Origin of the sequence: Shewanella sp. 10N.286.52.A9 (genome assembly GCF_041468985.1) — a bacterium.
Lineage (GTDB): Bacteria > Pseudomonadota > Gammaproteobacteria > Enterobacterales > Shewanellaceae > Shewanella > Shewanella japonica.
The window spans coordinates 57672-115342 of the sequence record NZ_JBFRJQ010000004.1 but is presented as its reverse complement, the minus strand read 5'-3'; the positions used below and the strand labels follow the sequence as shown (position 1 = coordinate 115342).

General features: G+C 40.0%; 43 protein-coding genes and 2 tRNA genes (1 of these 45 only partly in view). 23 read left to right on the top strand and 22 right to left on the bottom strand.

Translation table 11 applies throughout. The annotated features are described in order from the left end of the window. Window positions 1-109 precede the first annotated feature (109 nt). The 4 genes from crr to AB4128_RS02990 form a co-directional block, all read right to left on the bottom strand. Window positions 110-619, bottom strand: coding sequence for a PTS glucose transporter subunit IIA (crr, locus tag AB4128_RS03005; RefSeq protein ID WP_065107979.1), 510 nt, complete (start codon window positions 617-619; stop codon window positions 110-112). Between the two features lie 99 nt (window positions 620-718). Then, the gene (gene ptsP / locus AB4128_RS03000; protein ID WP_211028808.1) at window positions 719-2413 is read right to left on the bottom strand and encodes a phosphoenolpyruvate--protein phosphotransferase; all 1695 of its coding nucleotides are present in this window, start codon (window positions 2411-2413) and stop codon (window positions 719-721) included. Window positions 2414-2424: 11 nt separating this feature from the next. Next, complete coding sequence (locus tag AB4128_RS02995; protein ID WP_055026005.1) at window positions 2425-2682, bottom strand: HPr family phosphocarrier protein; 258 nt, start codon at window positions 2680-2682, stop codon at window positions 2425-2427. A gap of 223 nt (window positions 2683-2905) precedes the next feature. Beyond that, entirely contained in the window at window positions 2906-4540 is a 1635-nt protein-coding gene (locus AB4128_RS02990) for a methyl-accepting chemotaxis protein (protein WP_372036755.1), read from the bottom strand. Window positions 4541-4835: 295 nt separating this feature from the next. Between AB4128_RS02990 and AB4128_RS02985 the strand changes: the two genes are divergently transcribed. The 4 genes from AB4128_RS02985 (at window position 4836) to AB4128_RS02970 (ending at window position 8866) form a co-directional block, all read left to right on the top strand. Continuing rightward, window positions 4836-5534: a DUF3334 family protein gene (locus tag AB4128_RS02985; protein ID WP_372036753.1), complete on the top strand. Its 699-nt coding sequence runs from the start codon at window positions 4836-4838 to the stop codon at window positions 5532-5534. Between the two features lie 87 nt (window positions 5535-5621). Beyond that, window positions 5622-6656 carry a LacI family DNA-binding transcriptional regulator gene (locus tag AB4128_RS02980; RefSeq protein WP_055026008.1) on the top strand — a complete coding sequence of 345 codons (1035 nt, stop codon included), beginning with the start codon at window positions 5622-5624 and terminating at the stop codon, window positions 6654-6656. Window positions 6657-6904: 248 nt separating this feature from the next. Beyond that, window positions 6905-7783: a transporter gene (locus tag AB4128_RS02975; protein ID WP_372036751.1), complete on the top strand. Its 879-nt coding sequence runs from the start codon at window positions 6905-6907 to the stop codon at window positions 7781-7783. 144 nt (window positions 7784-7927) lie between these two features. Beyond that, on the top strand, window positions 7928-8866 hold the full coding sequence (locus AB4128_RS02970; RefSeq protein WP_372036749.1) for a DUF808 domain-containing protein: 939 nt from the start codon (window positions 7928-7930) through the stop codon (window positions 8864-8866). 193 nt (window positions 8867-9059) lie between these two features. Here AB4128_RS02970 and AB4128_RS02965 read toward each other — a convergent pair whose 3' ends face one another. The 3 genes from AB4128_RS02965 to AB4128_RS02955 all read right to left on the bottom strand — a co-directional run bounded on the left by AB4128_RS02965 (window position 9060) and on the right by AB4128_RS02955 (window position 15833). Next, on the bottom strand, window positions 9060-11552 hold the full coding sequence (locus AB4128_RS02965; protein WP_372036747.1) for a glycoside hydrolase family 15 protein: 2493 nt from the start codon (window positions 11550-11552) through the stop codon (window positions 9060-9062). 81 nt (window positions 11553-11633) lie between these two features. Next, entirely contained in the window at window positions 11634-13211 is a 1578-nt protein-coding gene (locus AB4128_RS02960) for an MFS transporter (RefSeq protein WP_372036746.1), read from the bottom strand. Window positions 13212-13736: 525 nt separating this feature from the next. Next, complete coding sequence (locus AB4128_RS02955; RefSeq protein ID WP_372036744.1) at window positions 13737-15833, bottom strand: glycoside hydrolase family 97 protein; 2097 nt, start codon at window positions 15831-15833, stop codon at window positions 13737-13739. A gap of 475 nt (window positions 15834-16308) precedes the next feature. On the opposite strand from AB4128_RS02955, the gene AB4128_RS02950 reads away from it, so the two are divergent. Together AB4128_RS02950 and AB4128_RS02945 are read left to right on the top strand one after the other, a co-directional pair. Continuing rightward, on the top strand, window positions 16309-18561 hold the full coding sequence (locus AB4128_RS02950) for a molybdopterin-dependent oxidoreductase (RefSeq protein ID WP_192022767.1): 2253 nt from the start codon (window positions 16309-16311) through the stop codon (window positions 18559-18561). Window positions 18562-18585: 24 nt separating this feature from the next. After that, window positions 18586-19128: a 4Fe-4S dicluster domain-containing protein gene (locus tag AB4128_RS02945; RefSeq protein ID WP_055026013.1), complete on the top strand. Its 543-nt coding sequence runs from the start codon at window positions 18586-18588 to the stop codon at window positions 19126-19128. A 209-nt stretch (window positions 19129-19337) separates the two neighbouring features. Here AB4128_RS02945 and AB4128_RS02940 read toward each other — a convergent pair whose 3' ends face one another. Next, a complete protein-coding gene (locus tag AB4128_RS02940; RefSeq protein ID WP_055026014.1) occupies window positions 19338-19781 on the bottom strand; it encodes a hypothetical protein in 444 nt (147 codons plus the stop codon). Between the two features lie 180 nt (window positions 19782-19961). Between AB4128_RS02940 and AB4128_RS02935 the strand changes: the two genes are divergently transcribed. Further along, complete coding sequence (locus tag AB4128_RS02935) at window positions 19962-20621, top strand: molecular chaperone (protein ID WP_372036742.1); 660 nt, start codon at window positions 19962-19964, stop codon at window positions 20619-20621. 73 nt (window positions 20622-20694) lie between these two features. Here AB4128_RS02935 and AB4128_RS02930 read toward each other — a convergent pair whose 3' ends face one another. The 4 genes from AB4128_RS02930 to AB4128_RS02915 form a co-directional block, all read right to left on the bottom strand. After that, window positions 20695-22671 (bottom strand): alpha-amylase family glycosyl hydrolase, encoded by a 1977-nt coding sequence (locus tag AB4128_RS02930; RefSeq protein ID WP_372036740.1) that lies wholly within the window; start codon window positions 22669-22671, stop codon window positions 20695-20697. Window positions 22672-22734: 63 nt separating this feature from the next. Then, the gene (locus tag AB4128_RS02925; RefSeq protein WP_372036738.1) at window positions 22735-24630 is read right to left on the bottom strand and encodes a glycoside hydrolase family 13 protein; all 1896 of its coding nucleotides are present in this window, start codon (window positions 24628-24630) and stop codon (window positions 22735-22737) included. Between the two features lie 54 nt (window positions 24631-24684). Continuing rightward, a complete protein-coding gene (locus AB4128_RS02920; protein ID WP_372036736.1) occupies window positions 24685-26181 on the bottom strand; it encodes a tryptophan halogenase family protein in 1497 nt (498 codons plus the stop codon). A gap of 115 nt (window positions 26182-26296) precedes the next feature. Continuing rightward, a complete protein-coding gene (locus tag AB4128_RS02915) occupies window positions 26297-29017 on the bottom strand; it encodes a TonB-dependent receptor (protein WP_372036734.1) in 2721 nt (906 codons plus the stop codon). 504 nt (window positions 29018-29521) lie between these two features. Here AB4128_RS02915 and AB4128_RS02910 point away from each other — a divergent pair. The 4 genes from AB4128_RS02910 to AB4128_RS02895 all read left to right on the top strand — a co-directional run bounded on the left by AB4128_RS02910 (window position 29522) and on the right by AB4128_RS02895 (window position 36421). Continuing rightward, the gene (locus AB4128_RS02910) at window positions 29522-31150 is read left to right on the top strand and encodes an alpha-glucosidase family protein (RefSeq protein WP_372036733.1); all 1629 of its coding nucleotides are present in this window, start codon (window positions 29522-29524) and stop codon (window positions 31148-31150) included. Window positions 31151-31228: 78 nt separating this feature from the next. Next, window positions 31229-32497 carry a sugar MFS transporter gene (locus tag AB4128_RS02905; protein ID WP_080915822.1) on the top strand — a complete coding sequence of 423 codons (1269 nt, stop codon included), beginning with the start codon at window positions 31229-31231 and terminating at the stop codon, window positions 32495-32497. Window positions 32498-32688: 191 nt separating this feature from the next. Beyond that, on the top strand, window positions 32689-33906 hold the full coding sequence (locus AB4128_RS02900) for an RsmB/NOP family class I SAM-dependent RNA methyltransferase (protein ID WP_372036731.1): 1218 nt from the start codon (window positions 32689-32691) through the stop codon (window positions 33904-33906). A gap of 259 nt (window positions 33907-34165) precedes the next feature. Further along, window positions 34166-36421: an EAL domain-containing protein gene (locus AB4128_RS02895; RefSeq protein ID WP_372036729.1), complete on the top strand. Its 2256-nt coding sequence runs from the start codon at window positions 34166-34168 to the stop codon at window positions 36419-36421. Window positions 36422-36545: 124 nt separating this feature from the next. Here AB4128_RS02895 and AB4128_RS02890 read toward each other — a convergent pair whose 3' ends face one another. Together AB4128_RS02890 and ald are read right to left on the bottom strand one after the other, a co-directional pair. Further along, complete coding sequence (locus tag AB4128_RS02890) at window positions 36546-36965, bottom strand: secondary thiamine-phosphate synthase enzyme YjbQ (protein WP_065107996.1); 420 nt, start codon at window positions 36963-36965, stop codon at window positions 36546-36548. Window positions 36966-37515: 550 nt separating this feature from the next. Next, window positions 37516-38631: an alanine dehydrogenase gene (ald, locus tag AB4128_RS02885; RefSeq protein ID WP_055026024.1), complete on the bottom strand. Its 1116-nt coding sequence runs from the start codon at window positions 38629-38631 to the stop codon at window positions 37516-37518. A gap of 177 nt (window positions 38632-38808) precedes the next feature. On the opposite strand from ald, the gene lrp reads away from it, so the two are divergent. From lrp to AB4128_RS02845, 8 genes are all read left to right on the top strand, one after another. Further along, window positions 38809-39315 (top strand): leucine-responsive transcriptional regulator Lrp, encoded by a 507-nt coding sequence (lrp, locus tag AB4128_RS02880; protein ID WP_055026025.1) that lies wholly within the window; start codon window positions 38809-38811, stop codon window positions 39313-39315. 255 nt (window positions 39316-39570) lie between these two features. Beyond that, entirely contained in the window at window positions 39571-42402 is a 2832-nt protein-coding gene (locus tag AB4128_RS02875; protein WP_372036727.1) for a DNA translocase FtsK 4TM domain-containing protein, read from the top strand. 85 nt (window positions 42403-42487) lie between these two features. Next, window positions 42488-43123: an outer membrane lipoprotein chaperone LolA gene (gene lolA / locus AB4128_RS02870; RefSeq protein ID WP_065107998.1), complete on the top strand. Its 636-nt coding sequence runs from the start codon at window positions 42488-42490 to the stop codon at window positions 43121-43123. 60 nt (window positions 43124-43183) lie between these two features. After that, on the top strand, window positions 43184-44461 hold the full coding sequence (locus tag AB4128_RS02865; protein WP_372036968.1) for a replication-associated recombination protein A: 1278 nt from the start codon (window positions 43184-43186) through the stop codon (window positions 44459-44461). Continuing rightward, on the top strand, window positions 44454-44840 hold the full coding sequence (crcB, locus tag AB4128_RS02860) for a fluoride efflux transporter CrcB (RefSeq protein WP_372036725.1): 387 nt from the start codon (window positions 44454-44456) through the stop codon (window positions 44838-44840). The genes AB4128_RS02865 and crcB overlap by 8 nt, the downstream gene beginning before the upstream one ends. A gap of 18 nt (window positions 44841-44858) precedes the next feature. After that, on the top strand, window positions 44859-46145 hold the full coding sequence (gene serS / locus AB4128_RS02855; RefSeq protein ID WP_055026029.1) for a serine--tRNA ligase: 1287 nt from the start codon (window positions 44859-44861) through the stop codon (window positions 46143-46145). Between the two features lie 433 nt (window positions 46146-46578). Continuing rightward, entirely contained in the window at window positions 46579-46920 is a 342-nt protein-coding gene (locus tag AB4128_RS02850) for a hypothetical protein (RefSeq protein ID WP_055026030.1), read from the top strand. A 305-nt stretch (window positions 46921-47225) separates the two neighbouring features. Beyond that, complete coding sequence (locus AB4128_RS02845) at window positions 47226-47930, top strand: hypothetical protein (protein WP_372036722.1); 705 nt, start codon at window positions 47226-47228, stop codon at window positions 47928-47930. A 102-nt stretch (window positions 47931-48032) separates the two neighbouring features. On the opposite strand, the gene AB4128_RS02840 is transcribed toward AB4128_RS02845, so the two are convergent. The 6 genes from AB4128_RS02840 to punR all read right to left on the bottom strand — a co-directional run bounded on the left by AB4128_RS02840 (window position 48033) and on the right by punR (window position 51347). Next, a complete protein-coding gene (locus tag AB4128_RS02840) occupies window positions 48033-48371 on the bottom strand; it encodes a TusE/DsrC/DsvC family sulfur relay protein (protein WP_065108003.1) in 339 nt (112 codons plus the stop codon). Beyond that, a complete protein-coding gene (gene tusB, locus AB4128_RS02835; RefSeq protein WP_055026033.1) occupies window positions 48365-48655 on the bottom strand; it encodes a sulfurtransferase complex subunit TusB in 291 nt (96 codons plus the stop codon). The genes AB4128_RS02840 and tusB overlap by 7 nt, the downstream gene beginning before the upstream one ends. Beyond that, entirely contained in the window at window positions 48655-49011 is a 357-nt protein-coding gene (tusC, locus tag AB4128_RS02830; protein ID WP_372036720.1) for a sulfurtransferase complex subunit TusC, read from the bottom strand. The genes tusB and tusC overlap by 1 nt, the downstream gene beginning before the upstream one ends. A gap of 20 nt (window positions 49012-49031) precedes the next feature. Then, on the bottom strand, window positions 49032-49421 hold the full coding sequence (tusD, locus tag AB4128_RS02825; protein WP_372036718.1) for a sulfurtransferase complex subunit TusD: 390 nt from the start codon (window positions 49419-49421) through the stop codon (window positions 49032-49034). Between the two features lie 99 nt (window positions 49422-49520). Next, window positions 49521-50183 carry a Bax inhibitor-1 family protein gene (locus AB4128_RS02820; protein WP_372036717.1) on the bottom strand — a complete coding sequence of 221 codons (663 nt, stop codon included), beginning with the start codon at window positions 50181-50183 and terminating at the stop codon, window positions 49521-49523. A 261-nt stretch (window positions 50184-50444) separates the two neighbouring features. Beyond that, window positions 50445-51347: a DNA-binding transcriptional activator PunR gene (gene punR, locus AB4128_RS02815; protein WP_055026037.1), complete on the bottom strand. Its 903-nt coding sequence runs from the start codon at window positions 51345-51347 to the stop codon at window positions 50445-50447. 128 nt (window positions 51348-51475) lie between these two features. Here punR and punC point away from each other — a divergent pair, with 128 nt between their 5' ends. Together punC and AB4128_RS02805 are read left to right on the top strand one after the other, a co-directional pair. Next, window positions 51476-52738 carry a purine nucleoside transporter PunC gene (gene punC, locus AB4128_RS02810; protein WP_372036715.1) on the top strand — a complete coding sequence of 421 codons (1263 nt, stop codon included), beginning with the start codon at window positions 51476-51478 and terminating at the stop codon, window positions 52736-52738. 81 nt (window positions 52739-52819) lie between these two features. Next, window positions 52820-52910: transfer RNA gene (locus AB4128_RS02805), tRNA-Ser, on the top strand. Here AB4128_RS02805 and AB4128_RS02800 read toward each other — a convergent pair. Further along, window positions 52889-53122, bottom strand: coding sequence for a hypothetical protein (locus AB4128_RS02800; protein ID WP_372036713.1), 234 nt, complete (start codon window positions 53120-53122; stop codon window positions 52889-52891). The genes AB4128_RS02805 and AB4128_RS02800 overlap by 22 nt on opposite strands. Before the next feature lie 396 nt (window positions 53123-53518). Here AB4128_RS02800 and AB4128_RS02795 point away from each other — a divergent pair. After that, window positions 53519-53609, top strand: a tRNA-Ser gene (locus tag AB4128_RS02795). A gap of 471 nt (window positions 53610-54080) precedes the next feature. Here the strand turns inward: AB4128_RS02795 and AB4128_RS02790 are convergent. After that, entirely contained in the window at window positions 54081-56114 is a 2034-nt protein-coding gene (locus AB4128_RS02790) for a prolyl oligopeptidase family serine peptidase (RefSeq protein ID WP_372036966.1), read from the bottom strand. A 250-nt stretch (window positions 56115-56364) separates the two neighbouring features. Between AB4128_RS02790 and AB4128_RS02785 the strand changes: the two genes are divergently transcribed. Then, window positions 56365-57671 carry the 5' portion of an amidohydrolase family protein gene (locus AB4128_RS02785; protein WP_372036711.1) on the top strand. The gene runs 40 nt beyond the window's last position, so the window shows 1307 of its 1347 coding nt (coding positions 1-1307); its start codon is at window positions 56365-56367; the stop codon falls past the right edge of the window.

Below are 57671 nucleotides of genomic sequence, written 5' to 3'. Positions count from 1 at the left end.
CAGTTATTGCTTTTCATCTATAGCTGAATATTGCACTGCGCTCTGTTCAATGATGGGTTAAAGCAAGCCTGTTTTTAGCTATTACCCATATCTACAATGTAAATCGAATTTAAAGCTCAACGGTAAAAATGACACTTTTACCGGCTGTTACAGGACCTTGAGCTTTCACTAAGTATTGAATATCTTCCATGTTGGCAAGCACAACTGGGGTAAGTAGACTCTCTACTTGATCGGTTAAGTAGTCTAAATCGAATTGTAAAATTGGATCGCCAACTTTAACTTGTTGTCCTTCTTCAGCGAGTCGCTTAAAGCCATTGCCTCTAAGCTCTACTGTGCCGACACCAAAATGAACAAATAATTCGAGCCCCTGAGGGGACTCAATACTGAAAGCATGATTAGTTTCAAAAATTTTGCCAATGGTGCCATCAATAGGGGCTAGAATTAGCTCGCCTGTTGGGTTAATTGCTAATCCATCACCGACAATCTTTTCAGCGAATACTACGTCGGGTACTTTTTCAATGTCTACTAGGTCGCCAGAAACAGGCGCAAAAATTTCAATGCCGCCAGTTAAGGTCGGCTGCCCAGATATAAGTCGGCGAATACGGCTTAAAAATCCCATGAGATATAGCCTCTTTTTGTAATGTTATTATGGTTTTATTCTAGTGCTGTCTGATTTTTTTATAAACAATAATTATTGTTTTCAAGTAAATTAGTCAAATTAGCTGAATAATTGATTAAGTTGTTCAATATGGCTAAACCCTAATGCTTGTTGGGCTTGCTGATAAAACTGTTGGTATTGACCATTGCAAATGGTCGCTTTTACATCCAATAAACTGGCAGTATTAACACTGAGCTCATCAATTCCTAGACCGACGAGTAAACTAATTAATTTCGTGTCGCTGGCTAATTCGCCGCAAAGGCACACTTTTGTTTGGTGTATTTTACAGGTGTCTACAGCCATTTTTATGAACTTTATCATTGCTGGAGAAACTGGCGGATAATCATTAACTAGCACAGGATTACCGCGATCAGCTGCTAGAGTATATTGGGTTAAGTCATTACTACCGATACTAACAAAATCAAGTCGTGGCAGTAGATGCGGTAAATTTAACACTGCTGCTGGTGTTTCAACCATGATGCCGATATTAAGATCACCAAAGCCTTTTTCTTCTTCAATTAACTGTTGTTTGCACCAATCAATTAATTCTAGCGCGAACTCCAACTCTTCAATTTGATTAACCATTGGGAATAGTAATCGGATACGTCCATGATTCGCTGCGCGAAGTACTGCTTTAATTTGAGTCGTAAAAAGGTGTTGGTGTTGTAAGCTATACCGAATACCACGCACGCCTAATGCCGGGTTATCTTCATATTGTTGAGTAAGGCAAGGGATTTCTTTGTCCGCTCCGATATCAAAGGTACGTATGGTAAGGACCTTGCCATTTAAGCTATGTAATGCATCGCAGTATTGTTTGAACTGCTGTTTTTCATCCGGAACTGAGTCGACTTGCATAAGTAAAAACTCAGTCCTAAATAACCCAACGCCAGCAGCGCCGCTGCGCTCTATCTGAGTGAAATCACTCATGCTACTTACGTTGGCAAGCAAACAGACAGGATGGCCGTCACGGGTGACGCTGGGTTTATCAACATAATGTAAAAGTGCTTCTCGGCGTTCTTTTTCTGCGGTGGCTTTTTGCTCTAGTTGCTGCTGTGTTTCAGCAACGGGATTAACATGCAATTCACCACTAAAGGCGTCTAAAATTAGCGGGGCACCATCTTGAATGTCATAGTCATCGAATTGACAACTTAATAACGCAGGTATCCCAGCAGCTTTGGCCAAAATAGCGGTGTGGCTAGTGAGCCCGCCAGTTTTAAGCACAATGCCTTTTATTTTGTTAAGCGGAATGGTTGCAAATTCTGCAGGAGTTATATCCTCAGCCAACAAAATACTATTATCAGTGAGTTTTGATACATCCCATTGAAGCGTACCATTGACGGCAGACATTAATCGCTTACCTAAACAAATAACATCATTACTACGGTTAGCGAGATAAGGGTCGTCTAGCTTGGCTAGCTCTTCAGCATGTTGCGCAAAAATCCGTTCAATGGAGACAACGGCAGAGAAACGAAATCGAGTAATATATTGGGTGAGTTCATCAGCTAAATCTTCATCTTCTAATAGCATGATATCAGCATCAATTAGATGAAAATGGTCGCTTTCAGTATCAAGGTTAACTTGACAATGCTTGAGGTGTTTTGCCAAAAAGTCTATGGCTTTAATGGCTTTGTCACATTCACTTTTAATTGATGCAACAGGCAGTAATCGGTAATCAACATGTTGATGATGCAAATTGATATGAACTGCTTGTCCAAAAGCAATTCCTGGTGACACTACGATTCCTGTTAAAGCCATAAACTATCCTGTTAACTGAGTGTAATTAGCAATTCAGACACGGTTTCTACCGCTTTTTCTGCCTGTTCTCCTTCAGCAAATACCTTAACCGATTGGCCTTGATATAAGCCAAGAGTTTGCAATTTAAATAGACTTTTGGCGCTTGCTTGTTTTCCATTACATTCGACAATGACGTCACAGTCAAAGTTTTTTGCTGCTTTGACTAATAATGCAGCAGGTCGTGTGTGAATTCCGTGAGGGGCAATAATGGTAACAGTCTTTTCGTACATCAACAGGTAACTCTTAATAATGGGCTTGCGAAGCATGATACCGCAAAGCTTTTTAGGCTGACAGAGACTTTACGTGTTAAGGCTTATTTGAAGATGAATTTTACGAGGTCATTTAGGAGAGCGACTAAGAGATATACCAGCATTAACGCCACAAGATGGCGCTTGCTGGTATAGAAAGGTGACTTATTTATTACTAATACATTAGGCTTTAGCTGTCATTACATTAGCTGGTTTTAAATTGACCTAGTGTCTCAGTAACAGTTTGGCTAATCGTTTGTAATGATTGCGCTGCTTCAGAGTTTGTTTCATTGGTTTTTACAGCTATTTCGGTCAATTCAGAAATTCGGGTAATGTTACGGTTTATTTCTTCAGTGACTTGAGATTGCTCTTCTGTGGCACTGGCAAGCTGAGTATTCATGTCACTGATATTAGCAATAACGGCGAGTATCTCTGTCATGGCATCTTGTGACTGTAACGCCTTAGATTGCAATTGAATCGATTGTTCCTGGGTTTCAGTATTACTTTTGATAACAGACTCAACGCCGTTATGAATATCAGTAATGATTTTATTAATTTCATTGGTAGATGCTTGGGTACGTGTTGCTAACGCTCTTACTTCGTCAGCAACGACAGCAAAACCTCGGCCATATTCACCTGCTCGTGCGGCTTCAATTGCTGCATTTAGTGCTAATAAGTTGGTTTGATCTGCAATACCACCAATGGTATCTAGTATTGTACTAATTTCTACAGAAGACTTGCCTAGGTCATGGGTGGCGCTTTCTGCGTTTTTCAACTCATTTACTAACTGATCTGTTTCATGCACAGTCTGCTGCATAAATGCGTGTGATTGCTCGGCTTGCTGTTTAACATTGTTAGCACCATCAGCGGCTTGATAGGTGTTTTGCGCCATATCATGGGTAGTCGCTAACATTTCATTAACCGCAGTAGCAACACTTTGAGTTTCACTATGGATCAACTCAGAGCTTTGATTCGACTCTTCTACAGCCACTAATAAATGTTGTGCATCATTATCTAGATCACGGCCAAGTGGTTTTAAATCCGACACCATGTCTGAAATTTTGATCACAAAGTCATTGAACGCATCGGCCATTTTAGCCACTTCATCTTTACCACTGTTATCAAGTCGCTGTGACAAATCGCCTTCACCTTTAGCAATATTCTCCATTGCTGCAATTGCTGCATTAATCGGGGAGGTAATCGATACATTCAGCAATAAGAAGAAAGTAAAGATAGGAATAGAAATCAACATCATAATAATCAGATAATTGATAACAACACTTCCCATGCTATCCATGACGTCGGTCGCACTGGCATGGGCAATAATTGTCCAGCCCCATTCTGGGTAGAACTGGGCGCCTGCGAGAATAGTTTCAACGCCAGATGTTGATGCAATATTATCTTTATATTCAACGTGACTTGTCGTTGTCGATTTAGCTTGTCTGGTAAGTTGCGCAAACGGTTTACTGCCATCAGCGGCAATATATTGCTCAAAAGAGCGGCCTTCTAGGTTTGGACTTTCAGGAAAGCTAATAATGACATTTTGATCATTGATAACAATATAAGCGTCATTAGAGCCATAACGCAGTTGAGAGATAATATTAAGAATGTCTTGTTGTTGCTGTTGGTCAGCAGATTGGGGCAAATCAGCTGATAGCGCGCTAAGCATTGAGGTAGCGGTGCTAACTTGCGCAGCAATTTGAACTTGCTTCTGTGCAATTAAATTATTGTATTGTTCGTTAATTGAAAAGCTGGCAAAGCAAACGGTTCCTATTGCTGCCAGGGCGAGCATTATGATCAGGCGCTTTAAGATAGTTAACTGTCTGAGGAAAGCGATCATGTTCGTCCTTAAAGAGAGTAAGTTCAATGTATTGCGCAAATATAGACAGAAACAGTTCCAGAAAGAACTGTTTAATAGTTGATATGTGATCTATTGAAAGGTTTTTACAAAAAGATACATATGTTGAGTAGAGTTGGCCCACAAATAAACGGCAAAGAATATACGCAATATCAGCTTGTTAGTGTAACGCTTGTTAGCTTGATTGTTTATTTTTGATAATGAGATGTTTAGTCTTTGATTTATTACTCGTTAAGCCTCAGAATGAGGGAAAAGTAAAAACTAGGTATACATTGTTATGGATTCAGTTCAAGTTGTTACAACAGATGATATTTTACTCAAATTATGTCACTCGGTTTCCCACGTTCTTTCAAGCACTAGCGACAGTCAAGTTACCCATGCCGGTATGGTGCAAAACATTACACGTACATGTTTAAAGCCTGATTTAGGGTGTTTTTCAATTTTTGATGGCGGGTTTTCTGGTTTAGTGGTGATTAACTTTTCCAAAGAAGCTGCAATAGAAATATACCGTCGATACATGATAAATATGGGGATGCCAGAGTCAGAGCTTGCTTTCTCACACACCTCTGATGACGTTGGTAATGTCATGGGAGAGTTAATGAATCAAATATTAGGTAATTTCATTAAAACTGTGTCTAAAGAATTACAAACATCTATCAGTCAAAGTCAACCGAAAATGTTGACCATTAATAAAGAGTTAACCATATCGATTGATACTAATTTAGATGAAGCAGTATCAAGAAGAGTGTCGTTCAAAACGGCAGATAATCATATCTTTTACTTAGAATTTGCGATGGATAAAACTGAATTCATTAAATTAAAAGAGTTTGAATTAGATGAAGAATTTGACCCAGACTCATTAATTGAAGCCCACAGAAATACACAAGGTGAAGCTGATAAATCAACTGCGAAAAAAGACCCTGCAGTCGTGGTTGCTGATGATGCTGACGACTTACTGAGTGAGTTAGGATTATAAAAGAAATTAAACGGTGAAAAGAAGCGTTATTTTAGGTATAAACAATACGTGAGTATCTAAAATAACTATAAAAAGGCCTGATGCAAAATGACATCTAAAGCTACCTCAATTGATATCGCATACCGTGCTGGCGTATCTCAATCTACTGTTTCTAGAGCGTTGAGAAATAGTCCACTTGTAAACTTGGAAACGCGGCAACGCATTCAAGCTATTGCCAAAGAGTTAAATTACAAAGTCGATAAAAACGCCAGTAATCTTCGTACCCAAAATAGCCATACTTTAGCGCTGTTAATTTGTGAAGATCCTACAAACGATGAGTCGTTAATTAATCCTTTCTTTTTATCTATGCTTGGTTCAATTACCCGTGCAACTGCACAGCAAGGGTATGACTTACTCGTTTCATTTCAACAGCTTTCGAGTGATTGGCATGCAGATTACGAAGACAGTAATAAAGCTGATGGGATTATTTTATTAGGTTACGGAGACTACGTAGACTATGAACATAAGCTGCAAAAGTTATTAGAACAAAATACCCACTTTATTATTTGGGGGGCAGAACATAATAACAAAGAAGTGCTGTCCATCGGTTGTGATAATCACCAAGGCGGTGTTATCGCCACAGAGCACATCCTCTCATTAAACTTAAAGAATATTGCCTTTTTAGGGGATGCATCAGAGCATAGCCCTGAGTTTCGAGACCGTTATTTAGGTCATGCCGAAGCGCTAAAAAAAGCGGGTATTAAACTCAATAAAAAATGTCAATTTGATGCTATTAGCACTGAAAGCTCAGGTTTTGATGCTGCAATGAAATTATTAGATAGCGGGCATCAATTCGATTCAATCTTTGCTGCCAGTGATTTAATCGCCATTGGTGCAATAAGAGCACTTAAACAGCGTGGTGTTAATGTACCAGAAGACATTGCCGTTGTTGGTTATGATGACATTCCGGTTGCAAGTTTTGCAAACCCTGCGCTCACTACGGTCAAACAAAATACTAAACTGGCAGGTGAAATTTTAGTTGAAAGTCTTTTGAAATTAATTCGTGGTAAGGACGTTGGACCACAGTTAATTCCGACTAATTTAGTGGTTAGGCAGTCGTGCGGTGGCGTTGATAAGTCGTAACAAATAATGACTTTGGTTTATGTTAGCCACCTTATGATAGCCACGTTATGTTATTCAAAGTGCGGTAATCAGTGCCGCATTTTGTTTTGTGACATTTGCCACGTTAATGACTATCACTTAAGTCTTTGTTTCTTGTGTAAGTCTGTTTTATATCTGTCATTATGGAAAATGCTTTGTAATTTATGAAGGAATTAACCCGATTTAATCGATGTGCATTCACTTTGCTCACAAAGTTTAGCAAAATAAGTTTGTTAGGCATTACAGCGCTGTTTTGGCATACCCAAGTGTATAGCCAAGATCTTGAACCTCGCAGTTATACCAATATTCCTATCGACATGCATTTTCTAGCCCTGGGCTATCTGCACTCAGAAGGGGTCTTATCGCCATCACCTTCAGTTCCACTCAAAGATGCACATTTAACGTTAGATGCTGCTGTGCTTGGTTATGCGCACTCATTTGCGCTAGCGGGTAGTTCATCAAAATTTGATATGTCCTTATCTCGCATTTGTATGGCAGGCTCAGCGAATTATCAAAACGACATTGTTGAAGCTGACAGATGTGGTTATGGCGATCCTAAAATGCGTCTGACTTGGAACTTTTATGGTGCACAAGCATTACAACGGAAAGATTTTGCTAAATCTAAAGATGGATTAGTTGTTGGCTCAAGTTTGCAACTTAGCTTGCCTTTAGGAACCTATGATGAAGATAAACTGATCAACGCTGGTGCCAATCAATGGGTATTTAGACCAGGAATAGGGATGTCGTACCGAGTGGGTAATTGGTATTACGATGCCATGACGTCAATTCGAATTTATAGTGATAATGATGAGTTTTACAATCAAGTGTCACTTGAGAAACAAGCACAATACACGTTTCAAGCTCATGTCATATACAGTATTGGACCAGGGCAATGGGTGTCATTGAGCGGAAATTACTTTGTTGGCGGAGAAACCAGCAAAAATGGAATTGACGCTGATGATGCTGAGGACAATTCTCGTTTTGGTTTGACGTATTCACTTGCCTTTAATCAACATCATAGTATGAAGCTTTATGCCAGTACGGGCGTGATCACACGCATAGGGAATGATTTCGATACACTGGGATTAGTCTGGCAATACGCTTTTTAATCGCTTTGTCGAAAGTAAAACGTCGACTTGAGCTATCGTTAAGCAATATTAAACTTAGGTTTTAATCTTAAAAATACGATTAACATCATTAATCGCAACCCGATTAGTCAAAACGAAAACATTGACGACAAACAAGGACGAGATATGGCTGGCGCAAGTTTATTAATGTTATTGGATGACATTGCTGCAATTTTGGATGATGTTGCTGCTATGAGTAAAGTAGCTGCCAGAAAAACTGCAGGTGTGTTGGGAGACGATTTAGCGCTAAATGCTCAGCAAGTGTCAGGTGTTGCCTCTGAACGTGAATTACCTGTTGTGTGGGCAGTTGCTAAGGGCTCTTTTCTCAATAAATTAATTCTTGTTCCAGCTGCTTTATTAATCAGTGCTTTTATTCCTTGGGCAATAACACCGCTACTCATGTTTGGTGGGTTATTTTTATGCTTTGAAGGATTTGAAAAAGTCCATCATTGGTATGTTCATCGTAAAGATAGGCAAACTGACTTGTCAGAGCAGGCTGTTATTGAAAAATCAGTAGAAGATATTGCGGCTTTTGAAAAGACAAAAGTGAAGGGGGCAATTAGAACTGATTTTGTATTATCAGCAGAGATTATTGCGATTAGCTTGGGTGTTGTGGCTCAAAGCAGTTTGTTAAGTCAGTTTTTAACCTTAAGTGTCATTGCGATTATTATGACTGTTGGCGTTTATGGATTAGTAGCAGGCATTGTTAAGATTGATGATTTAGGGTTGTACTTAACAAAACGACAAGGCAAAGGGGCCTTAGTTGCTTTTTGGCAAAAGCTTGGTTTTGGTCTATTAACCTCTGCACCGTACTTAATGAAAGGACTAACAATTGTTGGCACGATAGCAATGTTCATGGTAGGTGGAGGTATTCTGACACATGGTATTCATCAAGTTAGCGGTTTAATTACACAAACAGCGCTATGGATTGCTGAAGTCGAATATGTGGGCTATGTACTGGCATTTATAACTCCAAGAATTCTCAATGCGATTTTTGGTTTGATTGCCGGTGCCATTGCCGTATCGATATTTTCGTTATTTACTAAACTAAAGCAAGGACAATAAACGACAAAACGCTTAGGCATTCGCTAGGTTTGTTTTAGCAAACTCCAAAATAAAAATGCCACTCATTGAGTGGCATTTTTCTATTTGTAGGTGTTGAACAGAAGATTGTTAATTTTCTGAATTCAATAACTCACTCTTGAAGCGATAGTTAAAAATATGCTTTAAAAGCAAGCCAACTATCTAAATCTACAAGTTATTCAGCCAGTTTATCCGCAACAACAGGATAGAAATCCCATACTGCTTTATCAGTCATCGAGCGTACTAACTTAACGTATTCAGCATGTGTCCACGCAAGTGGTGTTGCTGAGTTAGTGCCTTGACCCATCGCGTAGTTATAACGAGTTGGATTACCAACACCATCCCAAGCTTGTTCTGGCAACATTAAGCCTTCATTAGCAAATGTTTCCATACCTTGAACGTAGGTATTAATTAATTGCTGGTGGACTTCTGGCGTTAAACTACCGGTCGATTTGGCAAGTGCCAACTCATAATGACCACGTTCACCGGTAAAGAATGGCCATACTCTGCCTCGTTGATCGGCGGTATTACCTTGCTCAGCATAGCTGAAACCAGTTGTGATATCTTCGCCATAACCATCATTACCATATCGACGGTAACCCGGAATTTTGCTGCCATCTTTGGCAGTAAATTCATATTTAACACGTAGATTATGCTCAAGAGTTGTGTCGTCAATCAGCAAGACGCTGTTCTGAATGATACCATCTGTAGCATCCTTAACACCGTAACGAACTAATTCAAGAAAACCGCCGTCTAGAATCTGGCGCTGATCTAACCCTGGCTTACCATTATTATCCAGTAATTTATCAGCATTATTTGGGTTTCCGTTTGGACTGATACGCACATAGTAAGGTTTACCTTCTTTGGCAAGTTCGCCATTGTTAGTTACCATAGTGGTTTCAAGGCTTGCTTCTAGTTCTTTGGCTAACGTTAGATATTCACCTGCTTTTTCATCGTTAACTAGTTGGGCAATATCACTGGCTGCCACTAATCCTGCAATGACTGCTGCAGTTGTCGAAGGTGAGAATCCCGCTTGTTCTTCCCAGCGCTCTTGTTGGGTACTTGGCGGGGTTATTTCAGTATCGTTCCAGTCTAATTTAACTTTACCGCCAGTGACTAAAAAGTCTGCAGCGGGTTTTAACATGTCTTGGTACCACTGAGTGATTTCTGCATCAGTTAATACACCAGCTTGCCATAACTTCCACCCCAACATAATTGGCATAGCCGTTTGGTCTAACTGCACGCCCACCCATTCAATTTGACCGTCAACATGCGTTTTTTGTAAGAACCAACCAGGCGTGCCAACATATTCAGGCGTTTGCTGACTAACTTGCACTTTTTTCAAGTATTCAAAAGCCACTTTTGGCGTTTCAAGATCGCCCATAGCAAGAAAGGCCATTGCACATTGATAAAAGTCACGTGGCCAAACTGCTTTATAGCCTGTACTACCGACTTTAGCTGAGACTGAGTCACCCCATGGGTTTGATAGCGAAGCAATTAATGCTCCGGCATGGGTTTTATCTTCTTGCGCTTTTAGCACTAACGCACTGGTATAAAGTAATTTGCCATCATCAGTAGTATTGCTGCTCATGGCATTAAGTGCGGGTAAACCAGTTAAGTAGTCTTTCCAGCCAAGGTGTTTATCATCACCTAAATAAGCACTTAATACTTTGTCGTAACCTGCAGAAAGCGTGGCTTCAACATTAGCTAAGCTTTGGGCTTTGTCTGCACCAAAACCAATAGCCACATTCATTTCTAAGGTGTTTTCACCAGTGGCTTTGTTGAGCGTCTTGTACTGAGCAGTTAACGCAACGTTACCGACAGTTTCTGATGCTTTACTGGTAGATTGATAGATGTTGTCCAGTACGCCATTATCTGCCAAATCTACTAAGCCGTCTGACTGACCAACAAAACCTGCTGAAGCTTTTGTAAAGGCTACATCGGATTTAATCGTCATCACAGATGAGTCTTTAGCATTGGTGTAAGCAACAAGTGCTTGTTCTTCAATACTCGCAATATCGTTAGCACCGCTATTATCTACATGCGGGTTGGCGTATAAATGCGGGGTTATTCCATCAGCAAAAGCGGTAAAAATAACCTTCATCATCATACTGTCACGGTTTGGATCAGTGAAAAAATGTTTTTCTATCTGATATTGACCATTTTTTGCTTTATTAATGACTTTGTATGCTAATGAAAGTGGGCGACCTTGTTCATCGTGATGTAGGTATTCGATGGTGCTGATCGTGTCATCTTTTTCTGTATCGACAAACCCTTCACCAGTGATGATAAATTGCATTTCTTTTAGTTGTGCATTGTGGATCATGCCATACATGGTTTCGGTTAAGATCCCTTGTGCGAGTGAAAACCACACTTTACTGACAGGGTTCTCAGCTGTTCCTTGATACTGACCGTCAATGTACGGCTCATAAGATGTACCGATACCTGTCTTACCAGAAAAAGCCCATGTAGGGGCAGCACCCGGCGCGCCTGGTGCTATTTGCACTTGAGTCACTGCTGAACTGGTGTCTGTTGATGTTGGAACATCTTTGTTGGCTGTTGTTTTTGAACAAGCCGATAAAGCGAAAATAGAGGCACCAATCATTGCAATATTGATCGCACTTGCCAGTGTAGATTTTTTATAACTGTTAATGCTTTTACCCATCATGTGTAACTTTCCCCAATCAAGATCCGCTTATTGTCACGAAACGTTTTATAATTTGAATAATCAGAAATATGACTCAATAACTTATTGTTTTGGTTGGTCTACAAACAACACTGCGATACCCGCAATAATCATAAACACACCGCCAGTAATTAATGCAAAGATTGGCTCTCCATCAAATAATGTATTAAGAATTACGCCTAAAACACTGGCCGCAAGCAATTGAGGGATAACAATGAAAAAGTTAAATATTCCCATAAACACCCCCATTTTCTTAGGTGGTAAGATCCCAGATAGCATTGCGTACGGTACTGATAAGATTGACGCCCACGCGATGCCGACTCCAATCATAGGTATCCAAAGTAGGGCTGGATCGCTAATGAAATAAAAGCTGATAAGCCCCAAACCACCCAATGTTAAATTGATGGTATGTGTGAATCTTATTCCGACTGCTTTTGCTAGAAACGGTATTGCAATCGCAGCAACGGCAGCAAAACCATTGTATGAAGCGAATAGCATACCGACCCAATCAGCGCCATCATTGTAGGCTTTGGTCAGTACATCACTGGTACCATAATGGTAAGAGGTGACTGCTGAAGTGGTATAAATCCACATCGCGAATAAGGCAAACCATGAAAAGAATTGTACTATGGCCAGTTGGTGCATGGCTTTTGGCATATGGAATAAATTATCAACTACGTTAAATACCATGCCTAGACTTTCGCGCTCAGCGATGTCATTTGGATTAACTTTTGCGAGGGCTTTGGCGCAGTAAAATTGCAAAGGGCCAAATACAAAAATACCGATGGTCAATATATAAAGCTGCTTATCTAACGAAAGGCCAAAAACTAAACCTGTTAAACCACCACCAATCGCCATCCAAAGCATAGAAGCAAATTGATATTGCTTAGCTGTTCTAGTGCGGTTATCGCTATTGTTTTCAGCTATTAATTCTTCATCATTTTCTTGATGAAAAGAGGCCAGTTCTTCAGGTGAATATTCTTTAGAGGTTACGATGGTCCATCCAACCGCGAGGAATAAAACGGCGCCACCAAAATAAAATGCGTAACGTACCGAGTCGGCAATTTCGCCTTCAGGAGCAGTATTCGCCACATCAAAATAGTTGGTTAATAAATACGGCAAGGCTGACGCTACAACGGCGCCGATTCCAATAAAGAAGCTTTGCATAGCATAGCCTTGAGTACGCTGAGACTTCGGTAGGTTATCTCCAACAAATGCACGAAATGGCTCCATGGCAATGTTAATTGAGGCATCCATGATCCAAAGCATGCCCGCTGCTACCCATAAAACTGGAGAATGCGGCATGATAAATAAAGCGAGTGTGGTACAAACTGCGCCAATTAAAAAATATGGGCGACGGCGACCCAGTCCATTCCATGTATTATCACTTAAGTAGCCAATAATGGGCTGAACGATAAGTCCTGTTAACGGAGCAGCAATCCATAAGATTGGAATTTCATCAATCTCAGCACCTAGGGTTTGAAATATACGGCTGACATTGGCGTTTTGAAGTGCAAAGCCAAATTGGATCCCCAAAAATCCAAAACACATATTGAAAATTTGCCAGAAGTTTAATTCTGGTTGCTGACGAAGCGATTGTTTATTCGGTGTACCCTGATGCGATGTATTATCGGCAGACATGTATCTTCCTTTATCTTCCATTATAAATGGGCTGTTCAGCATCATGGCTGAATTCTTATTGTTACTTGTTATTTTGCTAGGTATTCATTTCGGCTTGATTAGACGATAGTTAAAAAAATGGCGAATACACATCTCCCTAAGACGGGTATTCGCCAAAGACCTCGTATTCTGACTTCGATTGATAAAGAAGTTAGAAAGGTTCTTAAACCTGACACAATCCGATGAAGGTGATGCGCCAGTAACGACCTAGCCCATTTCATCCCCACAAGCAGAGGAAGAAATTTAGCAGGTTTTATATTAGCCTTGTGGTGGATTTTGGCACAACTAATTACATACGTATTCATCATTTATGCACAACGAAAACCGATCGTATTTGTAACAAGATTGTGGGGTGTATTCTTAAATGTCATGGCGTCTTTGGTGATGTTTTTATTGTGAGCTAAGGCAATGTAAATGAAGAAAAACCTGATGGCAACAATCACTTTGCACATCAGGTTTTTTAGGGGGGAGACTTAAAGTTGAGTGTTAATCGACTGGGATAAAACGAATCGCTACACCGCCGCTAGTGGCAAGGGCTAATGTTAAGGTATCTTTCGCTGTTACTTGCTTGTTTTCAATAATATAGTCGTATGGATTGGTCTTCCAATCAGCTTCGGCTCCATCACGATATATTTGTGCTTGATAGGATTTATCATCTGATAAGAAGTCTAACTTGATTGTTAACTCCCGCTCAGATTCGTCAGTTAGCGCGCCTAAATACCAATCCTCTGAAGCGCGATCTTTTCGTGCAAAGGCAACAAAATCGCCAATCTCGCCAGCGACTGCAATACTCTCGCTCCAATCCGTTGGTACATCTTGAATGAATTGAAATGCATCTAATCGTTCAACGTAATTTCTTGGTAAATCAGCCGCCATTTGAATTGGACTGTATAGTACAACATACAAAGCCAGTTGTTTTGCGAGGGTTGTCTGGACGCGGTTAACGGCATCAAGTCCCTCAGGGGCAAGATTAAAAATACCCGGAGTGAAGTCCATCGGTCCTGATAGCATGCGTGTATATGGCAATATTGCGGTATGCTCTGGACTGTTAGGGGGCGTTCCCCATGCATTAAATTCTTGTCCGCGAGCGCCTTCACGAGAAATCCAGTTAGGGTAGGTTCGTCTTAAACCAGTGTCTTTTATTGGCTCGTGAGTATTGATGCTAATTTGACGTTTAGCTGCTTCTGTAATGCTATGAAGATACTCATTAACCATAAACTGACCATCATGCCATTCATGGCGAACAATACCTTGCGAGTCGACTCGCTTAATGTCGCCACCATCAGCAACATAACCTGTTTTGATTTGTGTTACACCGTGTTGCTTATATAAATCATAAGCGTCACTCATTTGATTGCGGTAGTTGGTCACAGAACCTGAAGTTTCATGATGGCCAATTAAACGCACATTGTTGTTTGCTCCATGTGCACTGACAGCATCAATATCAAAATCATCATAAGACTGAGTAAAACTGAATACATCACCGTTATGGAACCAGCTTCCATCCCAACCAAGATTCCAGCCTTCAACGAGAACACCATCAAAACCGTACTTAGCTGCAAAATCCATATAACGTTTCGTTTCTGAGGTGGTTGCACCGTGTTTTTCGCCAGAACCCCAAGTGTTTTCATTAATGTGCATCCCCCACCAAATACCGACGTATTTACCAGGTTCAACCCATGAAACATCACCGAGTTTGTTCGGTTCATTCAGGTTAAGGATTAAATCTGAATTGAGAAGTCCTGTTGCTGCATCAGCAATTTGAATAGTGCGCCAAGGGGTAGTGAAACCAGGTTGAGTTTTGACTAAGGTGCCATCAGACCAAGGGGTAAGATCTGCTTTAAGCGTGCCATCTCGGCGCTGATCTAACACCATCGCTGCGTAATCTGTTAGAGCCGCTTCATGAATACTTAAGTGAAGCCCTGAAGTTAATTTGTAAGTGAAAGGTGTGTGGGCACGGTCGACTTTGTTAACCGATGTTGTTTGATATAAATACTCATAACGGTTCCAGCCTCGGCCAGGGATCCACCACCCAGTTGCATGATGCGCATCAGGAACTGAAAATTCTGTCAGCTCATTGGTGATATTAAGGTGAGTTACTTTATCAAATGACGCTTGCTTGGGGACGAGATATCTAAATCCGATACCGTCATCAAATACTTTGAACTCCAGTGCAAATTGATGCCGACCATTAGAAAAAGTCGCTGTCAGCTTATTATGGTTGTCGTCTATCCATTCACGCTCGCCCCAAGGTTGTTGCCATCGAGAAGAGTGCGTTGACTTACTGGACTCTGTAATATCAAAACCGCTACCAAATTCACCAAATGTTTCAAAAACCAATCCAAGTCTTGAATTAAGTACGGCATCTTTACCGTTAAAAGTTACTTTATATTCCGGTCTGTCACCGTCATCGCTCAAGCTAACTGAAATACGCTTATCTGGAGAATTTACGGTTACTGTTTTTGCAAGAGCCGATTGGTGGGCGCCAAGTAAAACAAGACTAATTAATAGCGGTAGACGAGCTAAATTTCTTTTGGGTAGCAGCGAGACATCAGGTTGAGACTTCCTTGAAACCGGCGACATTAACAACTCCATTATAGATTTAATTATTTTTGTTACTTCATACTAGAGCTGTTCATATTTTTGCCGCAATTGACTGCATACGTATTCAAGCCAGAAATTCGCAATGCTGATTTCAAAAATTAGAATTTGTTGTTTTTAAATACACTTTGCTGAGTGATAAATTTTGAGTAAGTCTTAGTTTGCACTTTTTAGGAAAATAACTGGATGTAACAGTGAATGTTTGATACTGACAATGTAAATATTGAACGCGCTGATACATTTGTTTTTATTTTTACTGTTTTAAATTTTTAATGAGATATTTACTAACAATAACTTTTGATATGTGAAAACTTGATATCCAAAATATGAAACTGTGATAGCGTTAAATGATTTTCTAAATGTTTGAACAGATTATATTTTTTAATCTTTTTTTGTTAACAAAACACGACTATTTGCTATGGTTTTTTTGAATAACAATAAGGATTAAATGATGGCAATGAACAGACGTAGTTTTTTAAAAGGCAGTAGTGCTTTTGCATTTTCTGCGAGTATCATGGGGTGTTCTAGTAGCGATGATGACAATACAACAGAACCACCTGTAACAGAGCCGCCAACACCTGAACCCGACGGTGTTTTTCATACAACATGTCCAAGAAACTGTGGTGATAGATGTAGCCTGCTAGTTTCAACTAAAGATGGGGTTGCGGTTTCTGTTAGTGGCGATCCTTCGCATCCTGTTACTGCAGGTACGCCATGTGTAAAAGGCCATGCGTATCTTGAATCTATTTACAGTCCTGACCGCATACAGCAACCAATGAAACGCGTTGGTCCACGTGGTCCTGGCGCAACGTTCGAACCAATTAGTTGGGAACAAGCTAATAGCGAAATTGCTGCAAAATTAAATGAAGTTATTGATACCTATTCTGGTAATGCCATTGTGCCTTATTTCTATTCAGGCTATAGCGGCATAGGTGCCAGTTCAGGTGCTAACCGTTTCTTTAACCGAATTGCGAGCCGTAATTTACAACGAAACATCTGTGCTAGTGCAGGTTATTCTGGCATGAGCTCAATTTTAGGCGAGTTCTCCGGTCCGAGCCCAGAAGATTACGTCAATACCAAGTGTTTTGTGTCGTGGGGAACAAACGAACAAGCGACCAATATTCATCACTTAAAATTTATCAATGAAGCGCGTGATAAAGGGGCAAAAGTACTGGTAGTTAACCCAGCAAGAACGCCGCTAGCATCACAGGCAGATATCTGGTTACAACCGACACCAGGGACTGATGCAACCTTGGTTATTGGTATTGCTAAGATATTGATTGAAGAAAGCTTGCATGATACTGGGTTTATTGAATCGTATACCCAAGACTATGATGCGTTATTGGCAAGATTAGAAGAATTTACCCATGAGCAAATTGAAGCTGAAACAGGGGTAAGCAAGTCACAGTATCAGTCTTTTGCAAGAGCTTATGCTGGCGCTGAATGTGCAATGATCCGTATTGGTTATGGCTTACAACGTACACTAAATGGTGGACGTATGGTAAAAGCTATTCCAACGCTAGCTGCTTTAACAGGTAATATTGGTAAAGTCGGTGCAGGCGTTGTATATCTGAACACTCAAGCTGGTGGGTTGTTTGACTGGGCATATAGTGGCGGTAGTCATTTAACACCAGAAGATGCTGTAAGAGATACTGTCAATATTAGTGAAATTGGTAAATCACTTCTGCCAGAAGATTATCAGCATGAAGACGGTCAAGTCGGCCCATTAGCGTTTGATGAGCCATGCGATCCGATTAAAGCGATGATTGTATATTCAAGTAACCCGATTGCTATTGCGCCTGATGCTGATTTAATTGAAATTGGATTAATGCGGGATGACTTATTTTTAGTTGGGATTGATCTATTCCAAACCGATACTATGGATTACGTTGATTATTTACTGCCAACTTCAAGTTACATTGAGCAAGCTAATATGATTGATAGTTACCACTGTTATTATGCTAAACACAGCACGCAAGCGATTAGCCCGTTATATCAGTCAAAACCAGATACTATTATCTTCCAAGATTTAGCTAAAGCCATGGGTTACAGCGACCCTGAGTTTAGTGAAAGTATTGAGGATATTTTACGTGGTACTTGGAAGGGCAACATTAGCTACGATGAACTCTGTGTTCAAAACTGGGATAGCCCAGTGGTTGATTACCCATTCCGTAAAAATTATGACTTCCCAACGCCTAGCGGAAAAATTGAATTTAAAGACACCAGTGGTACTTATTTCGATCCTGAAAAATTCAATCCTGTTATCGATACTGGTACGCCAGAGTCAGATGACTTTGCCACCAAAGGCATGACAGATGATGAAAAATCACGTGAATTCCGTTTACTTTCACCAGCGCATCCCAAGCTGAGTAACTCGCAATGGGCAAACGTTAAGTATATTGAAGGCACTTTTCCGCAGCATATGGTTTATATTCACCCAGATGATGCTATGCGCAAAGGGATCAGTGATGGCGACCAAGTTAAGTTAACGGCGAGTCGTTATGGTCAGCGTGATGTGGTGATTCAATACACTGCAAGAGTTGAAGCTATGACACCTGCAGGAACAATTTTCGCTTGGAAAAATGCATGGAAAAAACTCAATGAAAACGGCAGTGGCACTGCTATTAATCAGCTTACCAATAGTGAATTAACCGATATGAACTTTGGTTCAACTTTCCACTCAACTCGTGTTGATATCGCTTTGGCGTAATCCATTACATTAAGGAAAAAACAAATGTCTGAACAAAAATGTTTTGTATTTCGCCAAGAAAACTGTGTCGGCTGTGAAGCATGTACCGTCGCTTGCCAAGCAGGTAACGACGTCAATGAATTCGTTACTTTGCGCGATATTAGCCAAGGCGAAAAAATAAATAGTGAAGGTAGAGAAGTTTCGGTATTTTTATCTCAGTCTTGTCACCATTGTGAGTCACCGGTTTGTGTCGAGAAATGTCCACAAGGTGCGATGATTCAACGAGATGATGGCATTGTATACATAGATGAATCTACTTGTATTGGTTGTGGTGTTTGCCATTATGCGTGTCCTTATGATGCGCCTAAGATCGACCCAAGTCGAGGTGTGCTAACCAAATGTGATATGTGCAAGGATAGGCTTGATCTCGGTGAAAAACCTTTCTGTGTAACGGGATGTCCTGTACAGGTTCTTGATGTGATGGATCTCAGTGAGGCGTTAGCGTTACCTGGTGCGAGTATGTCAGGTGATGGTCATCAAGATTTAGGTACGGCGCCAAGTACAGTCTTTATTAAATTAAGAGGTTAGTGACTGGCAAATCGTTAATAATATGAGCATTTAAAATATTAATGTCCTTTTTAAAGCTCAAAATGAAATGCTGTTATGTAAAAGCCTGTTAATTTAACAGGCTTTTTTAATACTAAAGTATAGTTTTTTAGACGAACAATAATAAATAAAGATTTGTTATCTAGGTGACAGAGTTTTTATGTTTATTTATAAACTAGCTTTAAAAATCATTACACAGTAAATCGAGTATTACGTCTTTGATTTAAATTTCTGATATGCTTATCCCAGTTATTTGCAACTTGAATAACTGAACTTGCTTGATCTAATAATGCTTGTTCATGGGATAAATCAATATCTAATGCAAAACCTCTTGCTAAAGCAATGATAGAGTAGTCGGTTTTTGTAATGGTTTCTTGATTAATACTTTTATTAATTACTACGCTGAAGCCGTTAAAAAAAGCGCTTAATAATTCAGACTCCGTTAAGGTTTCAGGAAAGGTTTCCACACGTCTGAAGTCATTAATTACCATACTTGCAAGCTTTCTGCTGATAGCATCTATCGATTTTGCTGGGTTAGATGATGCTAACCACACAGCTTCATTCTTTAAGGTGTTTTCGATAGCACTGGCCAATTCGGCTGCTCGCCATCTTTCTTTAAAGCTCATGACTAACATAGTTTACCTATTATTAATAAACCGCATTGAAACATCATACGAATTTTTTAAGCATTGAATAATGATCTAAATCACTGTGCTTACAAATCATCGCTATTACTTTTTATAACTGGAAATGCATCACAGATATTAATAATAACCTGAAATAATATGGTGTAAATTAAATAATAAGGAATAAACATGAGTAATTCAGATAACGTTAAATCTATAGCGTTAATGTTTAATATTTTAGCTGAAATTTTTTATCGAAATCCTGATGAAGAATTTAAAAATACCTTATCTGAACTCGATACATCAATATTCATAACAAATAAAACGAATTTGCAAGATCTAGCTTTATTAAAAATAGATGAAATTAAACAGTTAGCATCACAACTGCCATTATTAGCACTTAAACAAGATTTTAATGCCTTATTTGTGAGGCCGAAGGGCAAGTTAGCGTATCCTTGGGGGTCAGTCTATTTAAATAAACAAAATCGTTTATTTGACCATACAACGCTTGCCTTTATGGACTTTTGTAAACTCCAAGATCTTAATTTTAATCTTGAACATAATGAACCGACAGATCACTTTAGCCTGATGTTAGTTGCTTTGGTGCATTGTTTAGAGCTTGATAGTGTCTCAGGCTCAGCAACTAGCCAAGGTGAAGAGGGGACAAGTCGAACAGAGGTGCTACTGAGCCAACATCTTTTACCTTGGAGTGAACGGTTTTTAACCTTGGTTATAGATAATGATAATAGTGGCTTATACAGTGCAGCAGCGCAGTTAAGCAAGCTATTGTTGGCTGAGTTAACTGCTGAGCTGAGTATTACCGTTGTTGAAGTTGAATTATATAAATAAGTTGTTGTATTAAAAGTAAATATAAAGCCAGATAACATGGCTATCTGGCTTAAACGATTAATGATGAAAGACATTATAGTTCAATCATTAACACACTAGATTGTAATGGTTTTAGCGTTATCGATATTGTGCCAACATCTTGATTAACCGTCATCTCAGTCTGTTCTTCAGTCGTAAGCAAATCTGTCATCTTATAAACACCATCAGTTAAGCTTACCGCTTTAAGCAAGGCTTTAGGTAAACTTAACGTTAAGTCAGTTGCTTCTTGTTGACTAAAATTGCTGATGACAACGATAAATTGGTTTTCATCATAACGGCTAAATGCAAACAGCTTGTCTGAGTAACCATTTTTTGTTGCTACAGATGCATCACGGTTATGTGTATCTAGTTCAAAATATTCGCCACTCAGTGCAGATGCGGTATGGCTTAAATTTAACAATGTTTGATAGTAAGCACGAAGAGATTTCTCTGCTTCAGTTGATTGCCCGCCATCAAATTTACCATTGTTCATCCAGCGTTGATGCGCTGGTACGCCCACATAATCAAAGATACTCGTACGTGTGGCTTGACCGAAACCTGCGTTTTCAGCGCCTTTTTCACCGACATCTTGACCGAAATACAAAAGAGTAGGTGAACGACTAATTGTGGTCGATACGACCATAGCTGGTAAGGCTGCTTCAGGACTACCAGCAAAATCAGTGGTATTGATCCTTTGTTCGTCATGGTTCTCTAAAAAGTGCAGCATATGCTCTTCAATATCAGCGACTTTGGCCTGATCAACGGCTATTTGAGATGTAGCTGTTTTACCATGAATAATGTCTTTTAATGTGTCGTATAAATCGACCTTATCATAAAGGTAGTCCATCTTTCCTAGGTGAATATAGTCACGATACAGACTTGGGTTATAGACTTCGGCTAATAAAAAAGCGTCTGGATTGATGTGTTTAATATTACTGTTCAAATAGCTCCAGAACTCTACAGGAACCATCTCAGCCATATCATAGCGAAAACCATCAACCCCTTTTGCTAACCAAAACTCGGTGATGTCTTTAAACTTAATCCATGAATCAGGTATGGCTGTTGGCAGTTGTGATTGCCAAAACAAATAATGCTCAGCAGGGGGCTTTTTATTGAATCCTTCAGGAAGTGTAGGGAAGTCATAGCTACCGTCAGGTTTGACACCATAGTTAACTTTTACAGTTTCATACCAATCATTCGCATCTGGCTTTGCTAATCGCGATCCATTTCCTGTCCATTTAGCAGGGCTTTCTTCAAATAATTTATCTGAAAGTGGATGTCGTTCGCCGCCTAAAGGCTGCTTTCCTTGATGACTGTCAGGCACTTGAAATGCTTGATCTACAATATAGTAAAAGTTGTTATTTTTAGCGTATTCCACATTAGTGTCATCGTTTTGGCCAAAATTACGATGACTAGGTAAGCTAGATGATTGATCAATCGACTCATAGCGCCTTGCAACGTGATTCGGCACGATATCGATAACCACTTTCATGCCATTGTTGTGGGTGCGCAATATAAGTGATTCAAACTCATTTAAGCGATTAGCAGGATCATCAGCTAAATCAGGGTTAACGTTATAATAATCTTTTACTGCATAGGGAGAACCTGCACGGCCTTTTACAACGTCAGGATCATCATTACTGATCCCATAATCAGTGTAGTCATTGATCAATGCATGATGGGGTACACCTGTGTACCAAACGTGCGTGGTTCCAAGTGATTTTATGTCCTGTAAGGCAACATCAGTAAAATCACTAAACTTACCGACACCATTTTCATCTATGGTTCCCCAGGGCTTATTGGTTGTATTGGTATTACCATATAAACGCGTGAAGACTTGATATATGACCGGCTTTCCAGTCAAAGCACTTGTGTTGTGTTGTGCTGTATCGTGAAGCTTATCTTCTGATTCTGCAATGTGATTATCAATCGATGTGCTGGAGTGACTACACCCTGCAGCAAAAAATACGAGTGCGCTGGCGAGTACAGAAGTCCGCAGTTGTGGTTTATTAATTCTTGATAGGGTATGCATAATTATCTCTTATTATTGCAGCGGTTAAGTTGAATAATTTAATCGCTGCAGTCATTTTTGTTATTAGTTAGATAAGCTTAAGATAATGACACCTTTTTCTTGTAAAGTGAGTGGCTTATCTAATGAATACGAATGTTGACTGAACAGTTCAACGCCTGAGGTATGCTGACTGAGCACTTCACTAAATCGATTTAAATCAAGCTCAACAGCGTTTTCATTCTTGTTGTATATGATCAGAATATCTTCATTTTTATCAGATTTTTGATAACGTCTTGCTTGCACGTAAACACCGTCTTTAGGCACGTAATGAGACAGGGTACCTTGTTGGATAGCAAGTGAGTTTTTACGAAAGTTTAATAAGGTCTTATTAAACGTTAGCGCATCTAATTGATCTGGCGTTAAGTTTGTTTGCTCAAATACATTGGCTTTATCAGTTGGCCAGCCGCCAGGGAAATCACTGCGCACTAACCCATCATTTCGGTCTTTGGTTGGGCTAGTCATTAACACTTCTGTTCCATAAAACATTTGTGGAATACGGTTACTTGTCATCACATAAGTCATCGCCATTTTATACGTCGCTAAATCTTCACCCATCAAACTGTATAGGCGGTTGGTATCATGGTTGCCCTCAAATAAGACTAAATCCGTCGGTTTGGCATAAATCACATCATTGGCAAGCATTTCATATAAAGTGATTAAGCCGCTTCCCCAGTCCTCTTTATCGGTAAAGCTTTTAATCATTTCTTCATATAGCGGAAAGTCCATCATGCTAGGAGTATGTGACACATAACCATCAGCATTTTTTTTTCCCGCTTGCCAGTAACTGACTGTAATCGGGTTTGCAGTCCATTCTTCACCGACAATATTGAAGTTTGGATATTCATCCATAATCGCTTTTGACCAGCGAGTTAAAAATGTCTTGTCGGCATATGAATAGGTGTCTTCACGGATCCCACTTAACCCTGCATATTCCACCCACCAAATGCTATTTTGAATCAGGTAATTTGCCATAAACTGATCATGTTGATTCATGTCAGGCATGGTGTCAGTAAACCATCCGTTTTCGAACTCGGCTCTGTCACTTTTCAGTGCGTAAGGGTCTTGTACTGTTGTTCTTCGATGGCTGGTATATAAGATATCAGATGGATTTTGTTGCCATTGTTGCTGGCCGTTTATCCAAGTTGAAGTTGGAAAATCTGCCATCCAGCGATGTTCTGAACCCATATGATTGACAATAACATCTTTAATAATTCCAATTCCGAACTGCTTCGCTTCTTCGACTAATGACTTGTATTCTTCGTTACTGCCAAAGCGGGGATCTATGTTGTAAAAGTCAGTGGTGGAATAACCATGATATGAATACTTTTGCTGATTATTTTCTAAAAGCGGGTTAATCCATAACTGGGTAACACCTAACTCGCTCAAGTAAGGAAGTGATTTACGGATCCCCATAATATCGCCGCCATGTCGACCATCTTTGTCTGCACGATTAACTTTTTCGAGCATATCTGGGTGGTTATCATTATCAGGGTTACCATTTACGAAACGATCGGGTGTTATCAGATAAATGACATCTTTATTGCTAAAGCCTTGTCTGTCACGTGATCCTGGCTCACGTGCAAGGATAGGGTAATCAAAATGCTGCACTAGTTTATCGTTATCATAAATGGCGAACGTTAACGTTTGTGGCTTGGCATTAGCTAGGTCAAGATCGACAAATAAGTGGTTATCGCTGCTAGATTGATGAACGTCAATTAATTTAACCCCATTAGCTTGGGCGAGTCTGATTTGTTTATTGGCGATATTGTCACCATAAACTAGTAATTGCAGTTGGCTGTTATGCATGCCAGCCCACCATGACTCTGGCTCAACTGAAAATGATGATACTTCTGAAGCAACTGGCGCTGAAAACAGCAAACTTATTAGTAGTGGGTAAGCTAATTTAAACTGATCCGTCATATTATAAACCTTGCTTTATATTTTATTTGGGGATGAGATTACTGGTTATAGCGTTTAAAGCCGCTGAATATAGTCATTATGTGTTGGCATATTAGTAACTGCACCGGAAATGATCTGTTTTACATTACTTAAAAACTCAGTGAGATCACTTTGGTTAATATTGTTAGCGAGTGGGTTATAATCTTTTGGTGTCACCCCTTGGCCAAGTAAGACCTGGATCCAAGCCGCTTCTGTAAACAGTTCATCTTGATATCGAGTGACTGTTCCCGTTGTTCTGAAACAGTCAATTTTTTGCTGTAATGATGCAGGTATTGGCATATCACGACATTGTTGCCATAAGTCAGTTTTATTGGATGAACTGCTTCGTTGATTCACGTGATAATGTAAAATGATAAAGTCACGAATCTGTTCAAACTCCAACTTTGATTGACGGTTATATTCGTCAACGCTGGATTGTTGAATACCTTGATGTGGGAAGAACTTTGTTAATCGAATTATTGCAGACTGAACTAAATGTAAACTGGTTGATTCAAGGGGCTCAAGGAACCCACTGGAAAGACCAATAGCAATACAGTTTTTATGCCACTGCTTTTCACGTCTTCCAGTTGTAAAGCTTATCTTTTTGGGCTCAGCAAGTGGTTTTCCATCTAAATTGCTGAGCAATAACGATTTAGCTTCATCATCTGTTATATGCTGACTGCTATAAACCACCCCATTTCCGGTACGATGTTGTAATGGTATGCGCCATTGCCAGCCTGCTTTATGAGCTATTGAACGAGTGTAGGGGACTAATGGCTCACTGCGCTCACATGGCACTGCGTAAGCACTATCGCACGGCAACCAATGTTGCCAATTCTCGTAACCGACATTTAATTGTTGTGCTATTAATAGTGCTGCAAACCCGGAACAATCAATGAACAAATCGCCGTTAATGACCTGGCCATCTTTAAGAGTAACCGATCGAATGTCGCCTTCTTGCTTGAGCTGTACTGAGCTAATGAATCCTTCAAGACGTTTAACTGATAAGTTTTCACTATATTGCCTTAGCATTTGGGCATAAAGAGATGCATCAAAATGATACGCATGCGTTATTCCAGCAAGAGGAGAGCCCTTAATTGTGTCTATAGGAGCAAATTTATTCTCAGCAGCAGCTTGATAGTTGAGTGAGTAATCCCAAAATGAATGAGCATTTTGAGGCGAGGACTTTAACCAATAATGATGAAATTGAGTGTAGCCAATATCCTTGCCAATATTGCCAAAAGCATGCATGTAGCTGTCTTTATCCTTACCCCAATTCTCAAATTGGATTCCTAGTTTAAAACTCGCTTGGGTTTGTTTGATAAAGTCAGCCTCGTTGATTCCAAGGACACTATTGAATATTTGAAGAGGAGGGATGGTCGCTTCACCGACACCAATGGTGCCAATGGACTCTGACTCAATCAATGTGATGTTAAGTTGAGCCTTAAATAGCTTGATTAACATGGCTGCGGTCATCCAACCAGAAGTACCGCCTCCAACAATTACAATGTCTTTTATTTTATTTTTATTCATAGTAATCGCCTTTTATTTGCCGGGTTGTAATAAACAGATTATGAAATAAAAAAAAGCCCCTGTAACAGGTTACAGAGGCTCTTTCAATGTTACTAACGAGACAAAAGCGTCTTAATTAGAACTTATAGTTAGCGCCTAACATGTAGTTACGACCGTAATTTTGATAATCACGAACATGACGTGCATCTTCACCTGTATAAGATGTGAATGGCTCATTGGTTAAGTTATTCACTTGGAAAAGTACAGATAAACCATAAAGGGCATCAATACCACTTTCAGAGAAGTCATAACCCACTTGAGCGTCAACAACAGTTTCAGCTTTGATGTTCACGTTTTGACGCGTCAAACTAATTGCGGTGACTTCACCTAAGAAGTCACTACGGTAGCGAGAGCTAACACGTGCTTCAAATCCAGAGTTTTCGTAGTACACAGTCGCATTAAATGTTTTCTCAGAAAGACCTGGTAAAGTAGTAGGATCGCTGTCTGGTGTTTCTTTTACTTCACTGTCGTTATAAGAACCACTCATAACAGTACCAAAACCTGTTAATGCATCAGCAAAGAAGCCAAAATCTAGTGAGAAAGAAGCCTCGATACCTTGTACATAACCACCGTCACCATTTTGTGGCTGAGTTACGATGCCAATAGGGTTATCGCCTGGGTTTTGCGGCAAGATAGTACTGAAATCAAATGCTGACTGTTGGTCATAGACATAGTTTTCTAAATCTTTATAGAATACTGCTATGGCAAAGTAACCTTGATCACTGAAGTAGTTTTCATAACTCAAATCGTATTGACGAGCTAACCATGGACGAAGCTCAGGATTACCTGCACCACCAGACCAGTTTACTCCGTCATTAGGGTTTTCATTGTAGCTAAAGTTAACGTTTGCATTCATTTTGTCCATACGTGCACGAGTTAATGTACGTGCAGCTGCAAAACGAAGCATTTGTCCTTCAGCAACTTCTAAACCTAAGTTGACGCTTGGTAACCATTCTAAATAATCGTCACCAGCCGTACGTGGAGTAACAACTACTTCACCGTTTTCAACTGTTGCAACAGTACCGTCTGAAGTTTGATCTGTATGTACAGCTTGGATACCAAAGTTACCTGTTAGTGGTAGGTCAAATAACTCGCTTTCAATATTAGCCATAATGTAAGCAGTAGAAATCTCTTCGTAAACGCCCCAAGAGTTTGTGGCACGAGATAAGTCAACATTTGCTACATCAGTTTCTGTGTAATTACCGTCGTTATAAAAAGCTAGAGAATCATAGCTTAATACGTCGCCCATACCGAAGAAATCAAGAGAAGTAGGGCTCAGTAAATACTGATCAGGTACTGTCATTACATAGTTTGGGTCTGTACCGTCATAACCTTTTAAGGTTAAGTAGTAACCTTTGTCTAACTTGGTTTTGTCACGGTCTGTACGGTTTACACCAAATTCAATACTACGGAATGCACCATCATCAAATACATATTCAGCACTCAAACGGAAAGATTTTAATTCATCTTCAATCTCTGGTTTGTTAATAAAGCCGTCTTGAGTGTTTGCGCCTAACGGGCTACCCCAACCAAGTGGATCACCTAGTTTGATAACGTTTGGATCTGAGTAATCTAAATTGTGAGTGAAGTTATAACCACCACTGCCATTGTAGGCGAAGCCTAAATCATCAACAGTACCAACACCAGTACCACGACCTGTACCACTGTAGCTTTCCATACCGATATCGGTACGTTCTGCTTTTGACAAAGCAACATCAGCTTCAACAGACCAGTTATCATTTAGGAAGAATTTATTATTCCACCCTACAGATAAAGATTCAGCATCACGCTTATTGACGTCATTACGAACAACAACTTCAGCGCCACGAATGATGCCTTCAGTTACCAAACCATCTTCAGTATTAGTGGCTTCAACACCGCCATTAGCGCCCCATGCTGCTGGGATCTCAATACCACGTAATCGCTGATCATCAGTAAATTTTGAGTAATAAAGATCAACCGTTGTGTGGTAAAAATCATTTGGAGCATATTCGAATACCGCTAGAACACCATCACGCTCAAGCTCTGATGAACGAACAAATGGCTTAGCACCACCTAACACACTATCACCAGCATCATTTTCAGGGTAACCCCAAGCCTGCCAGCGTTCTTCTTGGTTAGGTGACACCATACGAGCGTAACCTAATGCAATACCGATAGTATCATCTGCAAATTGGTCAATGTATGAAATGCTGCCACGGTAACCAGTGTCATCTGAGCCGCTATTTAATGCGCCAAGATCGTTCATTTCGCCACGTAAACCAATTGCGAATGTTTGCTCGCCGTGTGCTAGCGGACTAATGGTTTGCATATCGACTGTACCACCGATAGCCTGAGCCATTACTGATGCATCTGGCGTTTTATAAACCACAACACGGTTTAATAATTCAGAAGGGTATTGGTCGAATTCAACACCACGGTTGTCGTTAACAGAAGCCTGTTCACGGCCATTTAATGTTGCAGTTGTGAAGTCAGGACCCATACCACGAATAGAGATAACGTTAGCACGGCCATCAAGACGCTGTGCTGATACACCAGGCAGACGTGCAAGTGATTCTGCAATACTGACATCAGGTAATTTACCGATATCTTCAGCTGAAATCGCTTCAACAATTGATGAAGAAGACATTTTTAATGATTGAGATTCTTGTAAGCTTCGACGAATACCGGTGACTTTTAACACCTCAATTGATTCATCTGCAGTTGTGCCTTCTTCTGCTTCAGCTGCGTAACCGTACATACTTGTACTGGCAGCAACCATTGCTAACGTTAGTAAGCTTGGTTTAAATAGCGACATCCATCTTTCCCCTTCTGAATGGCCAGCAGCCCTTAATTAATGTGTAAGGTTGAGCTGCTAGATTTCTATTATTTATATTTACAGTCTTTATAGTATTTCCTTCAGCTTGCTTAAATGACTGCATAAGCGCTGAGGTATATGTCCGTTTTGTTGCGGAACAGTGAAGATACTACTCCTAGCATTCTTTCTACGACAACGTTATGCATACGTATTCAAAGGTTATGCAGGCTAAAAAAGACCGTTTTTTTACTTTTAATTAACATTCAAAAGTCTTGTTGCTGATTAATTAAGTTGTTGAATTGTAGCACTTAACTTGTGGTTTTGTATTTTAAAAATTTGTATTAATTCTTTGCATACGTATGCAGCTCTATTGAACCTGATTTCCATATTCACGTATCCTCGAGTCAATTAAATAATAATGACGGCTCGTTACTGGGTCGCAACAAAGAGTTAACTATGTCTAAGTTGGTTAATAGTTAATTCTCTTATTACAGAGGGTGTGCAATGAGTCAGTTATCATGGTGGCGCGGTGGAGTGATATACCAGGTGTATCCACGAAGCTTAATGGATTCCAATGGCGACGGAGTAGGCGATTTACAGGGAATTATTGCGAAACTTGATTACATTGCTAGCTTAAATGTTGATGCGATATGGATATCTCCTTTTTTTAAGTCACCAATGAAAGACTTTGGTTACGACATTAGTGATTATCTCGATGTTGATCCTATGTTTGGCACCATGAATGACTTTGATGAGTTAATCGCCAAAGCGCACAAATTAAATATTAAAGTGGTTATTGATCAAGTATTGAGTCATACCTCAGATGAACATGTGTGGTTTAAGCAAAGTAAATTAAGCCGTGATAATGATAAATCGGATTGGTATGTTTGGGCAGATCCACAAGAGGATGGAACGGCACCTAATAACTGGTTAGCTATTTTTGGTGGTTGTGCTTGGGAGTGGGAACCACGTCGTCAGCAGTATTATTTGCATAACTTTCTTAAAAGTCAGCCAGATCTTAACTTTCATAACCCAGAAGTGAGAAAAGCGGTTCTAGATAATGTGGAGTTTTGGCTTAAAAAAGGCGTCGATGGTTTCCGTTTAGATGCCATTACCTTCTGTTTCCATGATGAACAACTTCGAGATAACCCGGCAAAACCTAAAGATCAACGCCAAGGCCGAGGCTTCAGCGAAGATAACCCTTACGCGTATCAGTACCATTATTATAATAACACTCGCCCACAAACGGTTGGTTTTATCGAAGACTTACGTGCATTGATCAACAAGTACCCTGGTGCAGTGACCTTAGGTGAAGTCTCATCTGAAGATTCGCTTGCGACGATGGCAGAATATACTCAAGGTGACGATCGTTTACACATGGCATATAGCTTTGAATTACTCACCAATGATTTCAGTGCTGCTTATATACGTCAAACTGTTGAAGAGTTAGAAGCCAGTATTGGAAATGGGTGGCCTTGTTGGGCTATTGGTAATCATGATGTTCAACGTGTTGCGACACGATGGGGCAAAGGTGAAGCGAACCCTGACTTAGTCAAAATGCTAAATGGCTTGTTGTTTTCACTTCGCGGCAGTGTGTGTAGTTACCAAGGTGAAGAACTGGGCTTAACTGAAGCGCCTATTGAATATGAGCAATTACAAGACCCGTTCGGTATAACATTCTGGCCAATGTTTAAAGGTCGAGATGGTTGTCGTACGCCTATGCCTTGGGATAATGCCCATTTGCAAGCAGGGTTCAGTCAAAGTAAGCAAACATGGTTACCCATACCTGATGTCCACAAACAGTTAGCTGTCGATGTTCAGGAACAAAATAGCAATTCAACTTTACACGCATATCGTCATTTCTTAGCCTGGCGCAAAGATTTCCCTGCATTAATTGCAGGTGACATTAAGTTTATTGATAGCAGTGAACCTATTCTTGCTTTCACACGTCATTTCGAAACACAAACCTTGTTAGTGGTATTTAACCTGGCAAATAAAACTCACGAGTTTGATGTTTCGAACTTTACAATTAAACAAGTCATTACTGACCATGGTTTGGCGAGTGCAGTTGTAGATAAAAACAATAGCGTTTCTCTCGATGCATTTAACTGTTTCTTCGCTGTGATTGATTAAATCTTAAATAGCGATCTCACGATCGCTGTTCATATATTCAATTAACAACCATTACACAATAACAAGAGTAACAAGAATATGGCCTCTACTATCTCTAGTTCTAATACGACCGTTAGCCATTCAGGTGATGGAAAATACCGGTTTGCATTGGTTTCGCTGACCTCACTCTTTTTCATGTGGGGGTTTATAACGTGTCTTAACGACATTTTAATCCCGCACTTAAAGGCTGTATTTTCATTAAGCTATACCGAAGCTATGCTAATCCAGTTCTGTTTTTTTGGTGCTTACTTTTTAGTGTCTTTACCTGCGGGTAAGTTAGTCAAAAAACTAGGCTACCAGCGCGGTATCGTTACTGGATTAGTTATTGCAAGCTTCGGTTGTGCGTTGTTTTACCCTGCAGCTGACTTAGCCGTTTATGGTTTGTTTTTAGGGGCACTTTTTGTATTGGCATCAGGGATTACTATTTTACAAGTTGCTGCTAATCCCTATGTAAATGCCCTTGGGAGCGAAGAAACAGCTTCTAGCCGTCTTAATTTAACCCAAGCTTTCAATGCGTTAGGCACGACAGTTGCGCCATACTTTGGCGCTATTTTGATTTTATCGGTCGCTACAGGTGCGGTTGGGGAAATGAGTCATGCTCAAGCCGAAGCTGAAGTCGTTAAAATGCCGTATCTGTTTCTTTCGGCCACTCTAGCCATTTTAGCAATTATTTTTGCCAAACTGTCTTTACCCGTTATTGAAGAGCACGTAGAACAAGAAACCACAGGTGAAGTGAGCTATAAAGGCAAAACCAGTGCGGTACAAAGCTTACATCTAGTATTAGGTGCAGTGGGTATTTTTGTTTATGTTGGTGCTGAAGTCTCTATTGGTAGCTTTTTAGTTAACTTTTTAGGTGAAGAGCACATTGTTGGCTTACAAGAAGCTGATGCTGCTAAATACATTACCTATTATTGGGGCGGAGCTATGGTAGGGCGCTTTATCGGCTCAGCTGTAATGCAAAAAATTGCTGCAGGTAAAGTATTAGCCTTTAATGGTTTGGTTGCCGCAATATTGGTGTTAGTGGCAATGTATACCAGCGGTGAAGTTGCCATGTATGCCATTTTAGCCGTGGGGTTATTTAATTCAATTATGTTCCCGACCATTTTCAGTTTAGCACTAAGAGATTTAGGGCCGCACACGTCACAAGGCAGTGGTATATTGTGTTTAGCTATTGTTGGTGGTGCAATCATTCCTTTATTGCAAGGTGTCATGGCTGATTCAATGGGCATTCAACCAGCATTTATATTGCCTGTAGTTTGTTATGCTTTTATCGTATTTTACGGTGCTAAAGGCTCTCAGATGTCATAATTCAGTTAGATAATTATGTCGTAACTAACAAGCAGCCTTATGGCTGCTTTTTAGTTTTCTACTTAGGCCTTGTTAATTCGGCTTAAAGCCTGATAAATCATAATCAATACTTGCGCTACAGCCTGATAGCTCCTATGATCCATCCGCTTTTCCTATATAAATTTCTTTTCCATAATTCTGTGAGATTTTCAATGCTGACTTTTCCACTTTCTGGCAGTTCTTCTGAGCTGGTAATCGATGTGCTAACCATGGTGTTAACTGATGGTAAACCATTAGATAGAGCATACTCTCACAATTTCTCAGGCCGTCAATTACCGCCAGCAGAGCTTGCGCGAATTACAACGGTAACGGGCGATATCCTGCGTCGACTAAACTTATATTGTGAACTTGTAGATATACAAGCTTCCGATATCGAACGTATGGGCTCGAAATTATTAAATGGCTGGCATTTGTTTCATGAATTAGATTTGCCGAAAATGGAATATGCTTTACCCGTTGATCAAGACGATTTTGCGCAGAAACTCGCTGAAGCGAAAACTAAACCAGCACTGTGGGATGGTTGTCCTGAATGGTTAGATGACATTGGCGCTGCGCAACTTGGCGAAAAATGGCCAGCTGAGCGTGCTGCATTAGCAATGCCTCCAAAACGTTATATTCGCGCGAATAGTTTAAAAGCGAGTCGAGAAGAGTTAAAGCAACGTTTGACAAAAGAGCTGGTAGCAACCAACGAAGTCGAAGGTGTTGAGAGTGCATTAGAAGTGCGATCTGATTCAGCATTATTTAAAACGGCAGCGTTCAAAGAAGGCTTTTTTGAGCAACAAGATGCAGGTTCTCAATTAGTTGCAGCAGCAGTCGACGCTAAACCGGGGATGCGTGTTGTAGATGCTTGCGCTGGCGCTGGTGGTAAAACCTTACATATTGCAGCGCAAATGCAAGGCAAAGGCCGTTTGCTAGCAATGGACGTTGAACAATGGAAACTCGACAATTTAAAAGCACGTGCTAGAAGAGCTGGTGCTCACAATGTTGAAACTCGAATTATTGCCAGCAGTAAAACAATTAAACGCCTAAAATTAACGGCTGATCGCGTACTGTTAGACGTACCATGCTCTGGTTTAGGTGTATTAAAACGTAATCCAGATGCAAAATGGCGAGATACGCCTGAACGTTTACCTATTCTAATGGAGTTACAGAAAGATATTTTGCAAAGCTACAGCAGAATGGTGAAAGTTGGCGGTATATTGGTTTATGCAACTTGCTCAATTATGCCTGATGAAAATCGTAACCAAGTCGATGCATTTTTAGCCGCTAACCCGCATTTTAGCTTTATCAATGATGAAGAGATTTTAGTTTCAGAGCACGGGTTTGATGGTTTTTACTTAGCGAGAATGGAACGCGTTAGCGAAGCGTAAACTCAGTTGTTTTAATTTAAAACAAGTTATGAAAGCAGTCATGTCAGCAGACATTACTGCTTTTTTTGTTGTTCTAAGAACAAAATATACCAAAGCATATTTTTGTAAGATAATCATACTAGCTAGGTGTTTGTCCCAGATGGAGATGTTAAATTTTAGTAATACTTTGGTTGATCTTCTTTGTTTTTATGAATAATCTCAAGAGTAAATCAAAAATAAAAACTAGTATTGTAGGCTAGCTGTAATGCTAAGGAGCTCTATGGAAAGTGCCCAATATCAACCAATGAATATTGAAGAACATGCCGTACTAAGTCATCGTTCATCAAGTATCGTGCGTTATAGTACGATACTTTCTATGGTTTTAGATGGGTCACCACTCAGAGAAATCCTCCATTCATTAGTGCTTTCCATAGAAGCGCAAAAAATCGGTACTAAAGCCTCAGTATTATTGCTAAGCAATGATAAAAAAAGATTACTGACTGGTGCTGCTCCAAGTTTACCTGAAGAATATAATCAAGCAATTCATGGTGTTGAAATCGGTATTGATGTTGGTTCATGCGGCGCCGCTGCAGCAACCAAAAAACGTGTCATTGTTGAAGATATTGCAAATCACCCCAATTGGGCCGCCTATAAAGAACTACCGCTTAAAGCTGGGTTAAAAGCGTGTTGGTCAGAGCCTATTATCGATACCCATGGCAATGTACTTGGTACTTTTGCCATGTATTACGATACGATTAAATCTCCTGCTGGCGTTGATCTTGAGTTAATCCAAGAAGCTGCAAAGCTTGGCAGCCTTGCCATAGAGCGTAGTCAGGGGCTGCATTTACAACGATTAACTAGCCGTATATTTAATAAACTGCCAATGGGCTTGATTATCACCAATGATGAACATTCAATTTTGTCCGTTAACCCTATGTTCAAAACCATCACGAGAGACTTTACTGCTGACAAGCAATGTTTCGATCCTAATGTTTTTTTTGAGCAATCCGATCCGGTAGTACTGGAGTCAATGCTGAAGAACATTCATCGTGGCAATACTTGGCAAGGTGAGTTACTTGCTTATAAGCGAAATGGGCAAACTTTTGATGCTGATGTTACGGTCACCACTTTTAGGGATTATCATGGTGAACAGAATTGTTTTTCTTGGCTTATTACTGACATTAGCGAGCACAAAAATGCTAATCGTTTGATTCATTTTCAAGCAAATAACGATGCATTAACGAGTTTAGCTAATCGTCGTTGTTTCTTAGATAAAATCTATGACTATGTTTGGCAAATAGAGCGTACCCATCAAAAAGGGGCGGCTTGTAGTGTTCTGTTAATGGATATTGATAATTTCAAACAGATTAACGATAGTTTGGGACATGAAAATGGCGACGTATTGCTAAAAGAAGTATCAAACCGTTTAGCCAATGTCGCTCCTTCAAATGGCTTATTAGCTAGAATCGCGGGTGATGAATTTGGTTTATTCATTCCTGGCAAAATCTCTACCTCAGATTTAATCAGCATTGCCAAAGATATCAACCAAGTGGTGACTGATAAAATTAATATTGATAATCAACAAGTTCACCCCTCTATTAGTATTGGTATTTCTCGTTACCCTGAAGACTCTACCATTGTTGAATCTTTGGTCAATTGTGCCAGCCAAGCGATGTATGACGTTAAGTTAACCGGTCGTAACGGTTATCAGTTTTTTAATAAGACAATGCAGCAAAATGCTGAACGTACCGCTTATTTGCAAATGGAGATGACTAAGGCATTAAATGAGCAAGGCTTTGAATTGTACTTTCAGCCAATAGTGTCGACGCAAAATACTCATATTGCTAAGGCTGAGGTTTTATTGCGCTGGAAGCTTCACGGTGAGTTTGTGTCACCGGAGGAGTTTATTCCTATAGCTGAGCATTCGGGTTTAATCGTACCAATTGGAAAGTGGGTTAGAGAAAAAGCCATCAAGCTAATTAATCAATTTGTTGAACAAAATACGCCTATTGCACTGTCGGTCAATGTATCGACCTGCGAATTCTTAAATGATGAGTTACAACATCAATTTATTGATTCAATCAAATCCTGCAGTGAACAATCATGCAAGACCGCATTTCCGTTTGAGTTATTAACCTTGGAAATTACCGAGTCGCTAATGATGGACCAGCATCAAAATATTGAAAACTTACTCATACGATTAAGGGAGTGGGGAATTAAAATATCGGTCGATGACTTCGGCACTGGTTACTCATCGTTATCTTATCTTGCCAACTTCCCAGTCGATCAGATAAAAATTGATAAAGCGTTTATCCAAAAAATTGAACAGGGCGCACGGCATAAAGCATTAGTAGAAGCCATTGCGAGTATGAGTAATGCTTTAGAGTTAACTGTTACAGCTGAAGGCGTTGAAACACAAACTCAGTTAGATTTCGTTAAAACGCAAAAAGTCGACGATATTCAAGGTTACTTTTTTTATAAACCAATGCCGCAAAGGGAGTTTTTGGCATTAGTTGAAAAACAGTTTTGCTCTTAAGCTGACTAAAATAAATACTGAAATAAACTAAGCTTAGATAACCCTTAATACTTAATGTTATTTAACTGTGATATGTCGGCTTCTAAAATCGATATAACACCGCTTTCGATTACTATCAGACATCTTACTCACCATTTATAGTAACCAGTAAACGCCGACGTCCGCCATGGTTACGGTGTTCTCCAAGATATATTCCTTGCCAGGTGCCTAGCTCAAGTTGGCCATTTTTAATCGGTATCGTTACTTGGCAACCTAATAAGCTAGATTTTAAATGAGCGGGCATGTCGTCACTGCCTTCATAGGTATGAATATAATAAGGTTCATTTTCTGCAGCGACACGGTTGAAGTAAGATTCAAAATCTTGCCTTACACTTGGATCTGCATTTTCATTGATAGTGATGGAAGCGGAAGTGTGTTGTAAAAAGACATGCATTAAACCAACTTTCAGCTGATTAAGTTCGGGTATTTGATTGAGGATTTCGTCTGTGACGATATGAAATCCACGTGTTTTTGATGCGAGTTGTACTTGCTTTTGTAGCCACATAACTTAATCACTGAAATGGTTAAAATGAGTCCAAATTGTAATTAAAATCAGTCATTTTTCCAACAGTTTAAAATACTGTTCAAAAAAACTAACTCAGTAGAAAACACTATTAGGGTGATTAACGTGATGATTTGGCGTGTTTTATTTGTTGTATTTTTTGAAACCCTTACCAGCATTGACTTACAAGGTATCCTTTAAACGCTTAAACAAAAAACACTAAAAATGCTGTCAAGAGCAGAATTATCAAATTATTTACTTAAGCAATAGCTAATAAAAAGGTTAACACGTGTTAGCTGAGTGTAAAACAAACGATTGATACAAATTGATGCACTTTATATTGCGTATTAAAGCATTGTTTTGTGTGTACGTGGAGTGCATTAAACGCGCTTTTTAACGGCATTTAACGTGTTTGAAAATTGAGAAGTTTATGCATTTGGGAATAAAAAGTAAGACGTGTTTAGCTTGGGTCTAACCGGTGAGGAAATAAAAAAAGCCGCTTAATCAGCGGCTTTTAAATATGATTTAATCAACTAAATCAAGCTGATATTGTTTACGCTAGCATGCTTTTAGGCTCAGTAAATTCAAGTTCTAATGCTTCTGCAACTTCTTTGCAGACAAGCTTGCCATGAATAACGTTTAAGCCATTTAATAAATGCTTGTCGTCTAATAACGCTGCTTTGTAACCTAAGTTCGCTAACTTAATGATATAAGGCAGTGTAGCGTTATTGAGTGCGAAAGTTGATGTACGTGCAACGGCACCAGGCATGTTGGCAACACAGTAATGAACAACATCATCAACAATGTAAGTTGGCTCTTGGTGAGTTGTTGCGTACGACGTTTCAACACAACCACCTTGGTCAATAGCTACATCGACAATCGCACTACCTGTTTTCATGCGTGAAATCATGTCGCGAGTCACTAATTTAGGGGCTGCAGCGCCAGGAACTAGGACACCACCAATAACAAGATCAGCTTCTAGAACATGACGTTCAATTGCATCAGCTGTTGAGTAAATCGCTTTAACTGAAGAGCCAAACTGAACGTTTAAACGACGTAAGGCATCGATACTTCTATCAAGCACAACAACGTCTGCGCCCATACCCACAGCCATTTGCGCAGCATTAGTGCCAACCATACCGCCGCCAATTATCACGACTTTAGCTGGCTCAACACCTGGAACACCACCAAGTAACATACCGCGACCACCTAAAGACTTTTCAAGTGCGCGTGCACCAGCTTGAATCGACATACGTCCAGCAACTTCTGACATTGGAGCAAGTAACGGTAAGCCGCCACGATCATCAGTGACAGTTTCATATGCGATACAGACAGACTTACTCTTAATTAAGTCTTCTGTTTGTGGCATATCCGGAGCTAAATGCAAGTAAGTAAATAGGATTTGATCTTCACGAAGCATAGCGCGTTCAACAGCTTGCGGCTCTTTTACTTTGACAATCATGTCTGACTGAGCAAAGACTTCAGCAGCTGTTTCTAAGATAGAAGCACCAGCGTCAATATAATCTTGGTTGGTAAAGCCAATGCCCATACCGGCATTAGATTGAACGAATACATCATGGCCTTTAATCGTTAATTCACGAACGCTTGAAGGAACCATACCTACACGGTACTCGTGGTTTTTGATTTCAGTAGGGATACCAATAATCATTTTGTGCCTCTATTTAAATTTGTCGGTGTCGACATCTCAATTGTTATTATATTCGGTCGCCTGAACGTGCTTATTTCAGGGAAGTCTAGTATAGTGCCCTAGACGCAGTTTATGCTGCTAAACTTTACACATTAAAAGATGAATATGTTGTTTTTGTGCTAAAGCAAGGTTAATAATATGGCAAATAATAAAAAAAATTCTGTAAAAGATTTAGATCGGATTGACCGTAATATCCTCAATGAACTTCAAGTTGATGGTCGCATATCAAACGTGGAGTTATCCAAGCGAGTTGGGTTAAGTCCTACTCCTTGTTTAGAGCGAGTTAAGCGTCTTGAGAAACAAGGTTACATTAATGGCTATACAGCATTAGTTAACCCGCATTATCTTGGTGCATCTTTACTTGTCTTTGTGGAAATCACGTTAACACGAGATACGCCCGATATTTTTGAGCGCTTCAACAAAGCTGTTCAGTTGTTAGATGATATTCAAGAGTGTCATCTAGTTTCTGGTGACTTTGATTATTTATTGAAGACTCGAGTATCTGACATGTCGGCATATCGTCGTTTATTAGGTGAGACACTACTTAAGTTGCCATCAGTTTCTGATACTCGTACTTACGTGGTCATGGAAGAAGTCAAACAAACTAATAAAGTCGCATTAAATTTATTAGCAGATAGCTACTAAACTTTCTGACCAAATAAAATAAAGGGCGTTGCCCTTTATTTTTTTATCTAAAATCCCACTTCTTGGCTTTTTTATAGCCTTAATTGCTTACTTTTTACTCCAAAATCGCTTTGTTAATTAAATATTGGTTATGCAGGCATCTATATGAAAACATTAGGTTGAGCTTGGCTTTCAAGCATTGCATAATCACTGCAACGTCAATGATATTCTGTTATTGTTATCATTCTTATTTAATTCATATTCAGGTGTTTTCGTTTGTCTCAGGGAAATAGTCTTCAAACACTTAGTGGCCTACAGCGTCTTCTTGAAGGTGGCCTAATCATTTGTTGCATGACAGCAACATATATCCTTTTAGCTTTAAGTAGCTTTGACCCGAATGATCCAGGCTGGAGCCAGTCCCATTATCAAGGGGAAATCAGTAATTTAACTGGTGCTGTGGGCGCGTGGACTGCAGATGTCTTGTTCTACTTCTTTGGCTTTATTGCTTACCTTATTCCCATCATTATTGCGGCAACAGGTTGGTTCATATTTAACCGAACTCATAAACTGTTTGAAATTGACTACTTTTCGGTTGGATTAAGAATCATTGGATTCATGCTTATGGTATTAGCCTTAGCTGCGTTAGCGAGTATGAATGCTGATGATATTTATGTTTTTTCAGCAGGTGGTGTTGCGGGAGATGTCATTGGCCAAGCTATGCTGCCTTACTTTAATAATCTTGGCACGACACTCTTGTTGCTTTGCTTTATTGGTGCAGGCTTTACATTAGCGACAGGTATTAGCTGGCTCACGGTCATTGAAGGCACAGGTTATGGCACGATATGGTGTGTCAAAAAAATTATTAGTTTGCCTACCTACTTTTCTGGAAATACAGAAACAGAAGACACGCGAGGTTTCTTGTCTGTTGTCGATAAATTCAAACAAGGTCGTGACAATGCCAATGTCACTGCTGACGGTAATACGCAATTCAGTGCACCACAACATGACGAAAGTCAGGACGACAATCAAATTAACCCTGCAACGACACGTGAATATGGCGGAAAACTAGAACCTCAGTTCACCGCCGATAACGAACAATCAAACCATGATTCCGTTTACGTTGATGAAGATAATAGCGAAGATAAACCTTCGGTTTTCTCGCGTTTAAAATCTAAACTTTCACCACGTCGTCAACAAGTAAATGATGCTTTAGATGACGAATATTTGAATGACTCAGAGCAGGCTCAGGCAAATATAAATGAGCAGGGCAGAGTCGAACCTCAATTAAACACAAATGACGCTATTGTAGCTGATGACACGCCAGCGTGGGCCGCAACAGGTGATGCACCAGCGGTTGATCTTACTCAACAGAACCAACAAAACAGTGTTGCTGAATTTGGCGATGAGTTTGAACGTACGACGTCTATTGGTGCAACGGTTATGGCTGCTGCGGTTAAAAACCAGCAATCAGACTCGGTATCAGATTCTGTGGCTTCTACTGAAAGCGCCCCCGTTCAAGCAAGCTCAGCTGAAAAACCGTATGTTGCCGAGGGGATCATTGTTATTCCTGGTCAAGAGCCGCAAGTGGTCACGAGTCAGCCAAGAGTGGCAATGCCGCCATTACCGAGTATCAGTTTATTAGATGTACCCGATCGTAAAGAAAACCCAATAACTAAAGACGAGCTAGATATAGTTGCAAGGCTTGTTGAAACTAAATTAGCTGATTTTAACATTGTCGCAAACGTGGTTGGCGTATTCCCAGGACCGGTTGTGACAAGGTTTGAACTTGAACTTGCACCAGGTGTTAAAGCCTCGAAAATTACAAACCTTTCTAAGGATTTAGCGCGCTCTTTACTTGCTGAAAGTGTTCGTGTTGTAGAGGTCATTCCAGGAAAAGCCTATGTTGGCTTAGAGTTACCTAACAAATTCCGTGAAACGGTCTTTATGCGAGATGTGCTTGACAGTAAAACCTTTGATGAAAGCCAGTCGAACTTATCTATGGTGCTGGGTGAAGACATCGCGGGCGACCCTGTTGTTGTTGACTTAGGTAAAATGCCGCATTTATTAGTGGCGGGTACTACAGGCTCGGGTAAGTCTGTCGGTGTGAACGTCATGATCACCAGTATCCTTTATAAATCTGGTCCTGATGATGTTCGCTTTATCATGATTGACCCGAAAATGTTGGAACTGTCGGTTTATGAAGGCATTCCGCACTTACTTTGTGAAGTTGTCACCGACATGAAAGAAGCAGCCAATGCGCTGCGTTGGTGTGTTGGGGAAATGGAACGCCGTTATAAATTAATGTCGGCGCTGGGTGTACGTAACCTTAAAGGCTACAACACTAAGATTAAACTGGCTAAAGAAGCTGGCACTCCGATCGTTGACCCGTTGTGGAAATCATCGGAAAGCATGGATGAACAAGCGCCTGAATTAGATAAATTACCTTCAATAGTCGTTGTGGTTGATGAGTTTGCCGACATGATTATGATTGTTGGTAAAAAGGTAGAAGAGTTGATTGCTCGTATTGCCCAAAAAGCGCGAGCTGCGGGTATCCATTTGATACTAGCAACCCAAAGACCTTCTGTGGATGTGATTACTGGTTTGATTAAAGCCAACGTTCCAACACGGATAGCTTTCCAAGTTTCTTCAAGAATTGACTCTCGAACCATTTTAGATCAACAAGGCGCAGAAACCTTACTTGGCATGGGTGACATGCTTTACTTGCCACCAGGGACAAGCGTTCCTATTCGTGTTCACGGCGCGTTTATTGACGATCACGAAGTGCACAAAGTGGTTGCTGATTGGCATGCTCGAGGTAAACCACAATATGTTGATGAAATTCTAAATGGCGTAAGCGAAGGTGAACAAGTATTACTGCCAGGTGAAACAGCTGAGACTGATGACGATACCGATCAACTTTATGACGAGGCGGTGGCATTTGTTACTGAAACGCGTCGTGGCTCAATATCCAGTGTGCAACGTAAATTTAAAATTGGATATAACCGAGCAGCTAGAATCATCGAGATGATGGAAGCGCAGGGGATTGTCAGTACACAAGGTCATAACGGAAATCGTGAAGTATTAGCGCCACCACCGCCTAGAGGCTAACATTAACCTAATTGGCAATGGCACCTCAGATATGAGGTAGTGTGTAATAAGCGTTCTGCACCTCAAACAAGTAGTAGGAAACAATATGACAAAAAGTGTTGGTGTAATTTCAATGGTAGCCTTGTTGCTATCTGCTAACGTGATGGCAGATGATTCACAAGCATTGCGTAGCAAATTGGAACAACTTGATTCATTAAAAGCGAATTTTACACAAGAAGTCACAGATATTAACGACAAAGTTATTCAAAGTGGTAGTGGCATCTTTGCATTAGCATACCCCAATAAATTCTTTTGGCATTTGACTGAACCTGATGAGTCATTAATCGTCGCTGATGGCTCTGATTTATGGATATATAACCCGTTTGCAGAAGAGGTGACGGTAATGGATTTTGCTGATGCAGTTGAAGCATCGCCAATCGCATTATTGGTACATCGAGATGAGAGTACCTGGCAACAATACCATGTTAGCCAAGTGCAACCAGAGTCTGGTAAAGCGTGTTATTTGATTAAGCCAAAATCATTAGATACGTCTGTTGTGACTGTCACTGTGTGCTTTAACGATTCAGGCATTAGTGATTTTAGCTTACTTGATCAGCAAGGTAATCATAGTCAATTTGCTTTAAGCGAGCAAACTAATGTATCAACAGAAGAAAAGGGGTTGTTTGAGTTTGTTATCCCTACAGATGTCGATATTGATGATCAGCGTCAATCAGAGCGATAAATCATAGTGGCTAATTTAGGATTTGACTTTGCCCCTGACTTTCGCCCATTGGCTGCTAGAATGCGTCCAAGGGATATCAGTGAGTATGTCGGACAGTCTCACCTATTAGGTGAAGGTCAACCTTTAAGGCAAGCTCTTGAAGCCAACCGTGCTCACTCAATGTTACTTTGGGGGCCTCCAGGAACGGGTAAAACTACCCTAGCAGAGCTCGTTGCCCATTATGCTAACGCGCATGTTGAGCGAATTTCTGCTGTAACGTCTGGTGTAAAAGAAATTCGAGCAGCTATAGAACAAGCTCAAGCCGTGGCACAAAGTAGAGGCCAACGTACTTTATTGTTTGTTGATGAAGTACACCGTTTTAATAAAAGCCAACAAGATGCATTTTTACCCTTTATTGAAGATGGCACGGTTATTTTTGTTGGCGCCACCACTGAAAACCCTTCATTTGAGTTAAACAACGCGTTGTTATCACGAGCAAGAGTCTATTTAATCAAACCACTTTCAGACCAAGACATTGCTACAATTATCCAGCAAGCCTTAACAGACGAAGAGCGTGGCTTTGGGACTCGTCATTTTGTTATGCCAGATGACGTGATGCAGCAATTAGCCAGCATTTCAGATGGCGATGCGAGAAAAGCATTAAACTTATTAGAGTTAATGAGTGACTTGGTTGACGATAACGGCAGTTTTACACCAGACATGTTGACGCAAGTTGCCGGGCATCAAATGGCGGCTTATGACAAAAATGGCGATCAATTTTACGATTTAATCTCGGCAGTGCATAAATCAGTTCGCGGTTCTGCTCCTGATGCCGCTTTATACTGGTATTGCCGTATATTGGAAGGTGGCGGCGATCCGCTATATGTTGCGAGACGATTACTAGCTATCGCTTCAGAAGATATCGGCAATGCCGATCCAACGGCAATGAATATTGCGCTAAACGCTTGGGATTGCTTCCACCGAGTGGGACCTGCAGAAGGCGAAAGAGCAATTGCACAAGCGATAGTGTATATGGCAAGTGCCCCAAAAAGTAATGCCGTTTATACTGCTTTTAAAGCCGCAAGAGCATTAGCACGTGAGTCAGGCCATGAATCAGTGCCAGATCATCTACGAAACGCACCAACTCAACTAATGAAAAATATGGGATTGGGGGCAGAATATCGCTACGCTCATGATGAACCTGGCGCGTATGCACCAGGTGAAAATTACTTCCCAGAATCATTACAAGACAGCCAATTTTACTATCCAACAGAACGTGGTTTTGAAAAACGGATAAAAGATAAATTGGACCATTTGGCTGAACTTGACAGAACAAGTGAGGTAAAACGATATGATTAGCTTGACCAATATCATGTTTGTGGCACTCGGCGGCTCTATTGGAGCAGTTTTTCGCTATGTTATTTCAATTTTAATGCTTCAGCTATTTGGAAGCAGTTTTCCTTTTGGTACACTGTTGGTCAATATATTGGGATCATTCATAATGGGCATTGTATATGCCATTAGTCTCGAAACCTCGCATTTAAGCCCAGAGCTAAAAGCGATGGTCGGAGTTGGCCTTTTAGGTGCTTTAACCACATTCTCGACTTTTTCCAATGAAACATTATTGCTAATGCAAGAGGGACTCTTCATTAAAGCAATTCTCAACGTGTTGTTGAATGTCATCCTATGTATATTCATGGTGTATGTCGGTCAGCAGCTAGTATTTTCTCGCATTTAACTATTAAGAATATATAACATGTTAGATCCAAAATTTTTGCGTAACGAACTTGAAGTCACAGCTGAGCTTTTAGCACGACGTGGCTTTATCCTTGATGTTAGCCGCTTAACTGCTTTAGAAGAAACACGTAAGTCGCTACAAGTGGAAACAGAAGAATTACAAGCATCCCGTAATGCAATCTCTAAATCCATTGGTCAAGCAAAGTCTCGTGGCGAAGATGTTAGTGAAATCATGGCGAAAGTGGGTGACTTAGGTTCTCAGCTCGATGCGAAGAAATCAGAACTAGCAGCGTTATTAGCAGAGCTAAATGGTATTGCGATGAGCATGCCTAACTTACCTGATGATGAAGTACCAGCAGGCGCTGACGAAAATGATAACGTTGAAGTTCGCACTTGGGGTGAGCCGACTAAATTTGATTTTGAAATCAAAGATCACTTAGATCTTGGCGAAGGCTTAGATGGTTTAGACTTTAAAAGTGCCGTTAAAATTACCGGTTCTCGTTTCATTGTCATGAAAGGTCAAATTGCTCGTTTAACTCGAGCTGTCGGTCAGTACATGCTAGATCTTCATACTGAAAACCATGGTTATACTGAAATGTATGTACCACTTTTAGTCAATGAAGAAAGCTTATTAGGTACAGGTCAGCTACCAAAATTTGGGGAAGACTTATTCCACACAAAACCTGCTACTGAAGAAGGCCAAGGGCTAAGCTTAATTCCTACTGCTGAAGTCCCATTAACTAACATGGTTCGTGACACGATTATCGATGAAGCGGATTTACCATTAAAAATGACGGCATTAACATCATGTTTCCGTAGTGAAGCAGGGTCATATGGCCGTGATACACGTGGCCTTATACGTCAACATCAGTTTGACAAGGTAGAATTGGTTCAAATTGTTAAGCCTGAAGATTCTATGGCAGCACTTGAAGAGTTAACAGGCCATGCTGAAAAAGTATTACAAGGGTTAGGCTTACCTTACCGCACAATGATTTTATGTACTGGCGACATGGGTTTTGGCGCTGCTAAAACCTACGATCTAGAAGTTTGGCTTCCTGCACAAAATACTTATCGTGAAATTTCTTCTTGTTCTAACATGAAGGATTTCCAAGCTCGTCGCATGCAAGCTCGCTACCGTGGCGTTAATGATAAAAAGCCTACATTACTGCATACATTAAATGGTTCGGGTTTAGCTGTTGGTCGTACTGTCGTTGCGATTCTCGAAAACTACCAAAATGCGGACGGTTCTATCACGATCCCTGAAGTATTGCGCCCTTATATGCGTGGCTTAGAGAAGATTGGCTAATGCAATTAGCTAATAAAATGGCCTAATATTCTGTAAGCCAGTTTTCTTTGCAAAAAAAACCAAACCCTGTGTTTGGTTTTTTTATGCCATAAATAAAATAGCGCAAAGTAAATCCGAGTTTAATGAAGTTAACACGTGCTGAAATAAAAAATTGCAATATGAACACTGTGATTTATTGGATTTACATAGCAATAATGGATAAGTGAAATACACAAATTCGTCAATCTCTGCAAACAATAAGGAGAAAATGTGGAATTACAACGACGCGCTTCATTTGACCATTGTTAAGGAGTATAAAAGAGATTCTCATAGAAGGTTATTAGTGCCTAAAGCATACAATTTATGACTTTATCGAGGCCGCTGCTTAATTTAAGTCAGTTTTTTGAATAGCCAGATTCTCCTTTTTATTACGGATCAAAAATAAGTGAAAAGAATGTCGTTATTGGTTGTTTTTGTATGCGGATACGGATTAGCAAGTTTTCAAGCAACCCGAGCTCAACTTCAAGATGAGATAAATGATTATCCGAATGAAATTGCTATCGCATCTAAGCTATTAACGCTTTATTCCGAGCAATGTGAAGGTGCTGAGCAGACAAGTTTCTCTCCGTATGTGCAACATGCCACTACGCGTTATCAGTTATTGGTTAATAAAGCTGATAAGTTTCCATATTTTTTGGATCAACATTTTGTAGAGAACCATCTTCAATCAGCGTCTGAGTTTAATCAATTAATTCAATCTTCACGCAACCATTTATTTGCATGTTCTAAATCCTAATCGAGGTAAAGGACACGCTAAATTGCTATTGAATCTTGTATTTATCTTTACCGGACTTTTAGTGTGTTTCTCATTGACAGCGCTTGGCTCGTTCAGCGATTTAGATTCAGCTTATTGTAAGTGATAGTGATAGTTTTTGCGTTTTGTTAGGCTGTAAGGATGCGCAGTGTACTTGTCATCAAAAGTGGTTTAATTTGATTCGCTTGTATTGATTCACTCTTGTTTATTCGTGCAGGTAAACGCTGTCGAGTATTTAATGCTAAAATGCTTTTCAGCATTTAACACTAAACTTAATCAACGAGTTCATGCTAGAAATTAAATACACCATAGATGACATCACCACCCTAATGTATGTCGATCAAGTTCATATCTTCAGTAATTTCAACAAACAATGGGTCACCGCTGCATCATTAAAAACGGGTGACAAAATAATCGCCCGTAATGGTAGCCAAGCAAGTATATTACGAATTGTTGAAGTCGATACTCGTAAACCCAATGCAGAACTAGTAGCTAAATTACGTGACGTTAAGTTAAGCCATAACCATCACTTCTTCGTTACACAACAGCCTCAATCGGCTCTTGAAGTTAGCTGTGAGCAACCACCTAATGACCCACTTGAATTAATTCCATATCAACTTGCCAATAAACCTTCTTACTTACCTAATGGTGAGCCGACAGGTCATCATAGTGGGCCATGGGTTGCTGCAAAGTATGTTGATGAAGTGGGTAATGAGTTTATTGGTTGGGGGCGAGCTAATGATCGTTATTGTGCTGAGGATGCAGCTGTTATTGATCTAAAAGATAAAGTTGCAGATGTCAGTTTATTAACTCAACAAAATGTCACTATTTCTCATGCCTATATTCGTAAGTACAGTAAGCGTGGTCGGTTAATTAACACCATGAGCCCATGCCAGTATTGTCGTGACAATTATGGTATAGCCCTTAACGACAGTCGAGTAGGGGATAGTAATGTGGTTAAAGCTGGGCGTGATCATTTGCCAATTGCTTAGTTTATTTAAGCTTATATTGAAGATATTTAGCCCGTGCGATAACGACACTATTAAAAAAGCCTGAACGAATAAGTGTCAGGCTTGTTGAAGTCATCAAGTAGGTTAAATGCATTTAGCGGGTTTTGGTAAACCGGCTATTTTGGTTGCTTGTTTTGCGGGGCCAATAGGGAATAATGTGTAAAGGTATTTAGAATTACCTTTGTCTGGGCCTAATGCTTGACCTATCGCTTTTACTAAAACACGAATAGCTGGGCTAGTTTTGTATTCTAAGTAAAAGTTACGAACGAAGTTTATGACTTCCCAATGTTGCTCTGTAAGGACAATGTCTTCTGTGGCCGCTAGAATAGGCGCCATATCAGCTTTCCAATCAGTATAATTTTTTAAATAACCTTTAGCATCGACTTCGATTTGCTGACCGTTAAAGTCAAATGAGTTTACCAAGTGATCACCTTCGTATGTTCCAATGTGGCCAGTACAAACTGGTCATAATCGATAACCTTAATATTGTTTGTCTGAGGTAGGCGAGCGCCTAATCCTCTTGCATCAATATCTTCAATTAACACGTAAATTTTGATGTTTGATAATCGCTGTTGCCACTCATGATTAAGTAAGCAGTTTATGGCATCGTCTGATAACAAGATGCTGTCTTGCTCTGCGATGTATCGTAAACAGCAGGTTAGTGCGTTATCTGTCGTTGCTGAGTGTTGTATTAGGTGCAATATCATTAGTACACCACCACTTCATTTGATTGCTGAATTAAAGTTTGGATGTTTTTTTCTGAGGCTAATTCAGCTTCAAAGTTAAAATCTTTAGCTGTAATACCAAATTGTACTGCTGACTCTCGGCAGACTAAAACAGTATCAATATCGTATAAACTTAATGCTTTGAAAGTCGACAGGTAATCTTTACTTCCCACAAGTTCAGGTTGTTGTTCAGGAAGTAAATGCAGTACAGCTTCATCGGTAAATATAATACTGACTTCTTGCTCGAAACTTGCACTGAGCATAGCAAAGTCTAAGCCTTCACGACTGGATGTATTTCCAATAGGGCTTTTTCTGAAGATGACGCAGATTTTTTTCATATCCATTCCTGTATGCATCACTAAAAGCAAACCAATCTGTCTGATTGCTCAATACCCGTGACTAACTCACCTAAACCACCCATAGTAAATTGTTCACTAGCATTATATTGCTGCTTGTCATTTTCTAATGCATCTTGCGCTGATAGGACTCCACGCCTTAATGCAGCAGAGACGCAATTGACTAATCTGACATTATGTTCTGATGCCAGTTTAGTCCAAGCGCGGTGTAAATCATGCTCATCAGATGCTGGGCAAACGAGGCTATTACTGTTGAATACACCTTGCTGATAAAAGAAGATATGGCTGACTTGATGACCTAGTGATAACACACTTTCAGTAAAACGAAGCGCTCTAAAACTGGCAGTAGACCCATAAACTGTGCCATTAACTTGGATAATAAATTTACTCATAACAATAAAAAATGGCTCCTGAATGAGGAGCCATTTTAGCCTAGTTAACTGATTAATCACAGTGGATTTATAAAGTGACTGACCCGTTACTTGACGCTATTAATCATCATTTCCCATACCAAGCAGGTGAAGAAGTGCCATGAATAGGTTGATGAAGTTTAAGAATAACGAAATTGTTGCGCGGATATAGTTAGTTTCGCCGCCATTTACGATACGACTTGTATCGTAAAGGATTAAACCAACCATGATCATAGCGACAGCAGCTTGTAATGCCATGAACATAGCACCGCTATTAACAAAGAACATATTGATTAATGAAAGGCCAATAACAACAAGTAGGCCGGCGAATAAGAAGCCACCCATAAAGTTAAAGTCTTTCTTCGTCGTGATTGCGTAAGCTGATAAAGATACAAAAATAACAGACGTTAAACCAAATGCTTGCATGATAAGCTCTGGGCCATTATTCAAACCAACATAGTGATTTAGAATATAGCCTAATGAAGCACCTTGCATACCTGTGAAGGCAAAGATCCACACTAATCCAGAAGCATTGTCAGCTTTTTTCAAGGTGACCATCATGACGACAATACTACCAAGAGATAAACCGATAGACATGAATGGGCCGATATTTAACGCCATTGCGACACCCGCCATTACAGCAGCAAATGCTAATGTCATAGACAGCAGCATATAAGTGTTTTTAATGAGTTTGTTGGTTTCCATCGTCGTGGCTTGTTGACCCGACAAAGTTTGTTGATTCATAACAGTCTCCGAGACGTTAAAAAGAGTGTAATTTAACAAAATGCTCTCTCAGCACATGGTAAATTACTGATAACTTAACTTGATGATACAACAGCTTTGCTACAGCTTAAAGTCATCATGATGAACTAGTTGATTTTGCGCCATTAATTTATCTTCAATGTCGCAAAATAAGACAATATGTTGCGCATTAACCTTATTGTTGAAAACAATACTTAAATGAACATTAAATTGGTCAATCTTAAAGGACGACAAAGCCGTGGTTTACGCTAACCATTCACGATGGAGCTTGTCTGTATCACCAAGATAATCGAGTACCCATTCAAGTGCTGGGGACATTTTTTCTTGATTCCAAGCAAGACAACATGGGCTTGCATTTTTAGGGTTTTCTAAGGTTTTCGCAATCAATGAACCCGATTGGATAAAAGGCTTAGCGAGATTAAGTGGCATATAGCCAATACCTGAACCGTCTCTAAAGCAATTAATGGCTCGAATCCAATCAGGCACAACTAGACGGCGTTGATTGTCGAGTAGCCATGTGGTTCGTTTAGGGATCTCTCTTGACGTATCTTCAAGACAAATAGAAGGGTAGATACGTAATTCATCATCAGTTAAAGGACGATCGATTTCTGCTAATGGGTGGTTTTTACTGACTAAAAACGCCCATTCAATGTCTCGCATATCTTTATACTGAAAAACACCACCGACAGGTATCGCAGTGGTTGCACCAATGGCAATATCACTTCTTCCTGTAGCTAATGCTTCCCAAACGCCATTAAACACTTCAATGCGAATAATTAATTCTACATCACTAAAGTGGCGGTAAAAATCTGAGATCAGCACACTGATTCGGTCTGCTCTAACAATGTTATCTAACGCAATAGAAAGTGTAGGTTGCCAACCGTTTGCGACACGTTGAGTGCTTCGTTTTAGGTCATTCATTTCAGCCAGCAACTCTCTTGCATGTTGGACAAAATGTTTACCTGGCTCCGTTAAGCTAACACTGCGATGATGCCTTTCAAACAAAATGACACCAAGTTCATCTTCAATTTGTTTTACTGCGTAACTGACGGCTGATGGAACTTTATGCAATTGATTAGCTGCAGCGGTGAAACTACCTACACGAGCGACAATATCAATCATTTCCAATGCTTGTTCTGAAAGCATAGAGGGCGATCCTTTGCTGTGAAAAAATATGAATGCAGTCATCAAAAGTAAACGTTTCACAATCATTTTGCAAGTCATTAGACTGCACGCTGATTTTTAACAGCCCTTTATTTGGAATTATTTTTAAGATGACTAATGCGTCTTCAAACACTGCCAATGTGCAGTATTTTATTTTATTAGCCTATTTAGCTTTGTTAAGTATGTTAGGTTTTATTGCAACTGATATGTACTTGCCTGCATTTCAGAATATTGCTGATTCTTTTTCAACAAGCTTGAATAATGTTGCCTTTTCATTGACCACATTCCTAGCTGGTCTCGCCATAGGCCAATTATTATATGGTCCTTTAGTTGAAAAGATTGGTAAGCAAAACGCATTAATTGCGGGTTTAACGTTATTTGCCGCTGCAAGTGGCGTCATTGTGGCAAGTGATTCAATTACGATGTTAAATATTGCCCGTTTTTTTCAAGCATTAGGAGCATGTAGTGCTGGTGTCATTTGGCAAGCCATCGTTGTTGAAAAATACGATGCTGACAAAGCGCAAAAAGTGTTCTCGAATATTATGCCGCTAGTGGCTTTATCTCCAGCTGTTGCGCCGTTAATTGGAGCTGCGATTGTTAATTCATTTGGCTGGCGTGCGGTATTTGTGACTTTAGTCATTGTGGCCGTTTTACTTATCGTACTCACTAAATGGTTAGTGGCAAGTGAATCAAAACAAGCTGAAGTGCAGCAAAGCATCAGTTATAAAAGCATTGTGAAAAACACCCGTTACTTAGGAAATGTGATTATTTTTGGAGCGTGTTCGGCTGCATTTTTTAGTTACTTAACTGTGTGGCCAAGTGTCATGATTAAGTTTGGCTACGAAGCACAGGCGATTGGACTCAGTTTTATTCCTCAAACCATCATGTTTATCGTAGGTGGTTATATGAGTAAGGTATTAGTTAAAAAGTGCGGAGCACAATCAGCCCTTAAATACGTACTAGGTTTATTCTTTGCTTGTGTTGCTGTAATTGCGTTAGTCACTTTAGTTATGACGATGGAAACTATATATCCATTGCTGATTTCTTTCTCTGTTTTAGCGGCGGCCAACGGTGCGATTTATCCTATTGTGGTCAATAACGCATTACAGCAGTTTAGTAAGAATGCGACTAAGGCAGCTGGCTTACAAAACTTTATTCAAATCGGAATGGCCTTTGGGGCTTCGAGTATTGTTGCTATGCTGGCTCAATATGCTGAAATGACGATTGGATTAGGCATATTACTGAGCGCTGTTGGAGTTTATTTAGGTTACTTGTTATCTAAGCAAGATAGTTGGGCTAGTATGTCGAATGGTTTTGTAGCGCCAGATCCAGCAAGAGTAGGGCTTTATTCAGATAAAAAATCGACAGATTGATTGTAAGTCAAGCAATCGATTAGTTTTATTAGTTTTAGTACTTTACAGCAAACGTCGAGAGCATTATTATTCTCGTCGTTCGGAGAGATGGCAGAGTGGTCGAATGCACCGGTCTTGAAAACCGGCATGGGTTTGTAGCCCATCTAGGGTTCAAATCCCTATCTCTCCGCCATATTTATCGAAAGAGCCCGCTAGCAATAGCGGGCTTTTTTGTTTCTGGATTCGAACTTTTAATGAAATGGTTTGTAGGGTGCCAATGTAGGGTTCAAACCCTAACTCTGCGCCATATGTAGAAAAGCCCGTTAGTGCAAAGTAACGGGCTTTTTGCTTTTCGATTTTGAAATATTGGCAATGGGTTTGTAGCGTAATCGATGTAGGGTTCAAAGCCCTATCTCTCCTCCATATTTTAAATAAGCCCGCTATTTTATTGCGGGCTTCTTGCTTTTTCGATTTTGAAATATTGACAATAGGTTTGTAGCGCAATCGATGTAGGGTTCAAATCGCTATCTCTGCCCCAATGTAGAAAAGCCCGTTACTGCAAAGTAGCTGGCTTTTGGCTTTTTGTATTTTGTAATTTTGGTAATGGGTTAGTAGCGAAATAAAGGCAAGAGTAGAATCTGAGTTCCATATGTTTATTTCTTGCAGATTCTAGTATTGATTTACTCAGCCTACGCTACTGCTCACTAAACTCACTATTTGATGCATAGTTAGCCAAACAATCATAATCTTTAAATTAATACTTTACACTAACCAGAGTGATAGCTATTATCTTGCTCGTTCGGAGAGATGGCAGAGTGGTCGAATGCACCGGTCTTGAAAACCGGCATGGGTTTGTAGCCCATCTAGGGTTCAAATCCCTATCTCTCCGCCATATTTAGAAAAGCCCGTTACTGCAAAGTAACGGGCTTTTTGCTTTCTTTATTTTGAAATACTGGCAATGGGTTTGTAGCGTAATCGATGTAGGGTTAAAACCTTATCTCTCCGCCATATTTATCGAAAGAGCCCGCTAGTAATAGCGGGCTTTTTTGTGTTTGGATTCGAACTTTTATCGAAATGGTTTGTAACGCAATCGATATAGGGTTCAAATCCCTATCTCTCCGCCATATTTAGAGAAGCTCGCTATTTTATAGCGGGCTTTTTGCTTTCTTTATTTTGAAGTTTTAGCAATAGGGTTGTAGCGTAATCAATGTAGATTCATATTCCTTTCTCTTTGCTATATTCAGAAAGCCAATAGCGATGAATGAGTAACCTATTGATAGGAAGTTCTAATAAGAACCTCACACACTTTAATGAAAAAGCCAGAGCATGGCTCTGGCTTAGAAAGGGCATAATATTTTTTTAGCTATTGGTATTTCTCGAACCACCAAAGAATATGAGCGACTTTAGACATTAAGTTACTTGGGCGTTTATAAATCCCATGTGGCGCATCTGGAATTCTAACCATTGCTGTATCGATATTGCGAAGTTTTAGTGCTTGGTAGTATTGCTCTGTTTCTGCTATAGGCGTTCGCTGATCCGCATCACCAGTTAATAGCATAGTTGGAGTTGTAACGTTTCCTACATAGCTTATTGGTGAAAGTTTCATGTAGTGAGCTGTATCTTCCCATGGCATTTTTTTAAACCAGTTTTTGATAACAAATGGATAAATATCTGTTGTTAATGCGAAGCTGTACCAGTTAATGACAGGCTTAGCGACAACAGCAGCTTTAAATCTATCGGTGTGACCAATGATCCATGCTGTTAATACGCCTCCGCCCGAGCCACCGGTGACAAATAGCGCGTCCTTATTAATTGCTTCTTGGGCGATGACACCGTCTACCACAGACATTAAGTCATCATAATCTTGGCTTGGGTAGTTGTTATGTATAGTTTGGGCAAACTCCTTACCGTAACTATCACTTCCTCGAGGGTTTGCATAAACAACAACATATCCGCTCGCTGCCATTAATTGCACTTCTGCTGAAAAATGAGGACCGTAATTTGTGACTGGGCCACCGTGAATTTCTAAAATCAATGGAAACTGTTTGCCAGCCTCTTTTGCGGCTTTGTAACCAGGTGGGTAGGCAATCCATGCTTGAATATTACGATCATCATAAGACGACTTGACGTTGATTTCTTTTATATCGGCTAATGTTTTGTAATCGAGAGCATCACTATTGAGATCTGTTAACTGTTGAGTTTTGCCTTTTCGAGTGATTGCAATATCTGCTGGGCGCTGTGGATCAGAGTAAGTGAAAGCAATAGTACCATTCTCTGCTACATCAAAATCACTGCCTGTATAAGGTCGGCCAAATGCAAGGCCTCCGAGGTTCTTAGCTACTATCTTACGTTTACCATTTAATGGTTGATAAGCGACATAAGTTTCACCTTTATCGTGATAGCTCATATACACAGCTTTACTATTGTCAGCCCATTGGATGCTATTGATTGAGCGATCTAAATCAGTCGTGATTGCACGTTTATTGCTGCCATCAATATCCATGACATACAATAAAGTGTTCTCATAATTCATATGATGTTGATCGTAGCCTAAATAAGCAATGTAATTACCGTTAGGTGATACATGAGGTGCATTGTCAGGCCCAAGTCGGTCAGTGAGTTGGCTAACTTTTTGAGTCTGGACATCAACACTAAATATATTGCTATCAGTCCATTCTAATTCTTTATCTTCACGGGTGTTCGTTGCATAAATTATCTGTTTGCCGTCTTTTGTCCAACTGAGGTTGCTGCGATGATCAAATTGACCTTGGGTAATTTGTCGAGCAGAGCCACCATCAGCAGACATGACAAAAATATGGCTATGACCAGGTTTCGTAAAACCAGCACCGTCAAAACGGTAGTACATATCATCAATATAAACTGCTGGTTTAGCCCACTTAGCGTTATGTGGTTTACCGGGTAAAGATACAACTGACTTTGGTTTGCTTGGAACAAAACGAGTAAAGGCTATTTTTGTGCCATCTGGTGACCAAGTAAGGTTACTGGGCGCATGACTAAAATGACTCATTTGGCCTACATCACCGGTTTCTAACCACTTTATATGTATTTGAGGTGAACCACTCGCGGTTGATACATAAGCAAGCTTGCTGTTATCGGGTGATAAAGTTGGAGAAAAGTCCACATGCAAGCCATTAGTTACAGGGGTTAAACGCTTTTTGTTGTCGACCTTCCAGATATTGCCGAGCTTTTTATCACTTTGAATATCCATGTAGTTTCTAACGAAGTAAACCTCATCTCCGTCGTTATTGATTTCAAGGTTTGAGGCATATTCGAGGGTAAAAATATCCTCAAGTTGCAATGTATTGTCGGGGCTAGCTTGCGTAACCGCTGATTGAGTATCCGCAATTGCCATTGTTGAGCTAATAGCAACGGCCATAGGCGTCAGCATTAACACCAGATATATGCCTTTGTTCATGTGTATTCCTTGACGAGTAAAATTTAGCATTGGAGAAGTATGAATCTTTAGCTTTTGTATAAGCCTTTATATACTGATTTGACGAATAAAATTAGTCTTTACTGTAAATTAGCATATAAAGAATTAATATTAAAGGGATGTGAATCCTAGTTTACATTTGTGTTTTATTAGGTATATTACCCGTATAAATAACTTATAAAAGACGCTACTCATGTTTACTCATTCCCTGATAAATCATCATAAACACTCATTTAAACCTGCTATTATTCGCCGTTCTGTTAGCCTAGTATCCTTGTTATTAAGCGGCGTTATGGCTCAATCAGCATTTGCAGCTACTCAAGTTATTCATGCAGGTGAGCTACTTGCCATACCAGGGAAGTCGCCATTAACTCAGCAAACTATTGTGGTTAAAGATGGTAAAATCCTTGATGTCAGGAAAGGCTATATTTCAGCTAACTTAATTGCAAAAGACGCTAAGTTAATCGATTTATCAAACAGTTTCGTTATGCCAGGTTTAATGGACATGCACGTGCATTTACAAATGGAACTTGGTCCAGATAACACGAAAGATACAGTAAAGTTATCTGATGCTGATATCGCAATGAAAAGTGTTCATTACGCCAAAACAACATTGTTAGCTGGCTTTACAACAGTGCGCGATTTACTGAGTGAATCAGAGCAAATGTACGCTTTACGAGATGGTGTTGAAAAGGGCTGGATAGAAGGGCCTCGAATTATTGCCGCTGCAGGTATTTCTATCACAGGAGGACATTTAGATGCAGATGGAATGGCGCCAGATTTATTAGCAATGAAGTCTCCTAAAACGCTTTGTGATGGACCTTATGAGTGTCGAAAAATGACGAGGCACGCAATTAAATACGGCGCAGATGCGATTAAAGTCGCGTCAACTGGTGGAGTATTATCGGATACCAATACGGGTACGGGTCAACAAATGACTGATTTAGAGCTAAAAGAGATTGTGCAAACAGCACATGATCTTGGCCGAAAAGTAGCCAGTCATGCCCATGCAACTGCAGGGATTAATGCCGCATTGCGTGCAGGTGTCGACAGTATCGAGCATGGTAGTTATGCAGACGACGAAACCATCAAACTATTTAAGCAAACTGGTGCGTATTTAGTGCCCACATTATTGGCTGGTGCGACGGTTGTAGATATGGCTGAAACATCTGATTTTATGTCTAAACCTATCAAAGCGAAAGCGATCCGTGTTGGCGCTGATATGTTAGCTAACTTCGAAAAGTCATATAAGGCGGGCGTCAAGATTGCGTTTGGTACTGATAGTGGCGTGTCAAAGCATGGTATTAATGCACAAGAAGCGGTGTTAATGCACCAAGCTGGTATGTCCAATAGTGATATTTTACAGTCTGCAACAGTGAACGCGGCTGATTTAATCGATATGTCTGATAAATTAGGTACCATTGAAACCGGTAAATTTGCCGATATTATTGCAACTAAAAAGAGTCCACTTAAGGATATTTCATCTTTATTGAGCGTCAG

What these genes read in the sequence shown, in the direction of transcription:
- crr (WP_065107979.1), bottom strand. Translation starts at nt 619, where the DNA reads ATGGGATTTTTAAGCCGTATTCGCCGACTTATATCTGGGCAGCCGACC.
- ptsP (WP_211028808.1), bottom strand. Translation starts at nt 2,413, where the DNA reads ATGGCTTTAACAGGAATCGTAGTGTCACCAGGAATTGCTTTTGGACAA.
- AB4128_RS02995 (WP_055026005.1), bottom strand. Translation starts at nt 2,682, where the DNA reads ATGTACGAAAAGACTGTTACCATTATTGCCCCTCACGGAATTCACACA.
- AB4128_RS02990 (WP_372036755.1), bottom strand. Translation starts at nt 4,540, where the DNA reads ATGATCGCTTTCCTCAGACAGTTAACTATCTTAAAGCGCCTGATCATA.
- AB4128_RS02985 (WP_372036753.1), top strand. Translation starts at nt 4,836, where the DNA reads ATGGATTCAGTTCAAGTTGTTACAACAGATGATATTTTACTCAAATTA.
- AB4128_RS02980 (WP_055026008.1), top strand. Translation starts at nt 5,622, where the DNA reads ATGACATCTAAAGCTACCTCAATTGATATCGCATACCGTGCTGGCGTA.
- AB4128_RS02970 (WP_372036749.1), top strand. Translation starts at nt 7,928, where the DNA reads ATGGCTGGCGCAAGTTTATTAATGTTATTGGATGACATTGCTGCAATT.
- AB4128_RS02965 (WP_372036747.1), bottom strand. Translation starts at nt 11,552, where the DNA reads ATGATGGGTAAAAGCATTAACAGTTATAAAAAATCTACACTGGCAAGT.
- AB4128_RS02960 (WP_372036746.1), bottom strand. Translation starts at nt 13,211, where the DNA reads ATGTCTGCCGATAATACATCGCATCAGGGTACACCGAATAAACAATCG.
- AB4128_RS02955 (WP_372036744.1), bottom strand. Translation starts at nt 15,833, where the DNA reads ATGTCGCCGGTTTCAAGGAAGTCTCAACCTGATGTCTCGCTGCTACCC.
- AB4128_RS02950 (WP_192022767.1), top strand. Translation starts at nt 16,309, where the DNA reads ATGAACAGACGTAGTTTTTTAAAAGGCAGTAGTGCTTTTGCATTTTCT.
- AB4128_RS02945 (WP_055026013.1), top strand. Translation starts at nt 18,586, where the DNA reads ATGTCTGAACAAAAATGTTTTGTATTTCGCCAAGAAAACTGTGTCGGC.
- AB4128_RS02940 (WP_055026014.1), bottom strand. Translation starts at nt 19,781, where the DNA reads ATGTTAGTCATGAGCTTTAAAGAAAGATGGCGAGCAGCCGAATTGGCC.
- AB4128_RS02935 (WP_372036742.1), top strand. Translation starts at nt 19,962, where the DNA reads ATGAGTAATTCAGATAACGTTAAATCTATAGCGTTAATGTTTAATATT.
- AB4128_RS02930 (WP_372036740.1), bottom strand. Translation starts at nt 22,671, where the DNA reads ATGCATACCCTATCAAGAATTAATAAACCACAACTGCGGACTTCTGTA.
- AB4128_RS02925 (WP_372036738.1), bottom strand. Translation starts at nt 24,630, where the DNA reads ATGACGGATCAGTTTAAATTAGCTTACCCACTACTAATAAGTTTGCTG.
- AB4128_RS02920 (WP_372036736.1), bottom strand. Translation starts at nt 26,181, where the DNA reads ATGAATAAAAATAAAATAAAAGACATTGTAATTGTTGGAGGCGGTACT.
- AB4128_RS02915 (WP_372036734.1), bottom strand. Translation starts at nt 29,017, where the DNA reads ATGTCGCTATTTAAACCAAGCTTACTAACGTTAGCAATGGTTGCTGCC.
- AB4128_RS02910 (WP_372036733.1), top strand. Translation starts at nt 29,522, where the DNA reads ATGAGTCAGTTATCATGGTGGCGCGGTGGAGTGATATACCAGGTGTAT.
- AB4128_RS02905 (WP_080915822.1), top strand. Translation starts at nt 31,229, where the DNA reads ATGGCCTCTACTATCTCTAGTTCTAATACGACCGTTAGCCATTCAGGT.
- AB4128_RS02900 (WP_372036731.1), top strand. Translation starts at nt 32,689, where the DNA reads ATGCTGACTTTTCCACTTTCTGGCAGTTCTTCTGAGCTGGTAATCGAT.
- AB4128_RS02895 (WP_372036729.1), top strand. Translation starts at nt 34,166, where the DNA reads ATGGAAAGTGCCCAATATCAACCAATGAATATTGAAGAACATGCCGTA.
- AB4128_RS02890 (WP_065107996.1), bottom strand. Translation starts at nt 36,965, where the DNA reads ATGTGGCTACAAAAGCAAGTACAACTCGCATCAAAAACACGTGGATTT.
- ald (WP_055026024.1), bottom strand. Translation starts at nt 38,631, where the DNA reads ATGATTATTGGTATCCCTACTGAAATCAAAAACCACGAGTACCGTGTA.
- lrp (WP_055026025.1), top strand. Translation starts at nt 38,809, where the DNA reads ATGGCAAATAATAAAAAAAATTCTGTAAAAGATTTAGATCGGATTGAC.
- lolA (WP_065107998.1), top strand. Translation starts at nt 42,488, where the DNA reads ATGACAAAAAGTGTTGGTGTAATTTCAATGGTAGCCTTGTTGCTATCT.
- AB4128_RS02865 (WP_372036968.1), top strand. Translation starts at nt 43,184, where the DNA reads ATGCGTCCAAGGGATATCAGTGAGTATGTCGGACAGTCTCACCTATTA.
- crcB (WP_372036725.1), top strand. Translation starts at nt 44,454, where the DNA reads ATGATTAGCTTGACCAATATCATGTTTGTGGCACTCGGCGGCTCTATT.
- serS (WP_055026029.1), top strand. Translation starts at nt 44,859, where the DNA reads ATGTTAGATCCAAAATTTTTGCGTAACGAACTTGAAGTCACAGCTGAG.
- AB4128_RS02850 (WP_055026030.1), top strand. Translation starts at nt 46,579, where the DNA reads ATGTCGTTATTGGTTGTTTTTGTATGCGGATACGGATTAGCAAGTTTT.
- AB4128_RS02845 (WP_372036722.1), top strand. Translation starts at nt 47,226, where the DNA reads ATGCTAGAAATTAAATACACCATAGATGACATCACCACCCTAATGTAT.
- tusB (WP_055026033.1), bottom strand. Translation starts at nt 48,655, where the DNA reads ATGATATTGCACCTAATACAACACTCAGCAACGACAGATAACGCACTA.
- tusC (WP_372036720.1), bottom strand. Translation starts at nt 49,011, where the DNA reads ATGAAAAAAATCTGCGTCATCTTCAGAAAAAGCCCTATTGGAAATACA.
- tusD (WP_372036718.1), bottom strand. Translation starts at nt 49,421, where the DNA reads ATGAGTAAATTTATTATCCAAGTTAATGGCACAGTTTATGGGTCTACT.
- AB4128_RS02820 (WP_372036717.1), bottom strand. Translation starts at nt 50,183, where the DNA reads ATGAATCAACAAACTTTGTCGGGTCAACAAGCCACGACGATGGAAACC.
- punR (WP_055026037.1), bottom strand. Translation starts at nt 51,347, where the DNA reads ATGCTTTCAGAACAAGCATTGGAAATGATTGATATTGTCGCTCGTGTA.
- punC (WP_372036715.1), top strand. Translation starts at nt 51,476, where the DNA reads ATGACTAATGCGTCTTCAAACACTGCCAATGTGCAGTATTTTATTTTA.
- AB4128_RS02790 (WP_372036966.1), bottom strand. Translation starts at nt 56,114, where the DNA reads ATGGCCGTTGCTATTAGCTCAACAATGGCAATTGCGGATACTCAATCA.